The 45303-nt window shown below is 63.0% G+C and carries 42 protein-coding genes; 15 read left to right on the forward strand and 27 right to left on the reverse strand.

Features of this window, described 5'->3' with window-relative positions; translation table 11 throughout:
* Window positions 1–662: 662 nt before the first annotated feature.
* Entirely contained in the window at window positions 663–3008 is a 2346-nt protein-coding gene (locus G3O01_RS41600; RefSeq protein ID WP_205813305.1) for a TonB-dependent receptor, read from the reverse strand.
* 231 nt (window positions 3009–3239) lie between these two features.
* Here G3O01_RS41600 and G3O01_RS41605 point away from each other — a divergent pair, with 231 nt between their 5' ends.
* Window positions 3240–4343 carry an ATP-binding protein gene (locus tag G3O01_RS41605; RefSeq protein ID WP_241024710.1) on the forward strand — a complete coding sequence of 368 codons (1104 nt, stop codon included), beginning with the start codon at window positions 3240–3242 and terminating at the stop codon, window positions 4341–4343.
* Here the strand turns inward: G3O01_RS41605 and G3O01_RS41610 are convergent.
* The 11 genes from G3O01_RS41610 to G3O01_RS41660 form a co-directional block, all read right to left on the reverse strand.
* Window positions 4283–4999, reverse strand: a complete 717-nt coding sequence (locus G3O01_RS41610) for a response regulator transcription factor (protein ID WP_205813306.1) — start codon at window positions 4997–4999, stop codon at window positions 4283–4285. The genes G3O01_RS41605 and G3O01_RS41610 overlap by 61 nt on opposite strands.
* Window positions 4996–6231, reverse strand: coding sequence for a pyrroloquinoline quinone biosynthesis protein PqqE (gene pqqE, locus G3O01_RS41615; RefSeq protein ID WP_205813307.1), 1236 nt, complete (start codon window positions 6229–6231; stop codon window positions 4996–4998). The genes G3O01_RS41610 and pqqE overlap by 4 nt, the downstream gene beginning before the upstream one ends.
* Before the next feature lie 4 nt (window positions 6232–6235).
* Window positions 6236–6520, reverse strand: a complete 285-nt coding sequence (gene pqqD / locus G3O01_RS41620) for a pyrroloquinoline quinone biosynthesis peptide chaperone PqqD (protein WP_205813308.1) — start codon at window positions 6518–6520, stop codon at window positions 6236–6238.
* Window positions 6517–7224, reverse strand: coding sequence for a pyrroloquinoline-quinone synthase PqqC (gene pqqC, locus G3O01_RS41625; RefSeq protein WP_205813309.1), 708 nt, complete (start codon window positions 7222–7224; stop codon window positions 6517–6519). The genes pqqD and pqqC overlap by 4 nt, the downstream gene beginning before the upstream one ends.
* A 41-nt stretch (window positions 7225–7265) precedes the next feature.
* Window positions 7266–8186 (reverse strand): pyrroloquinoline quinone biosynthesis protein PqqB, encoded by a 921-nt coding sequence (gene pqqB, locus G3O01_RS41630; RefSeq protein WP_205813310.1) that lies wholly within the window; start codon window positions 8184–8186, stop codon window positions 7266–7268.
* Between the two features lie 84 nt (window positions 8187–8270).
* Window positions 8271–8837, reverse strand: coding sequence for a cytochrome b (locus tag G3O01_RS41635; RefSeq protein ID WP_205813311.1), 567 nt, complete (start codon window positions 8835–8837; stop codon window positions 8271–8273).
* A gap of 14 nt (window positions 8838–8851) precedes the next feature.
* On the reverse strand, window positions 8852–9715 hold the full coding sequence (locus G3O01_RS41640; RefSeq protein WP_205813312.1) for a formylmethanofuran dehydrogenase subunit C: 864 nt from the start codon (window positions 9713–9715) through the stop codon (window positions 8852–8854).
* Complete coding sequence (gene fhcD, locus G3O01_RS41645; RefSeq protein WP_205813313.1) at window positions 9712–10671, reverse strand: formylmethanofuran--tetrahydromethanopterin N-formyltransferase; 960 nt, start codon at window positions 10669–10671, stop codon at window positions 9712–9714. The genes G3O01_RS41640 and fhcD overlap by 4 nt, the downstream gene beginning before the upstream one ends.
* Window positions 10672–10684: 13 nt before the next feature.
* Window positions 10685–12385, reverse strand: a complete 1701-nt coding sequence (locus tag G3O01_RS41650) for a formylmethanofuran dehydrogenase subunit A (protein WP_205813314.1) — start codon at window positions 12383–12385, stop codon at window positions 10685–10687.
* Window positions 12382–13779, reverse strand: a complete 1398-nt coding sequence (locus G3O01_RS41655; RefSeq protein WP_205813315.1) for a formylmethanofuran dehydrogenase — start codon at window positions 13777–13779, stop codon at window positions 12382–12384. The genes G3O01_RS41650 and G3O01_RS41655 overlap by 4 nt, the downstream gene beginning before the upstream one ends.
* A gap of 292 nt (window positions 13780–14071) precedes the next feature.
* A complete protein-coding gene (locus G3O01_RS41660; protein WP_205813316.1) occupies window positions 14072–14824 on the reverse strand; it encodes a HisA/HisF-related TIM barrel protein in 753 nt (250 codons plus the stop codon).
* Between the two features lie 16 nt (window positions 14825–14840).
* Here G3O01_RS41660 and G3O01_RS41665 point away from each other — a divergent pair, with 16 nt between their 5' ends.
* The 3 genes from G3O01_RS41665 (at window position 14841) to G3O01_RS41675 (ending at window position 17676) form a co-directional block, all read left to right on the forward strand.
* Window positions 14841–15863 (forward strand): ATP-grasp domain-containing protein, encoded by a 1023-nt coding sequence (locus G3O01_RS41665; RefSeq protein ID WP_205813317.1) that lies wholly within the window; start codon window positions 14841–14843, stop codon window positions 15861–15863.
* Window positions 15860–16960, forward strand: coding sequence for a hydantoinase/oxoprolinase family protein (locus G3O01_RS41670; protein WP_205813318.1), 1101 nt, complete (start codon window positions 15860–15862; stop codon window positions 16958–16960). The genes G3O01_RS41665 and G3O01_RS41670 overlap by 4 nt, the downstream gene beginning before the upstream one ends.
* Before the next feature lie 125 nt (window positions 16961–17085).
* Window positions 17086–17676, forward strand: a complete 591-nt coding sequence (locus G3O01_RS41675) for an aspartate kinase (RefSeq protein ID WP_205813319.1) — start codon at window positions 17086–17088, stop codon at window positions 17674–17676.
* Window positions 17677–17689: 13 nt separating this feature from the next.
* Here the strand turns inward: G3O01_RS41675 and G3O01_RS41680 are convergent, their stop codons facing one another.
* The 3 genes from G3O01_RS41680 to pqqA all read right to left on the reverse strand — a co-directional run bounded on the left by G3O01_RS41680 (window position 17690) and on the right by pqqA (window position 19923).
* The gene (locus G3O01_RS41680; protein ID WP_205813320.1) at window positions 17690–18397 is read right to left on the reverse strand and encodes a (5-formylfuran-3-yl)methyl phosphate synthase; all 708 of its coding nucleotides are present in this window, start codon (window positions 18395–18397) and stop codon (window positions 17690–17692) included.
* A 10-nt stretch (window positions 18398–18407) separates the two neighbouring features.
* Window positions 18408–19019, reverse strand: coding sequence for a DUF447 domain-containing protein (locus G3O01_RS41685; protein ID WP_205813321.1), 612 nt, complete (start codon window positions 19017–19019; stop codon window positions 18408–18410).
* Between the two features lie 829 nt (window positions 19020–19848).
* Entirely contained in the window at window positions 19849–19923 is a 75-nt protein-coding gene (pqqA, locus tag G3O01_RS45670; RefSeq protein WP_007576927.1) for a pyrroloquinoline quinone precursor peptide PqqA, read from the reverse strand.
* Between the two features lie 399 nt (window positions 19924–20322).
* Here pqqA and G3O01_RS41695 point away from each other — a divergent pair, with 399 nt between their 5' ends.
* From G3O01_RS41695 to G3O01_RS41715, 5 genes are all read left to right on the forward strand, one after another.
* Window positions 20323–21813, forward strand: coding sequence for a form I ribulose bisphosphate carboxylase large subunit (locus G3O01_RS41695; RefSeq protein WP_205813322.1), 1491 nt, complete (start codon window positions 20323–20325; stop codon window positions 21811–21813).
* Window positions 21814–21851: 38 nt separating this feature from the next.
* Entirely contained in the window at window positions 21852–22253 is a 402-nt protein-coding gene (locus tag G3O01_RS41700; RefSeq protein ID WP_205813323.1) for a ribulose bisphosphate carboxylase small subunit, read from the forward strand.
* A 65-nt stretch (window positions 22254–22318) separates the two neighbouring features.
* Window positions 22319–23293 carry a CbbX protein gene (gene cbbX, locus G3O01_RS41705; RefSeq protein WP_205813343.1) on the forward strand — a complete coding sequence of 325 codons (975 nt, stop codon included), beginning with the start codon at window positions 22319–22321 and terminating at the stop codon, window positions 23291–23293.
* Window positions 23294–23302: 9 nt separating this feature from the next.
* The gene (locus G3O01_RS41710) at window positions 23303–24403 is read left to right on the forward strand and encodes a class 1 fructose-bisphosphatase (RefSeq protein WP_205813324.1); all 1101 of its coding nucleotides are present in this window, start codon (window positions 23303–23305) and stop codon (window positions 24401–24403) included.
* Window positions 24404–24436: 33 nt separating this feature from the next.
* Entirely contained in the window at window positions 24437–25309 is an 873-nt protein-coding gene (locus G3O01_RS41715; RefSeq protein ID WP_205813325.1) for a phosphoribulokinase, read from the forward strand.
* 853 nt (window positions 25310–26162) lie between these two features.
* Here the strand turns inward: G3O01_RS41715 and G3O01_RS41720 are convergent.
* From G3O01_RS41720 to G3O01_RS41730, 3 genes are read right to left on the reverse strand one after another with little or no spacing between them, the layout of a single operon-like run.
* Window positions 26163–27545: a DUF6513 domain-containing protein gene (locus G3O01_RS41720; protein ID WP_205813326.1), complete on the reverse strand. Its 1383-nt coding sequence runs from the start codon at window positions 27543–27545 to the stop codon at window positions 26163–26165.
* Complete coding sequence (locus tag G3O01_RS41725; RefSeq protein WP_205813327.1) at window positions 27524–28123, reverse strand: flavoprotein; 600 nt, start codon at window positions 28121–28123, stop codon at window positions 27524–27526. The genes G3O01_RS41720 and G3O01_RS41725 overlap by 22 nt, the downstream gene beginning before the upstream one ends.
* 7 nt (window positions 28124–28130) lie before the next feature.
* A complete protein-coding gene (locus G3O01_RS41730) occupies window positions 28131–30245 on the reverse strand; it encodes a sigma-54-dependent Fis family transcriptional regulator (protein ID WP_205813328.1) in 2115 nt (704 codons plus the stop codon).
* 294 nt (window positions 30246–30539) lie between these two features.
* Between G3O01_RS41730 and G3O01_RS41735 the strand changes: the two genes are divergently transcribed.
* Window positions 30540–31010, forward strand: a complete 471-nt coding sequence (locus tag G3O01_RS41735; protein WP_205813329.1) for a dihydroneopterin aldolase — start codon at window positions 30540–30542, stop codon at window positions 31008–31010.
* Window positions 31011–31066: 56 nt separating this feature from the next.
* Here the strand turns inward: G3O01_RS41735 and G3O01_RS41740 are convergent, their stop codons facing one another.
* The 9 genes from G3O01_RS41740 to G3O01_RS41780 form a co-directional block, all read right to left on the reverse strand.
* On the reverse strand, window positions 31067–31483 hold the full coding sequence (locus G3O01_RS41740) for a hypothetical protein (protein ID WP_205813330.1): 417 nt from the start codon (window positions 31481–31483) through the stop codon (window positions 31067–31069).
* A 121-nt stretch (window positions 31484–31604) separates the two neighbouring features.
* Window positions 31605–32114, reverse strand: a complete 510-nt coding sequence (gene fae, locus G3O01_RS41745; RefSeq protein ID WP_205813331.1) for a formaldehyde-activating enzyme — start codon at window positions 32112–32114, stop codon at window positions 31605–31607.
* Between the two features lie 135 nt (window positions 32115–32249).
* Complete coding sequence (locus G3O01_RS41750; RefSeq protein ID WP_205813332.1) at window positions 32250–33134, reverse strand: triphosphoribosyl-dephospho-CoA synthase; 885 nt, start codon at window positions 33132–33134, stop codon at window positions 32250–32252.
* Complete coding sequence (locus G3O01_RS41755; protein WP_205813333.1) at window positions 33121–34122, reverse strand: RimK family alpha-L-glutamate ligase; 1002 nt, start codon at window positions 34120–34122, stop codon at window positions 33121–33123. The genes G3O01_RS41750 and G3O01_RS41755 overlap by 14 nt, the downstream gene beginning before the upstream one ends.
* On the reverse strand, window positions 34119–35219 hold the full coding sequence (gene mch, locus G3O01_RS41760; protein WP_205813334.1) for a methenyltetrahydromethanopterin cyclohydrolase: 1101 nt from the start codon (window positions 35217–35219) through the stop codon (window positions 34119–34121). The genes G3O01_RS41755 and mch overlap by 4 nt, the downstream gene beginning before the upstream one ends.
* Window positions 35194–36408, reverse strand: coding sequence for an ATP-grasp domain-containing protein (locus G3O01_RS41765; protein WP_241024712.1), 1215 nt, complete (start codon window positions 36406–36408; stop codon window positions 35194–35196). The genes mch and G3O01_RS41765 overlap by 26 nt, the downstream gene beginning before the upstream one ends.
* 26 nt (window positions 36409–36434) lie before the next feature.
* Window positions 36435–37361, reverse strand: coding sequence for an NAD(P)-dependent methylenetetrahydromethanopterin dehydrogenase (locus tag G3O01_RS41770; RefSeq protein WP_205813335.1), 927 nt, complete (start codon window positions 37359–37361; stop codon window positions 36435–36437).
* A gap of 90 nt (window positions 37362–37451) precedes the next feature.
* Complete coding sequence (locus tag G3O01_RS41775) at window positions 37452–38492, reverse strand: beta-ribofuranosylaminobenzene 5'-phosphate synthase family protein (protein WP_205813336.1); 1041 nt, start codon at window positions 38490–38492, stop codon at window positions 37452–37454.
* 146 nt (window positions 38493–38638) lie between these two features.
* Complete coding sequence (locus G3O01_RS41780; protein WP_205813337.1) at window positions 38639–39025, reverse strand: 4a-hydroxytetrahydrobiopterin dehydratase; 387 nt, start codon at window positions 39023–39025, stop codon at window positions 38639–38641.
* Between the two features lie 367 nt (window positions 39026–39392).
* On the opposite strand from G3O01_RS41780, the gene G3O01_RS41785 reads away from it, so the two are divergent.
* From G3O01_RS41785 to G3O01_RS41805, 5 genes are all read left to right on the forward strand, one after another.
* Complete coding sequence (locus tag G3O01_RS41785) at window positions 39393–41210, forward strand: methanol/ethanol family PQQ-dependent dehydrogenase (RefSeq protein ID WP_205813338.1); 1818 nt, start codon at window positions 39393–39395, stop codon at window positions 41208–41210.
* 181 nt (window positions 41211–41391) lie between these two features.
* Entirely contained in the window at window positions 41392–41829 is a 438-nt protein-coding gene (locus tag G3O01_RS41790; protein ID WP_205813339.1) for a c-type cytochrome, read from the forward strand.
* An 82-nt stretch (window positions 41830–41911) separates the two neighbouring features.
* Entirely contained in the window at window positions 41912–42832 is a 921-nt protein-coding gene (locus tag G3O01_RS41795) for a substrate-binding domain-containing protein (protein ID WP_205813340.1), read from the forward strand.
* Entirely contained in the window at window positions 42829–43638 is an 810-nt protein-coding gene (locus tag G3O01_RS41800; protein WP_205813341.1) for a hypothetical protein, read from the forward strand. The genes G3O01_RS41795 and G3O01_RS41800 overlap by 4 nt, the downstream gene beginning before the upstream one ends.
* A gap of 57 nt (window positions 43639–43695) precedes the next feature.
* The gene (locus G3O01_RS41805; protein ID WP_205813345.1) at window positions 43696–44676 is read left to right on the forward strand and encodes a LysR family transcriptional regulator; all 981 of its coding nucleotides are present in this window, start codon (window positions 43696–43698) and stop codon (window positions 44674–44676) included.
* The last annotated feature ends 627 nt before the right edge of the window (window positions 44677–45303 follow it).

Consider the following 45303-nt stretch of genomic DNA (forward strand, 5'->3'; position numbering starts at 1 on the left):
CGTCGCCCCTGTGCGGGGCGGCACCTACTTTTCTTTGCCGCGGCAAAGAAAAGTAGGCAAAAGAAAGCCGCTGAACACCGCTAATTCTTGTTCCCGCCTGAGGGCCCCCAACGGGTCCTCCGCTTCACACGACAACCTCTCAGTCACCGCCCGTTGCCAGCGCTTTGAATCGGCGCCTCACCCGCTTCACGCTCCCGCGTCGCCACACGCGCGATCAAATCACCCACGTTCTATAGCGGCAAACTGTGTGTCGGCTTTCGCGGCGTATGCGCTTCACTCCGGACTGAAAAACACGATCGGTGTCGTAAGAGCGCTGACGTTTGCAGCACTACGACCTACACACAGTTTGCCACCTGGGCGGCCGTAACCATTCGCTGCCGTTTGCTGCGCTACGGGTGCTTGAAGTGGGTGAGGCGCCTGTTCGCAGCGCTGGCAACGGGCATTGAAAGGCAGAACGCCGATTGAGGCGGAGGAACTGTTGGGGCCCTCAGGCGGAGGTCAAGAACGGGCGGTGTTAGCCCGCTTTCTTTGCTTACTTTCTTTGCGGCGGCAAAGAAAGTAAGTGCCGCCCCGCACAGGGGCAACGCCTGAAGCACGAAGGCAAATCGCGGATGCCAGCGCAAACACAAGCAAACCACCCAGCGTCTGCAAGACAAAAAAACCTACTTCCATGCATACCTCAACCCCACCCAAACCCCTCTCGGCGCACCAATCCCAAGAAACTGCTCATTAGTAACCCCACCCGGATCAAAAGTATGATTGGGCCCATTAAAAAAATTCTCGCCAAGAATCGCAAAACTCGAATACCGCTTGTTAAGCAGATTCTTGACAGTAGCAAACACCTGAAGCTGCTTCGTAACGTTGTAAGTCGTATCGAGGTCGATCAAAAAATACCCGGCAACAGTGCCATTTACATCCTGATTATCCTCGTCACCCCGCGCAAAAATACTGCCCCGATAGGTAAGATTCGTGCCGATATTCCATGCCGGAATCGGCGTGTAATCGACGCGCACCTTCACCGTATTCTGCGGAATACCCGGAATGCGATCACCAGGCTTCACGGTAATGTTGCCATTCGCATCCGCGCTCGAATTGCTCGCGCTGCTTTCGGTCCACGTCGACTGATACGTCGCGTCGATATAGCTATAACTCGCACTCACGCCAATCTTGCCGTACTTCGTGCGGCCCGCGAGTTCGAAACCCTGACGGCGCGTCTTGCCGACGTTCTGAAAATATCCCAACGTACTCGCCGCGCCATTGGCACTGATGAACTGGATATCATCGTCGAGCGTCGTTCGATACAGCGCCGCGCTCCAAGATGTATTGGCGCCAATTTTTCCGCGCGCGCCGACCTCGAACGTCTTCGAAATCACCGGCTTCAGCGACGGGTCCGCAATAAAGTCATTCGGCAGCGAGCACGGCGCATCCGGGTCCGCGCACGCGAGTTCAATCGATGTCGGCGAACGCATGCCTTCGTTGTACGTGAAGTACGCAGTGAGCGTATCGGTCGGATTGTAGGTAATGCCAACAGCAGGATTGAAGCGCGAAAACACATGCCGTCCATCGAGCAGCGGCTGCACGCCGCTCTCATCGCCGATCGTCGTGCGTGACCAGTTGTAGCGGCCCGCGAACGTCAAGGCCCATTGATCGGTGAACGAGAAAGTATCGGTGAAATAGATGCCGTAGGTTTCGTTGCGCGTCTTCGCGTCCGTGGTCGGTTCGAACGGACCGGTGCCGATGGTCGCGCGCGTGTCGGTGAAAGTCGCGTCCTGCGTCGATTGCGTGAAATGGGTATTCGCGAGATCGGCGGCTACGCCGAGCGTCAGTTCATTGCGCTTGCCGAACAGATTCTGCAACAACGCCAGTTGCAGACTGCCGCCATAGCTCTGCGTGAACACGGTCGACTGCAAGTTCGTGGCGGGCGGCACATCATCGTCATCGTCGCCGGGGTCGAAATCGTCGTTGACGTTGCTGCTCGTGTTCGTGTTGCGGTAATGGCGATAGTAGAGCGTGCCGCTCAACTGCACGTTGGGCGTGAAATAGTGCTCGCCCGCAATCGTCAGATAGCCGACCGTATTGTGGTTCTGATCGGGAAACGTGTACGCCTGATTGCGGTTGTCGAGAAACGAGCGCGGAATCGTCTGCGAGCCGTCGAGTGTGTTGTCCGCACCGCCGCCGGATATTGACAATGTGGTGTCGCCATCGTGGTAGCGCAGTTTGCCGAATGCCTGACGCAAGCGGCTGCCGTTGTGATCGGCCCAGCCGTCGTCGTTGGTCGCGTTGGCAGTGAAGTAGTAGTCGAGATTGCTGCCTATTACGCCGCCTTGCTGGATCTGTGCGCTCTTGCGTCCGAACGACCCGCCGCTGATCTCCGCTTCGCCGCCGGGTGAATTGCTGCCGTTCTTCGTCGTGATCGCAATCGCACCGCCCAGTGTATTGAGGCCGAAGGTCGGATTGGAGCCGGGAATCAGCTGGATCGTATCGATCGCGGCCTGCGGTATCAGATCCCAGTTGACGACGTCGCCGAACGGCTCGTTAATCCGCACGCCATCCATGAAGACCGACAAACCCTGCGGCGTGCCGAGCAGCGGCGACGCGGTAAAGCCGCGATAGTTGATGTCCATCTGCGAAGGGTTGCCCTGCGCGTCGTTGATATCGACGCTTTGCAGATTGCTCGAGAAGTAGTCCGTCAACGTGTTCGGATGCTGCTGGTCGATCTCGCGTCCGCGTATGGTCTGCACGTTGGCGGGCACCAGTTCGATCGCGGTGCCGATGCCGATCAGCGGCGTCGTGCCGATCACGAGAATCGACGGCATCTCGGCTTCCTGCGTCGTGTTCTGCGCGGTCTGCTGCACGTCGGCGGACGGCGTCGCTTCAGGGGGCGTCGTGGCGTCCTGTGCCCATGCTGCTGCGCACAGGCTCGCCAATGCACTGCTGAATACCAGCTTGAAAGCGCCCTTGCGAGGATGCAAACGGGCGCGTCGCGATTTGCGTCGCGAAGGTTTCATCGTTGTCGTCTCCGGCAGGTTGTTTTAGCCTTATGTCGGCGGCGTTGTCGCGGGCTGCGCATGCTTGCCCCGTGTCGCTTGACCGTTGTCTGAAGCGTCGCACAGGAAGGACGGGAATTGCCCGGGAAGCTTTCCCGATTCTTTCGGGAGGCGTTCCCAAACATACAAAAAGCAACGTATAAAGCGCTCATCCGATGAGTAGAATGATTTACTGCCTCCATCGATACGCTCATGCCCGAAGCTCTCTCTTCAGTCAGACCAGTGGACGCCAAACCGGACCAGCGGCACGCAACGGCAAATCGCGCAGATGGCGCGCAACGGCCCGCAGCCGCTACGAACGCGGCCGCGCGTGGCGCGGAGTCGCGCTCCGTCGCGTGGCGGGACTTTCTGTGCGTCGTGGTGTTGACGGTGATCGTCGGCGTGCTGTGCTCGGCTTTCGACGTCAGCGAACTCGCGTACCGCTGGAGCCGCCGTGCCGAGCGCTATCAGCTCGACGAACTGCCCGTCACGCTGTTCGTGCTCGCAGCGGGCCTCGCGTGGTTCTCCTGGCGGCGCTATCGGGATTCGCAGAAGGAATTGCAGCGGCGGCGCGTGGCCGAAGAAGAAGCCGCGCGGCTTCTGGCTGAGAACCGCCGGCTCGCGAGCCAGGTGATCGAAGCGCAGGAAGCGGAGCGCCGTCATCTCGCGCGTGAATTGCACGACGAACTGGGGCAGTACCTGAATGCAATTGCACTCGACGCGGCGCGCATACGCGACCTGTCCACACAAGGGGACGAGGTTCACCGCGCATCGCTGGCTGTGATGCAGAGCGCGGGCTTCGTCTACCGTCAGATCGGCGGGATGATCCGCAAGCTGCGACCCATTGGCCTCGACGAACTTGGCCTGCCGAGCGCGCTCGAACATTGTGTGGAAGGCTGGCGCGAGCGGCTGCCCGACGCATCGTTCAAGCTGACTATCGACGGCGATTTCGACGGCTTCACCGATGCCCTCAACATCACGCTCTACCGGCTGGTGCAGGAAGCGCTGACGAACGTGTCGAAGTTCGCGCGCGAATCGAATGTCGAAATCTATCTGGTGAGGGCGCCCGCTGACAGTAAGCGCGGTGGCGAGATCGTCGTCACAGTCGCCGACGACGGTCCAGGTCTCGATCTGTCGAAGCCGCGCAGCGGGCTAGGGCTGATCGGCATGCGCGAACGCGTCGAGGCGCTCGCCGGCGAGTTCCATGTCGCAAGTGAACCGGGGCGCGGCTTTCTGCTCTGCGCGCGCGTGCCGACTCAGCTTGGGCTGCCCGAACCGAGCGCTTCCATCGCGCCCGGCGAGCCGAAAAGCTCGTGAGGCGATGCAAGCTCGGAGAACTGCAGGCCGAGCCGCTGCGCGATCTGCACGAGTTGCACGCCATTGTTCGCGCCGAACTTCTGCCGGATCGCCGACTGATGGTTTGCAATCGTCTTCTGGCTGAGTCCAAGCCGCTCCGCAATCACGGGCAACGTATAGCCCTGCACGAGCAGGCGCAGCACTTCGAATTCGCGCGCGGACAACTGCCGTCCCGGTGGCCCTTCGCTGTACATCGTCCGTAGCGCGAGCGCGTGCGAGACATCCGCGCTCAGATAGCGCACACGCCGCGCGACCGCGCGCACCGCTTCGACGAGCACATCGGGCGCACTTGCCTTGGTCACATAGCCGCACGCGCCGGCATCGAATGCGCGGCGTACGAATAGCGTCTCTTCATGCACGCTGAAAATCAGCACGCAAGCGTCGGGCTCGCGCGCGAGCATGCGCCGCATCGCTTCGATGCCGCTCGCGCCCGGCAGCGCGAGATCCATCACGACGACATCGGGCTGCAACGCGCAGAAGCGCTGATACGCCTGCGTCGCATCGCCGGCTTCGCCTGCGACGCGCACATCGGGGCTCAGTTCGAGCAGCCTGCGGTAGCCTTCGCGCACGACGGCATGATCGTCGACGAGAAGCACGGAAATAGCGGGCGTCGTCATGATCGCGTTCCCTCAGGATGGGGCGTCGCTGTGACCTCGCGCGGTGCGTGCTGTGCGGTTGCGTCGGCGCTGAGGCGTTTCGAGTTGGCGTCGTTGCGGAACGTGACAGGCTGCTCGTTGGGCGCAAGCGTCGCCGGACGCTGAGCGGCCTCACGCACGACTTGCACGACCTGCTCGTGATGCGCAGACTTGTCGCAGACGGGATCGGCATTGGCGGCGTCCTGCGTCAGCAGATACGCCTGACAACGGCAGCCGCCAAGGTCTTTGGTCTTTTCTTCGCAGCTTCGGCACGGCTCCTTCATCCACTCGAAGCCGCGAAAGCGGTTGAAGGCATCGCTGTCGTACCAGATGTGTTCGAGCGGCGTGTCCTTCACGTTAGGAAACGTGAGGCCCGGCAACGAGCGCGCGGAGTGGCAGGGCAGCGCGGCACCATCGGGTGCGATGCCGAGAAACACCGAGCCCCAGCCGTTCATGCAGCGTTTGGGCCGCGTCTCGAAGTAGTCGGGTACGACAAAGAAGATCTTGCAGCGGTTGCCGATCTCCTTTCTATACCGTTCGACCACGGCTTCCGCTTCGCGCAACTGTTCGGCTGTCGGCATCAGTTGTGCGCGGTTCGCGTGCGCCCAGCCGTAGTATTGCGTGTTCGCCAGCTCCAGATATTCGGCGCCCATTGCCAGCGCCATGTCGATGATCTTGTCGACATGCGGCAGGTTGTAGCGATGCAGCACGCAGTTCAGTACCATCGGAAAGCCATGTGCCTTGATCGAACGCGCGACGCGGTTTTTCAGGTCGAAGGTGCGGGTGCTGCTCAGGAAGTCATTGAGTTCCTGTGTCGAGTCCTGGAACGACAACTGGATATGATCGAGTCCGTTTGCCTTCAGCGTATCGAGCCGCTTTTCCGTCAGCCCGACACCCGACGTGATGAGATTTGTATAAAAGCCTAGCCTGCGCGCTTCGGCGACGAGTTCTTCGAGATCGTCGCGCATCAGCGGTTCGCCGCCGGAAAAACCGAGTTGCGCAGCACCGAGCTTGCGCGCCTGTTGCAGCACGTCGATCCATTGCGCGGTGCTCAACTCGTTGTTATGACTCGTGTAATCGACCGGGTTGTAGCAGAACGCACAATGCAGCGGGCAACGGTACGTCAGTTCAGCGAGCAGCCACAACGGTGGCCCCACGCTGCTGCGCGCGGCGTGTTGCGCTTGCTCCTGTGTGGGTGTCGAAAGGTCGGTCATCCTGTCACTCCAGCCAGCCACGCGAGCGCGCGTGCTCGATGAAAATTTCGACTTCGGGCGCGAGGCCCTGCGCGTTGAACGCCGCTTCGAGTTCTGCCACCAGCGTCGGCACATCGCGCGTGCCGTCGCAGCGCAACAGGATCTGCGCAGCGCTCTGGTTCAGCTTCACCATGCCTTCGGGATACAGCAGCACGTGCGCGTCCTGCGCCGGCTCCCATTGCAGGCGAAACAGGCTGCTCAGTTTCGGGCCGCGTTTATCCGTGGCTTGCGCATTGTCTTGAGTATTCATGCCGGGAACGCCTTTTCGATCGCGTCGAGCATCGTCCAGAGAATGTCGAGCTTGAATTGCAGAATGTCGAGCGCGCGTTCCTGCTGCTCGCGCGTGCGGAAATGATCGAGCGTGACAGCGAGGCCATGTTCGACATCGCGCTGCGCGAGCGAAATACGCGAGCGGAAATACGCAAGGCCTTCAGGCTTGATCCACGGATAATGCTCGGGCCACGTCGACAGCCGGTCCTTGTGAATCTGCGGCGCGAAGATCTCCGTGAGCGACGAGCACACGGCTTCCTGCCACGGCGCGCGGCGCGCGAAATTCACGTAGGCATCTACGGCGAAGCGCACGCCCGGCACCACATGTTCTAGCGACCACAATTCATCGCGCGACAATCCGACCGCATCGCCCAGACGCGCCCACGTTTCGATGCCGCCTTCGTCTTCGCCATAACCGTCGTGATCGAGAATGCGCAGCACCCAGCGGCGGCGCGTTTCGCGGTCGGGGCAATTCGACAGCACGGCCGCATCCTTCAGCGGAATGTTGATCTGATAGTAGAAGCGGTTCGCGACCCAGCCGCGAATCTGCTCGCGCGAGCATCCGCCGCTGTTCATCTTCACGTTGAACGGGTGATGGATGTGATACGCCTGTCCCTTCGCACGCAACTGTGCTTCGAATTCGTCGCGGGTCCATGCCGGGCCGATGTTGCCTTTGAAACTCATCGATCGCGTCTCCGTGTCAGTGGCTCAGGTTCACAAAGGGTTCACAACTCGAACAGCATTCCGTCGTGTGCGACTTCGATACCGTGCTCCGCAAGCGTGCGACGCTCGGGGCCGTCGTCGATCAGGATCGGGTTGGTGTTGTTGATATGTATTAGCACCTTTCGCGCGTTGGGCCTATCGAGCGAATCCAGCACGTCGATCATGCCGCCCGGACCCGTTTGCGCGAGATGGCCCATATCGGCAGCGGTTTTCTTCGACAGGCCGAGTTCGATCATTTCGTTGCTGGTCCACGTTGTACCGTCTACGAGCAGCAGATCGGCGCTGCGCATCGCGTCGCGGATATGCGGTTCGAGCACGCCAAGGCCGGGTGCGTAGAACACGCGCTTGCCGGAGCCGGGTGCTGTAATCAGCAAGCCAATGTTGTCGCCACGCTGCGGCGCCGCGCGATGCGGCGAGTAGGGCGGCGCCTTGCTCGACAGCGGCAGCGCTTCGATACGCACGCCGGGCAGCGCGGCAATCCCGAAGGGACCGGCATCGAGTGCGATGGTGTGGCGCTCGACGCCGCAGTAGTGCGACAGGATCGACACGACGGGAAAGCCCGATGACAGGTCTTGCCATACGGCATCGGTTGCATGAAGCGGCAGCGGCGCACTGTTTTCGCGCAGCATCAGCAGGCCTGTCACGTGATCGATTTGCGCATCCATCAGCAGCACGGCCGCGATGCCCGTGTCGCGTGCATGACGCGCGGGCTGCATTTCAGGGTTCGCGGCGAGCTGGGCGAGGATATCGGGCGAAGCATTCACGAGCAGCCACGCCACGCCATCGACGCTCACCGCAATCGACGACTGCGTGCGCCGCTGCGCGTTGATCGTGCCTTTGCGCACGCCATCGCAATTGCGGCAATTGCAGTTCCATTGCGGAAACCCGCCACCCGCCGATGAACCGAGCACCTTGACCTTCATCGTCCCCTTGCTCCCGAAAGTTTCTGCGAAAGTGCCTTGAAAACAGACGTCGATTGATGAGTGTGATGCATCACAACTACAGCATCACGGCAGCATCCTGCGCAGCAGCCCGTCGCGATCGATCAACTGATGCTTCAGCGCGCCCGTAACGTGCAACGCAATCAGCACGATGAAAACCCATGCAGCGATCTCATGAATGCCGAACCAGAAATGCCGTAGTTCCTTGTCGTCCCAGCCCCACTTGGGCAGCAGCAAGCCCCAGAAGCGCGTGCCGTACGTATTGAACGACGAACCCAGATAGCCCGTCACCGGCATTACGATCATTGCAGCGTATAAAAGAACCTGCGTAGCGCTCGCGGCGGCGCGTTGCCACGCTCGCATCGGCGGCAACGGCGGCCTGCCGGATACCATGAGAACTCCGATGCGCATCAGCACCAGCAGGAAAACCGTCAAGCCCAGCGACTTGTGAAAGTTGATCAGCACGGCCTTGAACGGCAGGCCGCGCGGCAGTCCGACCATATAGAGGCCAACACCCAGCATCGCGATGATGCACACCGCGATCAGCCAGTGCAGCACGATCAGCGCCATGGGAAAGCGCTCGGGCGTTTCCCTGGCACTGCGCGCAATATCGGTCGAGCGTGTCGCGTTCATGTCGGTTCCCTCGATCATTCGACGACCAGCAGTTCGCCGCGTCCATCGACTGCCAGATCGCCCGCGAAGCGTTGCGGAATCCGGCGCGCGTCGAGTGCGGCGAAGGGCGCGAGGCGCGGTGCGATGGCAGCGCCCAGCGCGGATGCCTCGCTGCATTCGACAGCCAGCGCCCGCGCAAACAGCGACCAGAACACATCGAAACCGCGGCCGCCCGTCGTGAACGTGGGCGGGATGCGTTCAGGCCGTTGCAACATCAACAGCGTGCCGCGCCGCATGCCGTAACCATAGTGTGCGCCAAGGCGGCCCGCAATGCCGATCGTCCCGGCCACGAGGCGCGACGCCGCGTAATCGCCCGCATCGCCGCCGATCAGCACCGTGCCGCGCCGCATCCGGTCGGCCAGCCGCGCGCCCGCGTTGCCAGCGACGATCAGCGTGCCGCCCGTCATGCCTTCCATATTGCCGGGCAGCGCGCCCGCGGCGAAATCGCCGCAATCGCTGCTGACGACGAGCTTGCCGCCGCGCATTTCGCAGCCCGCGAATTGACCCGCGTTTCCTGCAATGTCCAGCGTGCCGCCCGACATGCGCAAGCCCGCGTAATCCCCTGCCGAGCCGCTGATGCGCAGACTGCCAGCATCGAGTTGTGCGCCGACGCGATCCAGCCAAGGCGCATCGCCTTCGATCAGGAGACGGGCATCATCTGCGGTCGTGTCGACGGCAACATCGAACAGGTCGCCAACCGCACACGCCTCGTTGCCCGCAGCCAACGAAAGATGCGCAATCTCCGCGCCCGATAGTCTCGACAACGCGGACGGCAACAGCGTCGAACCATCGACGCGAAAGCTGGGCGCATGCTTCACGCGCAACGTAACCGTGCTCATGGCGAGCCGCCCGTTGACGTGCCCCTGTCGCGCTGCACAATGCCGGCCGCCAGTTCTCGCAGCTTGAAATGATAGGGCCCGAGCTTGCCGCCGTAGTTCCCGGCCGAGATGCGCACTACGCCATTCCCCGCTGTTGAAGCGGCCTCGATGCCCGCCTTCATCGCCGCGCCGACGTCGGCATCCGTCAGACCGTCGATCACGATTTCCAGCACGCAGCCTGTCTGTGCGTCGAGTTCGCTGCGTTGCGACAGACCGGCGAGCGTCGGGCAGAACGCGTCGTTGGTCGACGCGACGGCGCCTTTGTACTTCGAGCCGATTTTCGAACCCGAACGTACGACGCCGCCTGGGAACGGCGTAATCACATTCGCGAGCCGGTGCATTGCCGCGACGGCCGCTTCGGCACCCGCGAGCGCGCTGTCGAGGTCGCGCGCGAGCAGCAGCAGATTGCCGCCGCCCACCGCCTTTACTGTCTGCACCGATTCTTCGCAGACGAATTCGCCGTCCATCACGGGCACGCGCCAGTAACGCACGCCGCCCAGCACTTTCGAAATCTGCCAGCCGTCGCCGAAGAATCGCAGCGATCCGCCAAGCGGCGCGACATCCGACAGCGGTGCGCGCGTGGTCGCGGCGTCGATGCCGTTGTAGACGGCCGTGGTCGGGCAGGTCAGCACACACTGGCCGACGCGACGCGCGATCTGCTTCACCAGTTCCTTCGACGACACCGCGAAAATCAGCACGGAAATACCTGGGCGGCCATCGGGCGTTGCATCGGCGGGGATGTCGTGCTCGATGCCCGCCTCGCAGCCGCAATCGATCACCGAGGTCGCGAAACCCGTCAGCGACTCCGCCGCCGCGCGCGCCCAACGCGGCGTGTGCGCGGTGATGACGAGACGCGTCGCCTTCATCGGAAACGCTTCCGCGAAGGTGTCGTCGATCAAGGTGTCGTTGATCTGCATCGCGCGTCCGCCCTCAAGCTCTAGCGAGGCACGCGACGGGCAGCAGCCGTCCGCCGCGACAGCACGCGCAGATTTCGTCGTCGCTGATCACAGCGTGCGCGAAGTTCGTCGCCAGATTCGTGTCGCTGTACTGACGCAGCGTTTTTTCAATGCTCCTGTCGTAGTCGGGCGAGACGAAATGAATGCCGCCTGTCGGCGTCGAGACGAGATTGCCGTCGCGTGCGACCAGTGTGCCGTCCTTGAACACATACGCGGGCGACGTGAACATCCGTTCGCGGTCGGCGTCGTCGCGATACACGGCGATATCGGCGGCTGCGCCCGGCGCGAGATGGCCGCGATCTTTCAGGCCAAGCAGGCGCGCAGGCCCCGCGCGCGTGATGATCGCGATGTCGTACAGCGAGAATTCACGCTTCAGTTCAGGCAGCGCGCTCGCGACTTTCGCTTCCGGATGCAGCCGGTCAAGCTGCGCGTCGCGGAACGACTTGTCCATCAACAGGCGGATCAGATGCGGATAGCTCGTGAACGGCCCACCGTTCGGATGATCGGTCGTCATCGCGACGCGCCACGGGTCGTTCACCAGCAGAAAGATTTCGAGCCCGATGATCCATTGCAGTGCGTTCACATAGCTCTGCTCGCGATAACGGAACGGCACCACGCCGCAGCCCGCATCGCACTCGATATCGCCAACGATCCATTTATGCGGCCGCGCGAGCGGCGCGTTCCTGAACTGCATCATCGTGTCGCCGGATGCTGTCACTGTCTGCCCGAAGATGATCTGGCCAACATCGATCGATACATTTGGTCGAGCATTCACCGCCTCGGCAATCGCGCGCGCACCCGATGAAAACTTGCGCGGCCCTTCTGTGCCGTAGCTATGGAACTGGATGTGCGTGATGTGAATTGGCAGGCCGTCGGCGGCGTCCATCGTCGCGATGGTCGAACCGATGTTGCCCGGCACGCCAAGGTTGCTCGCGTGCACATGCAGCGGATGCGGCACGCGCAGTTCCGTCAACGCGCGCGTCAGCGTGCGCAGCACGTCGCGCGGCGTGATGCCGTAATGCACATGCGCTTCGTCGACATCGAGCGAACGCTGGTTGAACTTGAACGCCGAAATGCCGCCCGGATTGACCACCTTCACGCCAAGCGCGCGGCTCGCGTGCATCGTCCAGCCCACGTAATCGCGCATGCGCTCGAAGTCGTCCTTCGCGGCGAGCATCTGCAGCAGCAGTTCGTCGTTGCCGAGCATCACGTAGGCGCCGTGATCGATGATCGGCGTGTCGCCCATTTCGAGGTGCGCATGGCGTGCGTTCGACGCGATCATCGCCGGCTCGAATGCCGCCGTGTAGCCCATTTCCGCGTAACGGTAGCCGGCGGCGAATGTGCCCGGCGCGCATACGCCGCACGACGGCATGCGCAAGTACCGGCCGCTTTCGTCGCGCACGGCTTCGTACGTTGCATCGCGCGGCGCGTCGTCGCGATGATCTTCGGGCAACAGCAGCCGCGACAGATTCGTTTTGCCGCCGCCGATGTGCGAATGCAGATCGATGCCGCCCGCCATCACGATCATGCCGTGCGCGTCGTACTCCTGGTCGATGGATTCGTTCGCTGGCGGTTCGACGATACGGCCATCGCGAATGTAGATGTCGCGCTGCTCGCCGTCAGCGCCGTTCGCCGGATCGTAGACGCGGCCGCCTCTGAGCCGCGCGAGGCTCATGCCGGCCTCCGCGCCTGCGCGACGAGCTTGTCTGCCAGACGCGTTGCGATCGAGGCGACGCTCGGCAGTGCGACGTGGCGCGCCGCCTGCAGCGGCACGACGACGGATGTATCGACACGAAAGAGGTGGCCGTCGCTGTCGATGCCGGGCGTCGCAACCGGGATGAATACCGTTTTCGCGCTACGCGTTTGCTGCGCGGCGATCGCAGAACCCAGCGCGGGCGTACCGAGCACGATCACTGGCGTCGTCGCCGCGAGTTCAACGGGCAGCGGATGCGGGTCGAAGCTGGCGGTCCACAGCAGTGCGTCCGCTTCGCCCGCAGCAAGCAGGCGTTCCGTCCGATAGCGGTACGGATCGTAATCGAGCGGTGGCGTGCCGGGCAGCCGGTCGGGCTTCGACACACGTGTGCGCAACGGAAAGCCCGACAGCCAGGTGACCGTCTGATTCATGCTCAACGCGCCGTCCGCGCCACCGAGCGTCAGCACGCCCGCGCGGTTCGTGCGATTGATCGACTTGACGATACGGTGCAGCGCTTCGATCAGCAGCGCTGCATGCGGTTGAGGCAGCGCTGCCGGTTCGATCACGAATACCGTATAGCGCGCTTCGGCGATACGCGCCGTCAGCGCGGTAAGCGCCGTCGCGATGCCCGCGCCGTCTTCGAGCGATTCGGCGTTGCGGCCGCCTTCGGTGATCGCCGACCAGAGCGCGAGCACGTCATGCGGCGAGGTATCGATGAGCAGCGACGCGGTGTGCGTATTGACGGCTTCCGTCGCAGCGGGATCCGTGTCGCAGCAGACGAAGCGGATTTCCCGCGCCATCGAGTTGCCGCTCGGAATGCGCTCGTAAAAGCGCGGATGAAGCGCGGATGGCTCGCAGGCAAACACGACGAGCAGGTCGGCGCGCGAGCGCACTTCGGAGAGCGTCGTGAAGAATGCGCCGCGATCCTGCAACGCGAGCGTGGCGGCGCTGATCGCATCGCCGTGCACCGAATCGAGGATCGCGCCGCAGCCGGCCGCAAGCGTATAGAGCGCGCGCGCGCCGGCGATATCCGTCGCGCAGCCGCCGAACAGCGAGCGGCGCGCCTGCACGAGCACGTCGACGGCTTCGTCGAGCGCAGTATCGAGCGGTACAGGCGAGCCGTCGACGGAAGGCGAACACACGTTGTCGCTGGCGTCGTAGCGTGTCAGCGCATCGGCTAGACGCGTGCAGCGCGTGGCGGGCGCGGCGAGCGTCTGATTAGCGGCAAGATGCGCGTCGATGTCGTCGCACAGCAGCGGGCAGAAAGGGCAGGTCCAGTCGCGAGTGATCGAAGCGGACGACAACGCGGATGACAACGGACCATCGGCGGCTGAAGTCGCGTTGGCATGCGTTGTAGGGGACGTGGACTCGTGCATGGGAAACCGTCCAGCAAGGTCCGTGCCGATTTCGCCCAGGCTTTGCCGCGCGGCCGTGCAGCCGCGGTTTCATGCGTTTCGAACGAATGCTCACGCAAATGACGCGTTGTACCGGACGTGAACATCTCGCGAGCGCTCCGATGCGTGCCGTCGCGCACCACGCCACGCGCAGCACAGTATGTGCGTCGCGCTGGAACAGTGTGTCACTTGAGGACAGTGCGCTGCCCAATGCGCATGCAAGCCGCGCCGCTGCTGCAACGCGGACCGCGTGGCATGGATATTGTTTCGCGGATCACGCCGCGGACTTTGCGGCCGCGGTTTTCGTGGTCGCTGTGCCGAGCCTGCCGTCGTGAAGCGCCGATGCAACGAGCCATGCATGTGCGCCACTGCGGGCCGCCGCATCGAGATCGTCGCGATGACGGATGCCGCCCGCGCCGATCGTCATGCGCTGGCCCGCCTGTGCGTGGATCTGGCTGAAGGTGTCGAGATCGGGGCCGGCATCGGCGCCGACCTGATCGAGCGTCATCACGATCACGCGCGACGGCCACGATTCGGGCGAGCGCAGTGCGTGGGCGATTTCAGGCGCCGCGATCAGCTGACGGCCGCGATGATCGAGCGACAGGATGGGTGCGTAGCCAGCTGCTTCGGCCTCGCGCAGCGCGTCGAGCGAGCGCAGCGACTCGGAGCCGAACACGGGAACGATGCGCGTGGCTGTATCGCCGATGTGGCCGATACGCGAGAGGTGGGCCAGCATCGACGGGAAATCGGCGAAGCCCGCGTCGAGCCAGATTTCGAAGGGCGCACGGTTGAGGCCCGTGCCCAGCGCGGTAAGTGTCAGGAAGGCGGCGTCGCGCGCCATGATCGCGCCGAGGTCCGCGACGTAGAGCGCGGGTGCGGCTGTCGCAGCTGTCAATGCGCGGGCGACGGCAACTGGCTCGCTCGTTGCGCAAAGCGTCGACTGGATGGGGCGGTAGTTCGCGCGGTCGCCGCGTATCGCGCGCACCGCGTGGCCGTCGAGCAGATCGAGAACCGGGATCACCTGCATGCGGAGACGTTCCTTGATGAAGCTCTGGGTTTATGAGTATCTCACTGGCGGCGGCATCGACGCGCAACTCGCGGGCAGCAGCAGTCTCGCGGATCTGAGCGCGCTGGTCGTCGAAGGGCGCGTGATGCGCGATGCGATTGTCGGCGATCTGCGGCAACTGGAAGGCGTGCAGGTCAGCTTTGCCAGCTCGCGCTTCGAGCAGGTGCCCGAAGGCGTAGGGCATTGCCGCGCGAAGCCGGGCGAATCGATGCTGGAATTCGTCTCGCGGGCGGCGCGTGAGCACGATTACGCGTGGATCGTCGCGCCCGAGTGCGATGGCCTGATGCTCGATCTCGCCGATGCCGTCGGTCCGGGGCGCTGGATCGGCTGCACGAAAGAGGCGATCGCGCTCGCGTCGAGCAAGCGCGCGACGGCGGCGCGGCTTGCGTCACGCGGCATCGCGGTGACGCCTGCGCTCGAAGCATCGGATATCGACGTGAGCACGCAGCAGCGCTGGGTCGTCAAGCCGGACGACGGCGCGGGCAGTCTCGATACGCTCGTTTTCGACGATGCGCACGCGGCATGCGCCGAATATGCATCGCGTCGAGCGGCCGACCGCGAAGCGGTGTTGCAGGCGTGGGTGGAGGGCGATGCGCTGAGCCTGTCGCTGATGTGCGATGAAGCGGGCGTGACGCTCATCAGCATCAACCGGCAGAGGATCAGCGTGGACGAACCGGCGGCGGGCCATGCCGGGCAGGTGCTCGGCTTCGACGGCGTGGATGTCGACCAGATCGGCCTGGACAGCCCGCAAGGGCGCGCGCTCGATGCGCTCGCCCGGCAGGTCGCTGCGTCGCTGCCCGGTTTGCGCGGGTTTGCGGGTATCGATGTCGTGTGGCACGCGGCGCGCGGTCCCGTGGTGATCGAGGTCAATCCGCGCGCCACCGTGGCCTATGCGGGCTTGTCCGCGCGGCTCGGGCGCAATCTCGCTGCCGACGTGCTCGCGGCGCATGGTCTGTACGTCGCGCAGCGTGCGTTGTCCGCTTGCGGCACGTCATCATGAGCGCGGCTGCGGCTGTCTTGCTCGAACCGGCTGTGTTCGGCTGGGACGTGGGCGGCGCGCACGTGAAGGTGTCGCGCGTCGACGCGGCGGGCGTCGTCACGGATATCGCGCAATGGGCGTGTCCGCTATGGCAGGGACTGGAGCATCTGCATCGCACGATCGATGCAGCGGCTGCGCGCTGGCCGGAGCTTGGCCACGCGCGCTCGCGCCACGCCGTCACGATGACGGGCGAGATGGTCGATCTGTTCGCGGACCGGGAACACGGCGTACACGCACTGGTCGATGCACTTTCCGCGCGGCTCGGTGCAGAGACTGCGTTTTTCGCGGGCGCCTTCGGCTGGCTCGACGCCGCGCAGAGCGTCACGCAGTGGCGGGCGGTCGCATCGGCGAACTGGCTCGCGACCGCGCAATTCGTCGCGACGCGGATGCGCGACTGCGTGCTGATCGACATCGGCAGCACGACGACGGACATCGTGCCGATCGTCGATGCGCGTGTCGCGGCGCGCGGCCATAACGACGCGACGCGGCTTGTGACGGGCGAACTCGCGTATCACGGCGTGGTGCGCACGCCCTTGTGCGGCATTGCGCACCGGATCGCGTTTCGCGGCGAGACGGCGGGTGTGATGAACGAATGGTTCGCGACCAGCGCCGACGTCTACCGGCTGACGGGCGAACTCTGGCCGCCGCACGACCAGCATCCGAGCGCCGACAACGGTCTGAAGACCGTCGCGGCAAGCTGCGCGCGGCTCGCGCGCACCATCGGCCGCGATGCCGCAGACGCGAGCGAGGACGAATGGCGTGCGTTTGCCTACGCATGGCGCGACGCGCAATTGCGTGCAATCAGCGAGAGCTTCGACTCGGTGTGCGCGGCGCATCCGTCGCTGGCGGGCGCGCCTATCATCGGCGCGGGCTGTGGACGTTTCCTGGCGGCCGCTTTGGCGAAGGCACACGCACGTGAATACATGGATTTCGGTGGCTTCGCGCAGATAGCGGACGAAGCGTCAGACGATGCCGCCGAATGGATTGCGACGTGCGCGCCGAGCGTGGCCGTCGCGTGGCTGACGACGGCGAGGGAACGGGCACAGCGCGCCGCGTAACGCGCGGCGGACTGCGCCCATCGATGCGGCCCCGCCGCAGGCAGCGCAGACTCGCGATGCCGTCGGGGCGCAGCAGGCATGCACAGCGGTGCCGTCGTGAGGTCGAACGAAAGTGAGGTAACGACATGTGGGTGGTGAAGATCGGGGGCAGCCTGAGTCACGACCCGTCGCTGCGGGACTGGCTCACGCAGTTGTGGGAGGTCGGCGGCGGACGCGTGGTGATCGTGCCTGGCGGAGGAGATTTTGCGGACAGCGTGCGCGCGTATCAGCGGGAATGGCAATTCGACGATCTCGCTGCCCACAACATGTGCCTGCTCGCGATGACGCAGTACGCGCTGATGATGCAAGCCGTGCTGCCCGACCTCGTGCTGGCGACCAACGAGGATCTGATCCGGCGTGCATTGCGCAACGGCAAGGTGGCCGTGTGGATGCCCGTAGGCCTGATGCGCGTCACGCCCAATTCGATGACCAACTGGGACACCACGTCCGACAGCCTGGCCGCGTGGCTGTCGTCGTCGCTGAACGCCGAGCGCCTGATGGTCGTCAAGTCGTGCCCGGTCGGCGAAAACGTGCCGCTCATGACGCTCGCGTCCAATGGTGTGGTCGACGCGAGCTTTATCCAGTATGTGAAAGAAGCGAACTACGAAGTCGAGCTTTTCAGCAAGACGGATGTCGCGCTGGTGCGCGAGCGCCTGTTGAATGCATCGGCGGCGTGAGCTTTAGCCTGCCTCAGGCAGCAGCCGCCGACGCGACGGGCGCGGCATGATGCAGCGCGTCGGCCCATTGCGCGACGCGGCGTGGATCGAGGCGCGACGTGCGGCCGTCTTCGCAGAGCGCGGTGCGAAAACCGGCGACGTCGGGCGCGAGTGCGCGGATCGCGTCGAGCTGCGCCCAGCCGAGCGAGCCCGCGATGCAGGCCATTGCGCCCGATGCGCGAATCGTCGCGAGATAGCGCGCGATTGTCGCGCTATCGATGCAATCGAGCAGCGTGCGGCCTGTTTTGCCTGCCGTATCGAACACGATGCCTTCGAAGCCGAGCGACACCGCGTGCTCGACGAGTTGCGCTTCGACGCCGTCATCGCACAGCAGAACGGGGAGCACATTGGCCTGCAAACCGGCGATGCGTGTGAGGCATGCATGCGCGTGCGGTCCCGGCACGATGCCCACTTTCACGAAATCGACGCCTGTTTCGGCGACATCGTTGACGCGTGTCGCGATGGCATCGAGCGCCTCGGGCGGCAGATCGCCGATGGTGGCGCTGATCGGTTTGACGGGATAACGTGAACGCAGGGTACGCGCGATACGCCAGATGTTATCCAGCGACACACCGCCGAGCGCGCCTTCGAGCGGTTCTTTCAGATCGATCAGATCGGCGCCGGCGCCGGCTGCATCGAATGCCTCTTCCGCCGAGCGGACGCTTGCGAGCAATGCGGTCATCCGGATTTCCTCAGGACGTGTGCGTTGAGGGTTCTGCTTTTTTGTCGGCGGCGTCGCCGGTGTTGCGAAAGCGTTGGACAGCTGCTGTGATCCAGTTCCACGCAGTGAGTTCATCGGGGCCGGCGGTTTTATCGATGGCGATCTGCAGATAGGCCATTTCGCGGTCGATCTTGTCGGCGGGCAGCATGAAGAGGCGGCTGACGAGGATCGCGCCTTCGACGACGGCGGCTTGCGCGCGATTGAAGCCTGCGAATGGCGCGTGGGTTTCGGCGTGCACGCAGCGCATGTGCAGCACGGGGCGTTGCGGGTCGTCGGTGATGTGGTCGAGGGTCAGTTCCGTGTGGGCGAGGGATTCTTTCAGCCTGACGCTGGCGACCTGGGTGGCCGGACAGGTCGGCCAGTCGCGTTGGGTGCCGGTTACGCAGCCGGCGAATATGCGGGTGTCGGTTGTGTAGTTGATTACCGCTGCGCGGGTGGCTAGTACGTTGTCCAGTGTTCTGGATGGTTTGAATGGGGACAGGATTGCCAGGCCTTTCTCTTTCTCGTCGAAACGTACGCCCATTGGGGCGGTGTGTGGCACGCCGTCAATGGTGCAGGTAGTGATGATGGTTTCGTGGATCATGGTTTGGGTTTGGTTTGCTTTTGTCTTGCGACGCTGGGGTGGTTTGCTTTTGTTTTTGCTGGCATCCGCGATATGCCTTCGTGCTTCACGCGTCGCCCCTGTGCGGGGCGGCACTTACTTTCTTTGCCGCGGCAAAGAAAGTAAGCAAAGAAAGCCGCTCACACCGCCAGCCCTTCTTCCTGCCTGAGGGCCCCCAACGGTTCTTATTCTTCACACGGCAACCTCTCAGTCCCCGCCCGTTGCCAACGCCTCGATTGAACGCCTCACCCGCCTCAACCACCCGTAGCAGCATCGAGCGGCAGCGACTGGTGTGCGCCGCCCAGGTGGCAAACTGTGTGTCGGTTTTCGCGGGGGGCGCGCATCACTTCGGACTGAAAGCACGGCGCATGCCTTCCTGTAAGCGCGCCGACGTTCGCGGCACTACGACCTACACACAGTTTGCCACCTTGGCGGCCGTAGTGATGCGCTACCGTTGGCTTGCTACGGGTGAATGGAGCGGGTGAGGCGTTTGGTCGAAGCGTTGGCAGCGGGGAACGAGAAGAGCGCGGGTGCGAGCAGGACGGGGCCGTTGGGGGCCCGTGGGTAAAGGTCAAGAATTGGCGGTGTGAGCGGCTTTCTTTGCTTACTTTCTTTGCCGCGGCAAAGAAAGTAAGTGCCGCCCCGCACAGGGGCAACGCTTGAAGCACGAAGGCAATTCGCGGATGCCAGCGAAGGGACAACCCCCGAATGCCAGACAAAACGAAAAAACCAGATTGCGGCAACGCACAACCAAAACACAACGGGGCCAGCCCAGAAAACCCAGACCGGCCCCGCGACAGCGGCAAAAAAATCACCGCGTAGCGATATACATCGTGATTTCAAACCCGAAACGCATATCGGTATACCCAGGGGTAGTCCACTGCATAGTCTCGTCCTCCTTTCACGATTAAAAAAAACTAGCGGTCCCATTGCGACAGGAAGTGCACAGGATTGCGCACACCCATCACCTCGGCCCATGTTGCTGACGCAACTGTCGTACCAGTCACCAGCCCTCGGGGAAAGTCCGCTTGCTTACGGGCCTTACTGTAGCGGAACTGCAGCAAAGTGTTGCACGAGCCGATCACCCATTGTGGACGCATTTTGCATTCCGTGCACGCGTGTTAACGGATCGTTTAAGCCTGCTGAAAAAAATCGTGAATTCACTTCAGCCAGGGCGCCGCCTACATTGACCTGCAAGGCCGGCCACTTTCGATGCACGCCAGCCTCCACCACCACAGCGTGCGCGCCCGTCCAGGTGCGCCCCGTTCCAAGTCGAGGCAGCGTGATGAACGATTTCACCAAGGAAGCCGTCAAGCCCGCAGCAACCGAAAGCGCCAGGCGCTCGCGCTATTCGGCAGGCGTCCTCAAGTACCGCGAAATGGGCTACTGGCAGCCCGACTACACACCCAAAGACACCGATGTCATCGCGCTCTTCCGTATCACGCCCCAACCGGGCGTCGAACCGGAAGAAGCGGCCGCAGCCGTTGCGGGCGAATCGTCGACGGCAACGTGGACAGTCGTGTGGACCGATCGCCTCACCGCGTGCGACATGTACCGCGCAAAAGCATTTCGCGTCGACCCCGTTCCCAACGCCAGCGAAAGCGAGCCGCAGTACTTCGCGTTCATCGCGTATGACCTCGATCTGTTCGAGGAAGGTTCGGTTGCGAATCTGACTGCGTCGATCATCGGCAATGTGTTCGGTTTCAAGCCTTTGAAAGCGTTGCGTCTCGAAGACATGCGCATTCCCGTTGCCTATCTGAAGACCTTTCAGGGGCCGCCGACAGGCATCGTCGTCGAACGCGAACGGCTCGACAAATACGGCAGGCCGTTGCTCGGCGCCACCGTCAAGCCGAAGCTCGGGCTGTCGGGCAAGAACTATGGGCGTGTCGTGTATGAAGGCCTCAAAGGCGGTCTCGACTTTCTGAAGGACGACGAAAACATCAACTCGCAGCCGTTCATGCACTGGCGCGACCGGTATCTGTTCGCAATGGAAGCCGTTGCCCGCGCGCAAGCCGAGACAGGCGAAGTGAAAGGCCATTACCTGAACGTGACGGCGGGCACGATGGAAGATATGTACGAGCGCGCCGAATTCGCGAAGGAACTCGGCTCGTGCATTGTGATGATCGATCTGGTGATCGGATGGACGGCGATCACGTCGATGGGTCGCTGGGCGCGCAAGAACGACATGATCCTGCACCTGCATCGCGCAGGACATGGCACGTACACGCGGCAGCGCAATCACGGCATTTCGTTTCGCGTGATAGCGAAGTGGCTGCGTATGGCGGGCGTCGATCATGCGCATGCGGGCACGGCTGTCGGCAAGCTCGATGGCGATCCGCTCTCCGTGCAGGGCTATTACAACGTGCTGCGCGAATCGCACAACCCGGTCGATCTCACGCGCGGTCTCTATTTCGACCAGCCGTGGGCGGGCTTGCGCAAGGTCATGCCTGTCGCGTCGGGCGGCATTCACGCGGGGCAGATGCATCAACTGCTCGACCTGTTCGGCGACGACGCGATCCTGCAGTTCGGTGGCGGCACGATCGGCCATCCGTCGGGAATTCAGGCGGGCGCAACGGCGAACCGCGTCGCGCTTGAAACGATGGTCAAGGCGCGCAACGAAGGCCGCGACATCGCCAATGAAGGCCCCGACATACTGGAAGCGGCGGCGCGCCACTGCACGCCGCTCAAACAGGCACTCGACGTATGGGGCGACGTGACCTTTAACTACACGCCAACCGATACACCCGATTTCGCCGTCACGCCGAGCGTGGCCTGATCGATCGACCGCCGTCCACGCCGAACAAGGAGCCAGCGATGCGCATCACCCAAGGGACATTCTCTTTCCTGCCCGACCTGACCGACGACGAAATCCGCCTGCAGATCCAGTACGCGCTGAACCAGGGCTGGTCATGCTCGGTCGAGTTCACCGACGACCCGCATCCGCGCAACACGTACTGGGAAATGTGGGGCTTGCCGATGTTCGATCTGCGTGACGCAGCGGGCGTGTTGATGGAAGTCACGCGTTGCCGCGACGCGTATCCGCAGCACTACATCAAGGTGAACGCATTCGATTCGGTGCGCGGCTTCGAGACGATGCGGCTGTCGTTTATCGTCAACCGGCCCGATGTCGAGCCGACGCTCGTGCTCGGGCGCCAGGACGATCGCTCGCGCGTGCAGCGCTATTCGCTGACCACCGTGCGTGCTGTGCCTCGCTGAACGCGGTTTGGCGTTGAAGCGAACCAGAACAGGAACAGGGAGACATCGTCATGAACGCCGATGTAATGGAATCGACGCAGCATGAAGAGGCGCAAAAGGTGCAAGAAGCGCAAGCGCCGCGCGTCGATCTGCTCGCGCTCTTTCGCGAGTCCGGCATTGCCGGCGTGCTCGACGAACTCGACCGCGACCTGGTCGGCCTCGCGCCGGTGAAGACGCGTATCCGCGAGATTGCCGCGCAACTGCTGGTGGGCCGCGCACGTGAAGCGCTCGGCATCGAAAGCGGCGCGCCGACGCTGCACATGTGCTTCAGCGGCAATCCCGGCACCGGCAAGACGACCGTCGCGCTGCGCATGGCTGACGTGCTGTTCCGGCTCGGCTATATCCGCCGCAACAATCTGGTTTCAGTGACACGCGATGATCTCGTCGGCCAGTACATCGGCCACACGGCGCCGAAAACGCGCGAAGTACTCAAGCGCGCGATGGGCGGCGTGCTGTTCATCGACGAAGCGTATTACCTGTATCGCCCGGAAAACGAGCGCGATTATGGGCAGGAGTCGATTGAAATCCTGCTCCAGACCATGGAGAACCAGCGCGACGATCTCGTCGTGATTCTCGCGGGTTACGCCGCGCGCATGGACACCTTCTTTCGCAGCAATCCCGGTTTTCGCTCGCGGATTGCGCATCATCTGTCGTTCCCCGATTACGCGCCTGACGAACTGCTGCTGATCGCCGAACGCATGCTCGACACGATGCATTACCGGTTCGACGCCGATTCCCACCGCGCTTTCGAGGATTACCTCGCGCGGCGCGTGCGTCAACCGAACTTCGCGAACGCGCGCTCGGTGCGCAACGCGCTCGACCGCGCGCGGCTGCGCCAGGCGAACCGCCTGTTCGCCGATGCTTTGCGCGGCGGCGCGAGCGCTGACCCTGCCGCGCTGACGCTGCTGAACGCCGCCGATATCCGCGCGAGCAGCGTGTTCTCCGAATCAGGCAGCGCCGCAAAGGAAGCCGGCGTTGCGCAAGAATTCCCCACTTCGTAGGAGAGCATCATGCGCCACGCAAACATTACGCTGACGAGGTTCCTGAGCGGCGACGCGGACCATCTGATGTCGACGCGTCCTTCGACCGCGTTGCAGGCGGTGTTGCACGAAGTCGCGGCGTCGGTGAAGACGATCGGCGCGGCGCTCGCGCGCGGCACGCTGGGCGAAAGCGCGCAGGCCGATTCCGTCGCAGGCGGCGCGGTGCTCGCGTATTCGACGCGACGCCGCAAGCTCGCCGAAACCGCCGCTCGCAACCGGCATGCCGATGACATCGACAAGCCCGAGTACCAGCTCGCATTCGATCCGCTGAACTGCCCGTGGAATGCCGACATCAACGGCACGGCGGGCTCGATCTTCTCGGTGATGCGCGTGCAGTCGCAAGGCAGCGACGCAAATGGCGCGGACGCGCGCGCCGACGCGTATGGCGAACTCGACTGCGAATCTTACGGCGAGGCTTACGGCGCGCCGTTTCTGCAACCGGGCCGCGAGCAGGCGGCAGCGGGCTACACGATCTACGGCCCGGCGACGATGCTCGTGTTGACGCTTGGCGAGGGCACGCATGGCTTCACGCTCGACGGCAACACGGACGAATTCATGCTCACGCATCCGTCTATTCGTATCCCGGACGAGACGGGCGAGATTGCCGTCGATGCATCGAACGAACGCTTCTGGGAGCCGCCTGTGCGCCGCTACGTGCACGAGTGCCGGGAAGGGCGCTCGGGCTGTCGCGAACGGGATTTCAGCCTGCGCTGGAGCGACGCGCTGGTGCCGGAAGTGCATCGCATCCTGATGCGCGGCGGTCTGTTCCTGATGCCACGCGACTACCGCACGCGCTCCGCGATGCGCGGACGTCTGTCGGCTGTCTACGATGCGAGCCCGCTGGGATTTCTGGTCGAGCAGGCGGGCGGCATGGCGACGACGGGGCGCGAGCGCGTGCTCGACGCCGCGCCGCGCACGTTCCATGAGCGCATGCCCTTGATACTTGGCTCGACGAATGAGGTGTCGCGTATTGGGCGCTATCACCGCGAGCACGATCTGGGTATCGACATGCCTTTTACGTCGCCGCTTTTTCGTGAGCGCTCGCTGTTCCTTCCGGAGACCTCGGTCTGACTTCTGACCTGTGACGAGACGAGGAGACAGTGCATGTCAGTCAGACATCCGATCATTGCCGTGACGGGGTCGAGCGGCGCGGGCACGACCACCGTCATGAGGAGCTTCACGCATATATTTCGCAGGGAGAAGATCAATGCGCAGATTGTCGAAGGCGATGCGTTCCATCGGTACGACCGGCTCGGGATGCGCGAAGCGCTGCGCCAGAGCGAGCGCGACGGCGTGCGCAATTTCAGTCACTTCGGACCGGACGCGAATCTGCTCGATGAACTGGAACAGCTGTTCGCGAGCTACGGTACGACGGGCGGCGGGAAGTTTCGCCGATACGTGCACGACGAAGCCGATGCCGCGCAGTACAAGCAGGATGCGGGGACGTTTACACCGTGGGAGGACATTGCGCCGGGCACGGACATGATGTTTTACGAAGGGCTTCATGGTGCGGCCGTGACCAGCAAGGTCGACATCGCACAGCATGCGGATCTGCTCGTCGGCGTGGTGCCGATCATAAATCTGGAGTGGATTCAAAAGCTGCATCGTGACCAGACGCTGCGCGGTTATTCGCACGAGGCTGTTGTCGATACGATTTTGCGGCGGATGCCGGATTATGTGAATTACATCTGTCCGCAGTTTTCACGTACTCATGTGAATTTTCAACGTGTTCCCACTGTTGATACTTCTAATCCCTTTACTGCTCGGGAGATTCCGCAGCCTGATGAGAGTTTTGTTGTTATCCGGTTTTCCAAGCCTAAGGGTATAGACTTTCCTTATCTGCTCACTATGTTGCATGACTCGTTTATGTCGCGGCCTAATGTGATTGTGGTTCCCGGAGGCAAGATGGGTCTTGCCATGCAGTTGATTTTTACGCCGATGATCCTGCAACTGCGTGACCGGCAGGCGCGGGTTTGAGGTTTTTGCTTACGCGGGGTTTGGTTGTGGTTTGTTGTGGTTTGTTGTGCGTCTCAGTTCGTGGTTGGCTGACGGCCGGTTTGGTTTTGGTTTTTTTCCCGCGTGGGGTCGTCAGCGTTTTTTGCTTTTTGTTTTTGTTTTTTTGCTTTTGAGCTGGCATCCGCGATATGCCTTCGTGCTTCAGGCGTCGCCCCTGTGCGGGGCGGCACCTACTTTTCTTTGCCGCGGCAAAGAAAAGTAGGCAAAAGAAAGCCGCTGAACACCGCTAGTTCTTGTTCCTGCCTGAGGGCCCCCAACAGTTCCTCCGCTTCGAACGGCACCTTGATATTCACTGCCCGTTGCCAACGCTCCGAATAGGCGCCTCACCCGCTTCATGCTCCCGCGTCACAACACGCGCGAACAAATCGCCCACGTTCTATAGCGGCAAACTGTGTGTAGGCTTTCGCTGCGTACATGCTTCACTCCGGACTGAAAAGTACGATCGGTGTCGTAGGAGCGCCGACGCGTGAGGCACTACGACCTACACACAGTTTGCCACCTGGGCGGCCGTAACCATTCGCTGCCACTGGCTGCGCGACGGGTGATCGAAGCGGGTGAGGCTCACGTTCAGGGCGCTAGCAATGGGCGGTGACTGAGAAGTTGCCGTGTGAAGGAGAGGACCCGTTGGGGGCCCTCAGGCGGAGGTCAAGAACGGGCGGTGTTTGCCCGCTTTCTTTGCTTACTTTCTTTGCGGCGGCAAAGAAAGTAAGTGCCGCCCCGCACAGGGGCAACGCGTGAAGCACCGATAACAAAATGCGGATGCCAGCAAAAACACAAGCAAACCAAACCCAAGCGTCGCAGACAAAAAACCTCACTAAGAACCCTTCTTCGTAGCCCCAGGCACACACCATACGAGAAGATCCTCGCGATCGCGATCAACCTGACACCCCCAATCGAGCGCCTGATCCTGATCAAACCTCTTCCCCAACTGCCATGCAATTTCAGCCCTGGCAGCCTGCACACCCAGATAAAAAGCATGCCCTCCATCATTCTCAACGTTCAAATGCGGATAAAGCGCAAACGGATCGCTTTCAACAACATGCACATCCCGGTTATAAACATGAATCCCATCCATAGAGACCTGAACGCGAAAATTCGGATCCCGCACCTGCGCCGCGAACGCGGAAATCTCACTCGCGTCATAAGGAAAAGGCCGCTTCGCATGCAATGCACTGAGTGAAGGATCAATCCCTTTGGGTAAAACCTGAGCCTCCTGCGCCGCATACATCACCCGCCGCGCGACGTCGGCCTCACGCACAGCCCGCCGCGCATGCAGGCTAACCGACGTAGTCAGAACAGCAGACACACGCAACTCAGCGGCAACACCAAGCAGCACGGCATTAATGCCACTGGTATCGGCTTCGGTAAGCTCAGTGAGATTCCCAATGCCAAGCATGATCGCCACATCAGGATACCGCTCACGCAAAGCAACATACCGCGCAATAGAAGCAGCAAACCCAAACGGAATCGGATCCAGAATCGGATCGGCAAGAAATGGCTTGCCACGCGCGTTGAGCGTATCAATCGCCTGATACAAGGACTCCACATCCCGCGGCTCGCGCGCAACAACGACAGGCGTCGAAGCAACCTCATCCGCGATCCACAATGTGTCCGCATTCAGACTCATCAGATAATCGGCACCCGCGCGCCCGCCCCGTAACAGCTCATCGGTGACCATCGAATCGACGCTCACGCGGTAACCGTTAGCCTTCAACATCCGCACGGCATCTTCGAGATGTGGAAAAGGCGTATCTGGCAGACACCCGACATCGATAACATCCGCACCTTGCGCCGCATAATGCCGCGCACGCTCCGCGATACCTTCGAGATCGAGCCTCGGCGCATCGACGATCTCCGCAAAAATGTCCGACGAATAACGTGAGAGATCGAACTTGCGCGCGGCCTGTCCGAAATGCAATGGCAGATCTTTCGCTTCCTCCGGGCCACGCTCGACAGGCACGCCGAAATGCTCGCTCAACGCCTTGAGATCGCCGCGACACCGCCCCGGCACGATCATCCGGTCCGCGCGCAATGGCAGCGCAACCCGCCGGCGGATCATGTCGGCTGTCATCAGCGCGGCAACCTGCAGGCCGATTTCGCGCACTTCCCACGTGAATGGCGCATTCGTCAGGCCTTCCAGCACCTGCACGACGCTCTTTTCGGCGAGCCTGCCCGTCAGGAAGACGATGTGTTCCATGCGAGCCCGAGGTCCGATAACCGTTCGCTCAATGCCGCGCGCAATTCATCGAGCGAGCGCGCGACCCTCGTGTACTCGATGCGCGCAAGCCGCTCGACGTTCTCCAGTTCGATCGCGCGAGGTCGCACTTCGACCCATTCGTGCGGGCTCTGCGTGATGACGCTCGGCTCGGTGTCGCATGCGAAAACGATGCCGGGCACGCATTGCTTGCCTGCCTGTGCATAGAGATTGGTCGGCAACGTGTCGGAGATGCCGAACGCGCATTTGGCCACTGTGTTGCTGGTGGCGGGCGCAATCACGACCGTGTGATAAATGCCTTCGTAAAGCATGCCGACAGGCACGCTGCTCGCACTGTTGTCGCGCACCACGCGAAAATGCTCGCGCAGTTTCGGCACGGTCCAGCCATAGAGGGGCAGCACTTCTTCGCCGGCAGCCGAAAGAAACAGATCGACGCCCGGCAACGCGAGCGCCATCTCGATCGATTCCTCCAGCATGTGGCCTGAGCCCGTGATGCACCACGCAAAGCGCGCGTCGGGGCGAAAAACGCCAGGGCGGCGGGCGGGCGACGGTGCGCTCATGCGTGCGTCATTTGCCGCACGCGTCGTCGACGGCGGCAGGCGATCCGTCGTGCGACAGCCGGATGTGCAGTCTGTGCATTTTCCGGTACAACGTGTTGCGGCTGATGCCAAGCGTCTTCGCGACGTTGCTCACGTTCCAGCGATGTTCGTCCAGCATCGCAAGCACCGTTTCGCGTTCCTTGACCTGGATGGCGTTGAGTGCGGACAGATCGGCGTCGTCGTCGAACGGCATCGCGGCGCCGGCGCGCGGCGGCTGCGCGAGCGGTCCGGTAGCACCAACACGTGCGTGCGTACTGTGTTGAGCGCTCGAATCGTCGACGATTTCAGCAGGCAGATGTGCACAGCGAATTTCCGGCCCGTCGCATAGCGCGATCGCCATCTGCAGCACGTGCCGCAACTGCCGGATATTGCCGGGCCACGCGTAATTCACCAGCGCTTGCCGTGCTTCGGCGCTCAGTTCGGGTGGATCGTCGGATTCGCTTTCGAGGATGTGCTGGACGAGCGGCAGCAGATCCGCACGCTCGCATAGCGGCGGCAGGTTGATCTCGATGCCATTGAGCCGGTAGTACAGATCTTCGCGGAACAGGCCGCGTTGCACGAGATCGAGCAGGTTGCGGTGGCTCGCGCTGATTAGCTGGAAGTCGACCTTGATGGTCGTCTCGGCGCCGAGCGGCGTGACTTCATGTTCTTCGAGCACGCGCAACAGCCGCGCCTGCAACGCCATCGGCATGTCGCCGATTTCGTCGAGGAACAGCGTGCCGCCGTTTGCCTGCACGATCTTGCCGCGTCGTCCTTCGCGTTGCGCGCCCGTAAACGCGCCCGCGCGATAGCCGAACAGTTCGCTTTCGATCAGCGTCTCAGGCAGCGACGCGCAATTCACCGCAACGAAGGCGCCGGCCGCATTCGGGCTGATGCTGTGCAGCGCATTGGCGAACACTTCCTTGCCGGTACCCGTCTGTCCTCGCAGGATGATTGGAATCTTCCGCTGGATCACGCGCGCAGCAAGCTGGCTTTGCGCGGCCATGCGAGGATCGCCGAATTCCAGATGCGAGAGTTTGTCCAGTCCCGCGGCTGCGGGTTTAGCCTCGCGCGTTTCGCGTGGCGTTTTCGTGCGTGGTGAGCGATTAATCGACACATCGCTCCACGGTCCACGCGCGCCCGATGCCACCTGATTCGTGCCGCTAAACGAAGTCGCATCGCGCGGCGTCTGCGCGATCACGAAGAAGCGGTTGCTGGCGTGCGCGCTGTAGACGGTGATCGGATGGAACGAGCCGCGTATGCTGCGCGCGATCATGTCTTCGAGCGTCGTGCTGAACGCTTCTTCGATGCGCTTGCCGCACAGTTGATCCGGCGAGCGCAAATCGAGCTGAAACAGTGCGCTGCGATTGGCGGCGAGGACGATGCCGTCGTCATCGACGGCGAGCTTACCGGCGTGCAGCGTGCCGACGAATTCAGGGCGGCTATGAAAATGCACGGTATTCGCGCGCCGGTAGCGCGAATCGATCAGCCGGTTTTCGATCATCTGCCGCGACATGCCGACGAGCACGAGCGAATGTTGCTGCAACATCCGCGAGCGGCTCGTCACGTCGAGCACGCCGACTATTGCGCCGCGTTCGTCGAAAATCGGCGCGGCCGAGCAGGTGAGGGACGTATAGCGCGGATAGAAATGCTCATGCTGATAGATCGCGAGGCATTCGCGCTCGGTCAGACACGTCCCCATGCCATTCGTGCCCGCTTCGCGTTCGCTCCATACGGCACCGGGACGCAGTCCATCGGCGGCGACCGCTTCGCCGAACGGTACCGACGACACCTGATGCACGATTACACCGTTCGCATCGACGAGAATCACCGCGAGTTCCGGATCGGCCAACTGCTGGTAAAGCGTGGTCATTTCCAGCTTCGAGCAGGCGATCAGATCGCCGGCCGCTTCGCGGCGCATATCGAGTTCGTGCTGGGTGAGAACGGGCGGCATCACGAAACGTCCGGGATCCAGACCGAAATCGACCAGACAACGCGTCCACGACTGCGCGACGGAATGGCTCATCGAACACGAGGCGGGCTGGTTGTTGACGATGTTCAGTACATCCCGGACATGCGAATTGATGTCAACGAGCGATGACATTAGGGGTGTCTCCGATGCGTTCGGCTCGGTGCTCGCGGCGCCCGCCGACGCTGTATGTAAGTGTTTTCCCCGTGTGCTGCGATGTGCCGCGCGTCTCTCGCGCGCGTGGAAATACCGCTTATATGTGGTTTGAATCCGTTCCAGTGCACTCAGCAAACACTGTACAACTCGTGTCGCAATACATCAATAAATAGTCGTACGAGTGTTGCGCACTGCGCCTGCTTTTTGCTTTGCATCATCGGTTGCGCAGGAAACCGATGCGCCGCACGGCGCGCCCCATTCTGGAGCACTTACATGGACCGTTTCAATCCCGGAAGCAGTCCCATCCACTTCACTGTCGTATTGCCGTCGAGCGCCCGGCCATTGCGCGATACGGATGCGCCGCCACAACGCGGCGCCGCGCTCGATATCGTGTATATCGAAGGCTTCGTCGCGCAGACGATCATCGGCATCGATAAGAACGAACTGCACGAGCGTCAGCCCGTGCAAATGGATCTCGCGATCGGCGTGCCGTCGCTGCGCGCGTGCGCGACGGATTGCATCGACGACACGGTCAATTACGCAGCCGTGCGCGCCGAACTGCACACGCTGCTCGCGGCGCACAAGGTGCAATTGCTCGAAGCGCTCGCGGAGCAGATTGCGCAATTGTTGATCGACAGATTCGGCGCGCATTGGGTGCGCGTCAAGTTGTGCAAACCCGCAAAATTCGACGACGTCGCGGCCGTCGGCGTGGTGATAGAGCGCCAGTGCGCGCGTTTTGCCTAGCGCATAAGCCGCCGCGCGTGCCATTCAATGGCGAATGGCACGCCGCTTTTAACGGCTCACTTCGATGCGGACGGTGAAGCCTTCCTGAGTCCGCACGCCTGATACGCCTCTTCCTGTAACGCGCGATATTTCTTCGTTTGCGCGCGTGCACGGTCGACGCGGAATTCATTACCGCCTTCACCGCCAAGCGTTGCGTACTTCGCGAATGTCATCTGCTCGACGTATTCGTCATACGGTAACGCGGCCGCGATCTTGTCGATCGCGCAAGAGCATTTGTAGACGTTGGCGAAATCGTGGCCGTTGTCGTCCATGCAACCGAGCACGTATTCGACACGGCCTTGCGTCGGGTAGTCATTGACACCGGCGGTGGGTGCATTGCCTTCCGTGGCGTCCGCCGCGAGCGTGGAAAGGGGAAAGACTGCAACACACGCGAACGCCGCGACAGCAAGGCGCGCGCGACAACGTGAGGTCATGTCGATGCCTTTAATGAAAGTTGTGCATCAATCGGAACAGCACACGCGACACGACGCGCGGCGGATTTTCAAGGTCCGCCGCGCGCTGTGCGCGACACAGCTTGCCATGCATACGGCGCGCCTAGTTCGGTGCGAACGGGTGCGCTGCCGTCGCCTTCTTCGATACCACTTCAGCCGCGCTCGGCTCGCCCGCTACGGCGCGCTGGAGCGCTTCGCGAGTGGCCTTGTAGTTGAATTCCTGAATCTTCTTGTCGTCGTCGGCTTCCCAGTGGATGAACACGCCGACGCAGACAAACAGATCATCGGCTTCGTCCTTCGGGATCGTGCCGTCTTCGACGCAATCGGCAACGGCTAGCGCCACGGCGTGCTGCGCCGGGCCGAACATCTGCACTGCCTGTTTCGCGCCCTTGATCGTCACCTTGTTGAACATCACCGTGTTCGGCTTTGTCAGCAGGTTCGGCGCGACGACGGCGAGCAGCGACGTGAAGCCGTCCTTGTTGTTGGTTAGCGCGTGGCAGAAAGCCGATTCGGCAGCAGAGCCTCGCGGCCCGATGATCAGATCGATGTGGGCGACTTCGTTGCCTTCGCCGATAAGCGACTCGCCTACCATGACACGGTTGATTTTGGCCATGCTGTTCCTCCAGTGATTTGGGTCTGTCGACGTGGGACGAACTCGCGACGCGTGGCGACCCGCCGCGCGTTTTTTGAGGGGGACGCACCGAGTTCCCGTGTAACAGGAACCATGCCAATCTCGCGGCGCACGCATTCAGATGGGATCGTTTGCGAAGCGCGATGGATCGAGCAGCGCGGCGACGAAGAGCGTCGCGACGCTCAGATCGGCGCTCGTGCCAGGATTTACGCCTCGCGCCTTCAGTTCGGCATCCCATGCATCGAGTTGCGGTGCGTACGCTGCAGCGCTTGCGGAGCGCCATCGCGCGTGATGCTCCCGCGCCTCGCGCGTGACACTTTGCGCCACGGCCGCGCCATGCTTGCGCAGTATGTGCGAGTCGGGGAGCGTGCCGAGGAACGTCAGGAAGACGTCGAGCATGACGTCGGCAGGCGTGTTGCAGTGCGATTGCGCGATGGCTGTCAGGCCCGCGTCGAAGATGTCGGCGAAACCGTTCGCGTATTGGCGCGCGATGCTGTCGCGCTCGGCAGCGAGCGCCATCGCTTCGCGCAGATCGACGGTGGGCGGCGCGTGCACGGATTGCTCGGGCGCGTCGCCTAATCCACCGGGATTGGCGAGTGCGATCGCGCGATAGGCGGCGCGTGCGTCGTCCAGGTCGAGGTTGGCGAGCACATGTTCCAGCGACGCTCGCCAGCGCCTTGAATCGAGTTGTGGCTCATTACCGGCGAGTTCGAGTGCCGCAGAAAGCGGCGCAACCAGCAACACGATGCCGAGATTCGTGTTGCATCCCGCGGCGTCTCGCGTGCGTGTCACCGCATCGAGGATGCGTTTGCCGACGCGCGCGCCGTTCGCGAACAATGCGGGCGCAGCAGCCTCGGCGCTGTCGATGAACTGCGCGGCCTGCATCCCATGTCCCGCGCTCGCGAAGCTGACATTGCCGGGCTTTGGCGTTTCGACGTCGAGCCGGCACGCGCGCAGGAACGCGGCGGGCGCGCGCGCCAGCGGATCGTCATCGGCCCGCATGAATCGGCACGACGGGCGTGGGCGGCGAGCGGCTCGCGGCAAGCTTGCGGTCGAGCAGATCGTCGACCAGCGCCGCCGCGATATCGACGGATGTCACCGATTGCAGTCCGCGCCACGCGGCAACACCGTTTACTTCGAGCACGAGAGGCACACCGGTCTGATCGGGCATCGACAGGTCGGGAATCAGATCGACGCCTGCGTAGTCGAGTCCTAACGCGGCCGTTGCACGTTCGGCGATCGTTGCTAGCGTCGGCTCCAGTTCAGCGGGTTCACAGCGCGCGCCGCGTGCAACGTTGTGAATCCAGCCGCGTCCGCCGGTTCGCCGCATCGCAGCAAGCGCGCGTCCGCCGATCACGAGTACGCGCCAGTCGAAGTCGTCGCGTCGCGCGCGGGTACTGCCTACGTAGCGCTGCAGATACGCGACTTCGCTGAAGCTGCGCAGCGACGGCAGCGGCGTCAACGTGCCGTTCGACGCGTTCGCCCCGAGCCTGCGTAAGCCTTTACCCTGTGAGCCGAACAGCGGCTTGAGCACGACCTTGCGCGCCGCGGCCGCCTCACGCATCAGCACGCGCTGCGCGAATGCCGACGATTCAGTCGCCCATGCGGGCGGCGTCGGCACATTCGCGCGATGCAGCAAAAAGCTTGTCATCGACTTGTCGACGCTGCGCTCGATGGCGCGTGCGTCGTTATAGACGGGCACGCCGCATTCGCGCAGCGCGTGCAGGATGCCCAGCCGCAGCGTGACCTGCTCGAATGTGCCGCCCGCGATGCCGCGCACGAACACGGCGTCGGGCAGTTCGCGCGCGAAGCCCGGGATCGCGAGGCCAGACGGCGACCATGTCGTATCGATACGGCAAGTGGCGAGATCGACGCAGCGCGCCTCGACGCCACGCGCGCGGAACGCTTTTTTGAGCCGCCCTGTGTGCCAGCCGGTTTCGTCCGTCATGATCGCGACGCGCAGGCCGCTCGCCGCCGATACATCGCTCATGGCGCCCCCGGACTGGTGACGCCGGGCGTGCCGGGTTCAGCAGCGGGTTCGCTGCTAGCGACGAAGCTGTCGCCTTGCCAGAGCGCATGCAGCAGCGCCCCGTCGAGCCTGCCGCCGCGATAGGTCGCACCGCTTTCGAGGCTGCTCGCCCACACCTCGGCAGGCGCGAACAGCGACGGATCGATCTGATAGAAGTCGTGGTTGAACGACGCGAAAATCTCGGCGAACGGCCGTCCATAATCGCGCGAATTCGACGACGGCAGTTCGGCGGCGAGCTTTCGCGCGACGGCGTCGCTCGTCACCGTCAGATGTACGCGCCCGCCGTACAGGATCGCGTCGTTCGTGCGGCCCATTGCGGCGAGGCCATCGGGCGCGGGCGGCGGCAACGGCGCCGTGCCGCTTGCCTCGACGATCTCGCCGAGCGGCACGCCGAGCACATGCGTCTTGTGCAGCGCGACCTCGACCACGCGCGCGACGATCTGCACCGTCCCGGCGACGGATTGTGTCGGCGTGACGATTACGGTCAGTTGATCGGGCGCGAGGCCGCAATCGCCCGCGATTTTCTGGAGCACCGCTTGCGGCGGCGGCTGGCCGACTTCCATCACCAGCACGCCTGTCTTGTGTGTATCGCGATAGCCGAGTTCGTCGAACAGCGTCTCCTTGCCGGCCAGCGCGCGCGCCGGTCCCGAGCCGAGGGAGAAGAACTTCTTGCCGTTGTTCTGTTCCTTGCTCGCGGACAGGCTCCAGCCTGCGTACTGGCTGCCCAGGCACGCGAGTACGGGCGACGCCGTGTGCACCTCGATCGTCGCGGGCCAGAGCGGCTCGTGCCCGGCGCTGATGCGCGTTTCGATACGCCCGAGCCCGCCCATGCAGATCCGCGCGATCAGCACGCCGGCTTCGACGCAGCCGGGCGTGGCGATACCCGCATCGACGATGGTCGGGCCGAACGGGTGGCGCGATGACGCGATTCGCAGCCGCGCCGCATCCGCGAGCAGTTGCGTGACAAGCGGCGCGGCGAGCGCGTTGACGCTGGGCGCGTCGTGGGCGATAGGCGGCGCGTGGCCGTCGTGGTCAGCCGTGGGAGTCGACGAGTTCATGGCGAGATTCGAGGCTGGTTTCGATGCGTTTCAAAAGGCGTTGTGTGTGGCGTTGCAGTTCGCTTTGTAACGCGGTGCGTGTGTCGGCGGTCACGAGAACCGTGCAGACGGGGTGGCCTGCTTCGATGTGCGTTCCCGCGTTCGGCACGTCGTGGCAGACGGGATCGACGAAAAGGGCATCGCTGAAGCGTCGCGTGACGGTGAACGCAACGGGCGCGAACACGACCTGTTGTGCGACGCGGCATTGTGGCGGAACTGCGTGTGCAGTCGGCAGGCGTTCGTGCAGGCATGCGTCGATATGCGCGGCGAGCAGTCCGCGCGGCCACGCGTCGCGCCATGCGCGCTCATACAGCGCCATCGTCGATGAAGGGCGCGCGTTGACTTCGACCACGCGGATCGTGTCGCCGTCTAGCAGGAAATCGAGGCTGTTGAGGCCGCTCAGGTTTGCGCGTGCAGCAATCGAGCGCACCGCGAAATCTATTTGCCGCGTAATGCCGGAAGGCAGATCAATTGGGCCGAGTGAACCTGTATGCAGATAGGGCAGCGCGCCGCTCGCCGCGATGAATTGCTCGGCGCAACCGATTACGAGCGCTTCGCCCCGCGCGGCGAGAAAGAGCGCCGACATCGGCAGTCCGGCATGGAAGCGCTGAAAGTAACCGGCGTGGGCGTCTGCGCTTTCCGCTGGCTGGATATGCGTGCCGCCGCAGCCGTCGGCGGCTTTGTGCAGCCAACCTTCGGGGCGTTCGGGGCGCGCGAACGTAACCTCGGGATGCGCGATGCCCAGTTCATCGAGCAACGCGAAAAAACGCTTCGGCTCGCGCACGGCGGCTGTTGCGTCGGCGTCGTTGCCGATCAGGCGCGGCAATTTCGCCGTCTGCTGCAACCAGCCGATATGTGGCTCGATTCCGCTGCCCACCACATAGCCGATCAGCCGCGGCAGCCGCACGACGCGTTCGAGCGCTGCCTGCAACCTGTCGCGATCGATCGACAAGCCGTCGCCGCCCGTATCGAGCCACAGCTTCGCGTAGCGGCGCGTGTCGCGGTCGCCGAACAGATCGAGTGCGGCGACCTGATAGCCCGCGTCCGCAGCCGATTGCGCAAGCATGCGCGCCGACAGCCCCGCCACCGCGACGAACGGCGCAGACGCGGAACGCCTGGCATCGAAGGGCAGCGCGGACATGGCCGGCATGACATCGCCTCGTTTCGACATGCGCGCTAGCTGCGTTCGGCGACAACCGCGCGGGCTTCGTCGAACGCTTCGGTGAAGCCAAAATAGGCGGGCTTGCCCGCCGTGCGCATCCGCGTGAACAGCCGATGCTCGACCTGATACTTCACGTTGCCGATTGCCAGCGCGCCGATGCCGATTGCATCGGGTCGAACGGCACCCGCGAGCGGCTTGCCGTCGTCCATCACGTTGACGCCCGCGATGCCTTCGGGCGGTACGGCGTTGACGTCGGCGGCGATCAACAGGCGCGGAGCCTGCGCGAGATCCGCGGCGCTCATCACCTGGACACCGGCGGCCGCCGTGGCGAACACGATGTCCGCACGCGTCAGCGCGGCGTGGAGCGTCTGCGCCGTGCCCGTGCCGACGCCTGACGTCCTGATCCCGAACCGTTCGTCGACGTCCTGGCTCGCGCGCTCGGCGCGCGCGGCATCGGAATGGCTCGCGATCGTCACATGCGCGCCGAGCGTCGCCGCGATCGCGGCCGTGATCCGCCCGACTGCGCCCGTGCCGCCGAGTATCAGCACATGTTTATCCTTCAGTTCTTCGCCGTGCTGCGCCTTCAGATGACATTCGACCAGCGCGACGAGCGCGCCCGATGTCGTATAGGCGCCGCTCGGATCGGCGAACACGGAGACTTCGAACGGCGGCACCATCGCTTCGCGCGCGCGGTCGAGCATGTCGGCGGCGAGCATCACGTCGCGTCCGCCGATGAAAATACCCGTGCGCGACACGCCTTTCGGGCCGCGCGAAAAAATCGCGTCCTGTGTGAGTTGCACGACGTTGCGCACGTCGACGGCGCAATACGGCACGACGATCTGATAGCCGGCGTCGGCGGCCATGTTGACGTCGAACGGGCTCATCTGCGGCGTCGGCGTGAACATGTGCAGGATGTAGGGCCTTTCAGTGGTTTGGGACATGGCGTCGGCTCTTTCGTAGTCAAAAGCGGGGCGTGCGCGAGCGGCTGGCGCGCACGCATTCGATCTTTGGGCAAAACGCGGGCATCCGGCTCATTGCGCGTCGATGCCGAAGCGCGGCTGCTGCACGGCATAAAAACGCGCGCCGCAATTGCGGCCGCGCGTCACCGAGCACACGATGCCGGGAAACGCGCGGGTGGCGGCGCGCGCTGCCGCGAGCGCATCGTCGGCGTGGCGCGAGCTCTGCACGAACGCGAAGCCCGTCGGGCCCCATGAGCTTTGTCCGACGCCTGCCGTCTGGTTGGCCGCGATGGCCTGCATCGCCGCCGCGACAGCAGGGCTGGAATAGACACCGCCCTGCACGGGCGCAAAGTATTCGCCGATCGATTGCTGGATCTCGCTGACGCCGGTGGCGAATGCGTCGAACTCGCCCTGTGCCATGCCGGGCAGTACGCGCATCAGCAACTGATGGCACACATGCGCGGCAAGTGACTGCGGAAACGGCGGCAAAGCAGCGAGGCCACGCCGCTCTTCGTCGCCGTGCAGACCTTCGCGCGTGGTGTCGTCGATCAGCACGATGCGCCAGTCGTCGGGAAAGGGCTGCCGTGCGAGCAGCGGCGGCAAGGCGGCAGCGCCTGCGTGTGCGGGGCCCTGACCACCGTCGACGATCAATCCGCCATGATCGAAACCCAGTACGCCGATGCCGGAGCGCGCTCCGCGCCCGAGCAGGCGCCCGAGTTCCGCCGTCGTCGCGTCGATACCGGCGAGGCGCGCATAGGCAGTGCCGATCGCCAGCGCGAGCTGTGTGCCCGAGCCGATGCCGCAATGCGCGCGCGCTGCCTGTTCGACCTCGACGGAAACGGGCGGCGCACCGTAGGCATCGTGCAGCAGCCGAAGATAGCGTTCGATGCGCTCGCGCTGCGCGTCGGTCGTGGCGCCTTCAACTGCGGCGTCGTCGGCGGGGCGCGCAGTGACGCGCGTGCCGCATCCTTCGATGACGATGCCGACGCTGCCGAACGCGCGTCCGAGTGATCCGCCGGGATCGAGAAAGCCCATGTGCAGCCGGCCGGGCGCTTCGACGGTGATCGCCGAGATGGCAGGCAGTGTCGACGTGCGTTCGGATGACATCCGCATGCGAAAGCTTCCTTGTCGAGTCGTACAGGCGTGGGCGAGGCGCGGCAAGCGAACGCTGAACCGGCGCTGCGGCGCGGTTCAGGTGTCAGGCAAGAGCCATACCACGCGCGGCACGGCGCGCGGCGCGTGGTTCCGACTGAATCGCGTCAGCTCTTCGGCGCGTCGTACTTGATATAGCGGAAGCGCTGATCGTCGGCGGGCGTGCCTTCGAGCGGACCGCCTTCCTTGCCCGGCTGCCACTGGATCACTTCCTCGATCTTGCGGGCGAGCGCGAAGTCCTTGTCAGTGATGCCTTTGGCCGAATGGGTTTTCAGCTTCACCACCACGAACGCATACGACACCGTCAGATCCGGGTGATGCCACGCGGCTTCCGCGAGATGGCCGACGGTGTTGACCACCATCAGCGTGCCTTTCCAGCTTTCCGTGCGGTACTTGCGCCGCAGCCAGCCGTCTTCGAGATACCAGTGCTGCAACGGGCCTTCGAGCTTCTTCTGGATTTCCTCGTCGGAATACACCTGTTCGCTTTGCGTCATGACTGACCTCCGCTGGTGTCGGAATGGGGTGCGCATACAAAGAGCTTAGCGCCCGTATGCGCTTTGCAAAGAACGATTGCAGCGCGCCGTCCGCTGGTTTGCGTATCTGACACAGAATGTCCCGCCGCCGGCCGCGAAGCGGAACATGTTGACGCCGCAAGCCCGCGCAAGCGCATGTGACGGCGTGCAATCCGTGTGCAATCGCGACCGGCATGGAATATGCGATCCGCCGTCATACGCATGGGCCGGGCAATGGATCTGGCGCAGCAAAGGCGTTACCTGCATCCAGAGGCGCGGCTGGAGCAACCCGGTAGCGTGTCATCGGTAACTGGACGGTTTCAACCAGTATCACCCATCTGGAGGAGACATGAACGTACGCACCCTGGTTCTAGGACTGGCGGTGTTCTTTGCGGCGGCGCTGAACTCGTTCCTGGCTTATGCCGATCCGCAACTGGACTCGCTGATCAAGAACCCATCGAATTGGGCGGCGCAGGCAGGTGACTATTCGAATCACCGGTACAGCACGCTCAAGCAGATTAACGAAAGCAATGTTGGCAAGCTGCAGGTCGCCTGGACGATATCGACGGGCGTGCTGCGCGGTCACGAAGGCTCGCCTCTCGTGATCGGCGACACGATGTATATCCACTCGCCATTTCCTAACAAGGTCATCGCGGTCAACCTGAAAGACCAGACCTTCATCTGGCAGTACGAGCCGAAGCAGGACACGTCGGTTGTTTCCGTGATGTGCTGCGATACCGTCAACCGCGGTCTCGCATACGGCGACGGCAAGATCTTCCTGCAACAGGCCGACACCAAGCTCGTCGCGCTCAACGCGAAGACGGGCGAAGTGGTGTGGACCGCGCAGAACGGCAACCCGAAGGCCGGCGAAACCAACACCAACGCGCCGCACGTATTCGGCGACAAGGTGCTGACGGGCATCTCGGGCGGCGAGTTCGGCGTGCGCGGCCGTCTGATCGCGTACGACATCAAGACCGGCAAGGAAGTGTGGAAGGCCTACAGCACCGGGCCGGACAGCGAAATGCTGCTCGATCCGCAGCAGACGATGACCTGGGCCGACGGCAAGATGCAGCCGGTTGGCGCGGATTCGTCGATCAAGAGCTGGAAGGGCGATCAGTGGAAGCTCGGCGGCGGCACCACGTGGGGCTGGTATGCGTGGGATCCCAAGCTGAACCTTGTCTACTATGGCACCGGCAATCCGGGCACGTGGAACCCGACGCAACGCCCCGGCGACAACAAGTGGTCGATGTCGATCTTCGCGCGCGACCTGAATACGGGCAAGGCGAAGTGGGTGTATCAGATGACGCCGCACGACGAGTGGGACTATGACGGCGTCAATGAAATGATCCTCTCGGACATTTCGATCAACGGCAAGAAGACGCCTGCGATCGTGCACTTCGACCGTAACGGCTTCGGCTATACGCTCAATCGCGAGACAGGCGAACTGCTGGTTGCACAGAAATACGACCCGGCTGTGAACTGGGCGGATAGCGTCGATCTGAAGAGCGGTCTGCCAATTCGCAATGCTTCGTACTCGACACAGAAAGCCGGTCCCGATCACAACGTGAAGGGCATCTGCCCGGCTGCGTTGGGTTCGAAAGACCAGCAGCCTGCCGCGTTCGATCCGTCGTCGAATCTGTTCCTCGTGCCGACCAATCACGTTTGCATGGACTACGAGCCGTTCGATGTCGACTACGTGTCCGGCCAGCCGTATGTCGGTGCCACGCTGTCGATGTACCCTGGTCCGAACGAGAAGGGCGCGATGGGTAACTTCATCGCGTGGGATGCGGCCAAGGGCAAGATCGTCTGGTCCAAGCCGGAACGTTTCTCGGTGTGGTCGGGCGCGCTGGCGACGGCGGGCGGCGTCGTCTTCTACGGCACGCTGGAAGGCTACATCAAGGCCGTGCGGATCAAGGACGGCAAGGAACTGTGGAAGTTCAAGACGCCGTCGGGGATCATCGGCAACGTCTTTACGTATGAGTATCAGGGCAAGCAGTTCATCGGCGTGTATTCGGGCATCGGCGGCTGGGCGGGCATCGGCATGGCAGCGGGCCTGCAGAAGTCGGAAGAAGGCCTCGGTGCCGTGGGCGGCTATCGCGAACTCGCGAAGTACACAGCGCTCGGCGGCACGCTGTTCATCTTCGCCATTCCCGGTGGGAACGGCTGAGTCCGGCGCCTGACGCTGATGCAGTTTCGCAGCAGCAGTGACGTAGCCGAAGACGCCTGGATGCGGTCTTCGGCTTCGATGAAAAGTGGCAACCGCGGCGCCTCGCATTCTGCAATGCGCCGCGCGTCTGCCGCGTGAGTGTGACAAGCAGCATCAATCGAAATGATAGGGAGACGAACGCATGAAAGGCCGCGTTGTGCTGTCGCTTGCAGGTGCGTTACTCGCGTTGAGCGCTTTACCTGTTGTCATGACCAATAGCTGGGGGCAGTCGTCGGACGCACCTCAGGTCCAGAAGGTCGCCTATAAGGTTGTCGACGGAAACAAGGTCGACAGCGACACGCTGCAGGGATGGAAGACCTGGCGCGCACTTGCCTGCGAACGCTGCCACGGCGCGAAGCAGGAAGGCCTCGTGGGTCCGTCGCTGATCGATGCGTTCAAGACGCTCGACAAGAACGAGTTTCATCGCACGGTGTTTGGCGGCCGTGTCGACAAGGGCATGCCCGATTTTAGTTCGAGCCAGATGATGCAGAAGAACTGGGAGAACCTGTTCGCTTACCTGAAGGGCCGTTCTGATGGCTCGATCAAGCCGGGCGATCTGCAGGCGATCGATGCAAAATGAACGGGCACGATCGCATGTACGATCGTGAATCAGCGCGCTATACGTAGCACTCAGTAGCATGACGCTAATCCGGGAGACCTCGATGTCCGATCGAAGCAATTCCGCCGTCCGTGTTCTTTGCGCGATGCTGGCGCTGTGCTGGGTCTGCATCGGTGCGCCATCCGCGCATGCGCAGGGCGCGCCCGCCGCTGCACCGAACCTTCCGAACAACGACGGCGCCGACAAGGTGCTGCGCGTGTGCGCGGATCCGAACAACATGCCGTTGTCGAACGACAAAGGCGAAGGCTTCGAAAACAAGATCGCGGCGGCGATGGCCAAAGACTTCGGCTACAAGCTCGAATACACATACTTTCCGCAGCGCATGGGGTTCGTGCGCCATACGTTGCGCGACAAGGTGGATAACAGCGATCAGTTCAAGTGCGACCTGATTATCGGCGTGCCGCATGGTTACGACATGACGTCGACCACGCGGCCGTGGCTGCATTCGACGTATGCGATGGTGTTCCCGAAGCGCCCCGAGTTCGCGAACATCAACGCACCCGCCGATCTGCTGAAGCTGCCGCCCGATCAGCTGAAAAAGCTCAGACTCGGCATCTTCTCGCAGACGCCTGCTGTCGACTGGCTGCTGTCGAACAACCTGATCGACCAGGCTGTGTCGTACCAGGCGCAAAGCGGTGACCCGAACGCGTTTCCGGGCGAGATGATCCAGCACGATCTGGCGCAGGGCAATGTGGACGTCGTGTTTGTGTGGGGGCCGATTGCCGGTTACTTCGCGAAGCAGGCGAGCGATCGCGTGAAGCTCGTGCCGTTCCCGCCGCAGCCGGGCATCCGCTTCGATTATGAAATCTCGATGGGCGTGCGATACGGCGAGAAGGCGTGGCACGACAAGATCGATCAGTGGGTCGCCACGCATCAGGATACGATCGACAAGATTCTGGCCAGCTATGAAGTGCCGCTACTGCCGTTAGCGAGCGCGCCCGTTGCATCGGATGCGCCGAAATGACGGGCGTGTGTGCGGCAAGCGCATGCGTCGGCACGCGTGCGCTTGCGATGCGCGGCGCGGCCGCGCTGGCGGTGCTCGTGCTCGCTGTGACCATGCCGAACGCGGCGCAAGCGGCCGATCCAGCCAGCGGGGCGAGTGGTGCAACGGCACCCATCGCGCCTGCTGAAAAGCTGCTGTTTCTCACGCCGCATCTGCAAGGCGTGGCGTCGCAGACGGAGCTCGACTATTCGCTCGTGATATCCGCGCCGCCCGACAAGCAGACGGACCGCATCCGCGTGCTCGTCGCGAGCGCGGGCAACGTGAACGGCGACGCCACTGTCAGCGATGCGAGCGGCACGGTGCAGTTGCCCGCGAACCTGCCGTGCAATCCCGTGGTCCTGTACTTCCTCGAACGCGATATCGGGGAGATGGAGCAGGCAACGGGCGGCCAGCGGCGCTATTTCCAGCAGCGCGTGCGGTTGGCGCTCGCGGCAGGACCCGCTATCACCGATACGACGGTTCAGCTCGACGGCAAGTCCGTGAAGGCGCGCAAAGTCGTGATCCAGCCGTATCTGCACGATCCGAACGCGCAGCGCTTTCCGAAGTTCACGAGCAAGCGCTACACATTCATATTCGCCGATGGTGTGCCGGGCGGCGTGTCGCTGCTGCGCACGGACGTGCCCGGCGACAACGACGACTTCGCGCATCCACTGAAGACGGAGACGCTGAGCTACGAAGGCTCGTTGCACAAGCTGACACCGCCGCCGGCGCACGGCACGCCGTCTTCACCCGCGGCGCCGCCCAATGGACCGCGCGCGAGCCGCTGAATCCATCGATATTTCCGCGTCACGGATGGCGGCGGCGCGCGCATGGGAATCGCCCCGATGAACCTGATCCGCTCGCTGACGCTCAGGCAATTGCAGATCTTCGTGATCGCAAGCCGTTTGCCGAGCTTCGCGCGCGCGGCGGAAGAGTTGCATCTGACGCAGCCGGCCGTGTCGATGCAGATCCGCCAGCTGGAGGAGGCGATCGGCATGCCGCTGTTCGAGCGGATTGCGCGGCGTCTGACGCTGACGGAAGCGGGCGAGCGTCTGTCACATCACGCGAGCAGGATTCTCGGCGAGATCAAGGACGCCGAAGATACGATGACCTCGCTGGCACAGGCGGACAGTGGGTCGATTACGGTGAGTATCGTGAGTTCCGCGACTTACTTTGCGCCGAAGCTGCTGGCGCGGTATTCGAAGCAGTATCCGAAGGTGGATGTGCATTTTTCAGTCGGCAATCGAGAGACGCTGTTGCGGCTGTTGCAGGACAACGCGACCGATCTCGCGATCATGGGGCGGCCGCCGCCCGAGCTTGGCACGACGGCCGAGCCGCTTGCCTATCATCCGCATGTGATCATTGCGCCGGTTTCGCATCCTTTGCGCGATGCGCGGCGGTTCGATCTGCAGGAACTGGCTGGGGATACGTTTTTGCTGCGCGAGCCGGGGTCGGGGACGCGGGCTGTGGCCGAGCATACGTTTCGGCAGCATCTTTTTACACCTGCGCGGTGTGTGACGCTTGGCAGCAATGAGACGATCAAGCAGGCTGTGATGGCGGGTATGGGTGTTAGCCTGATTTCGCTGCATACGCTTGCGCTTGAGTTACGTACTGGCGAGATTGCGTTGCTTGATGTGAATGGGACGCCCGTTGAGCGCACGTGGCAGATCGTGCATCTCGCTTCGAAACAGCTGTCGCCGACTTGTGTGATGTTTCGGCGGTTTTTGCTGGAACATGCGGAGGGGTTTCTTGAGGAGGAATATGCGGAGTTGGTGAAGGTTTTGTCGTCTGCGACGGTGCGGCGGGCTCGGAGTGAAAAGGTTTAGGTTTTTTTTTGCGCGTAGCGCGATGCTGGTTTTTTCTGTGTTTTCGCTGGCATCCGCGTTAGCGCCTACGCGGCGCATGCGTTGCCCCTGTGCGGGGCGGCACTTACTTTCTTTGCCGCCGCAAAGAAAGTAAGCAAAGAAAGCGGGCTAACACCGCCAATTCTTGACCTCCGCCTGAGGGCCCCAACGGGTCCTCTCCTTCACACGGCAACCTCTCAGTCCACGCCCGTTGCCCGCGCTTCGAATCGACGCCTCACCCGCTTCAATCACCCGTAGCGCAGTCAGCGGCAGCGATTGGTTACGGCCGCCCAGGTGGCAAACTGTGTGTAGGTCGTAGTGCTTCACACCTCTGCGTTCTTACGACACCGATCCCGCTTTTCAGTCCGGAGTGGCGCGCATACGCCACGAAAACCTACACACAGTTTGCCGCTATAGAACGTGGACGATTTGATCGCGTGTGTGGCGACGCGGGCGTGTGAAGCGGGTGAGGCGCTCAATCAGAGCGTTGGCAACGGGCAGTGAAAGGCAGGTTGCCGTGTGAAGTGGAGGACCCGTTGAGGGCCCTCAGGCAGAAACAAGGATTGGCGGTGTTCAGCGGCTTTCTTTTGCCTACTTTTCTTTGCCGCG

The sequence above is a fragment of the Burkholderia sp. Ac-20365 genome (genome assembly GCF_017104715.1).
GTDB lineage: Bacteria > Pseudomonadota > Gammaproteobacteria > Burkholderiales > Burkholderiaceae > Paraburkholderia.

Coding starts and splice junctions, on each gene's coding strand:
- G3O01_RS41805 (WP_205813345.1), top strand. CDS start 43,696: ATGAACCTGATCCGCTCGCTGACGCTCAGGCAATTGCAGATCTTCGTG.
- G3O01_RS41735 (WP_205813329.1), top strand. CDS start 30,540: ATGGACCGTTTCAATCCCGGAAGCAGTCCCATCCACTTCACTGTCGTA.
- pqqD (WP_205813308.1), bottom strand. CDS start 6,520: ATGAATACTCAAGACAATGCGCAAGCCACGGATAAACGCGGCCCGAAA.
- fae (WP_205813331.1), bottom strand. CDS start 32,114: ATGGCCAAAATCAACCGTGTCATGGTAGGCGAGTCGCTTATCGGCGAA.
- G3O01_RS41765 (WP_241024712.1), bottom strand. CDS start 36,408: ATGCCGGCCATGTCCGCGCTGCCCTTCGATGCCAGGCGTTCCGCGTCT.
- G3O01_RS41780 (WP_205813337.1), bottom strand. CDS start 39,025: ATGACGCAAAGCGAACAGGTGTATTCCGACGAGGAAATCCAGAAGAAG.
- mch (WP_205813334.1), bottom strand. CDS start 35,219: ATGAACTCGTCGACTCCCACGGCTGACCACGACGGCCACGCGCCGCCT.
- pqqB (WP_205813310.1), bottom strand. CDS start 8,186: ATGAAGGTCAAGGTGCTCGGTTCATCGGCGGGTGGCGGGTTTCCGCAA.
- G3O01_RS41740 (WP_205813330.1), bottom strand. CDS start 31,483: ATGACCTCACGTTGTCGCGCGCGCCTTGCTGTCGCGGCGTTCGCGTGT.
- G3O01_RS41635 (WP_205813311.1), bottom strand. CDS start 8,837: ATGAACGCGACACGCTCGACCGATATTGCGCGCAGTGCCAGGGAAACG.
- G3O01_RS41700 (WP_205813323.1), top strand. CDS start 21,852: ATGCGCATCACCCAAGGGACATTCTCTTTCCTGCCCGACCTGACCGAC.
- G3O01_RS41800 (WP_205813341.1), top strand. CDS start 42,829: ATGACGGGCGTGTGTGCGGCAAGCGCATGCGTCGGCACGCGTGCGCTT.
- G3O01_RS41785 (WP_205813338.1), top strand. CDS start 39,393: ATGAACGTACGCACCCTGGTTCTAGGACTGGCGGTGTTCTTTGCGGCG.
- cbbX (WP_205813343.1), top strand. CDS start 22,319: ATGGAATCGACGCAGCATGAAGAGGCGCAAAAGGTGCAAGAAGCGCAA.
- G3O01_RS41680 (WP_205813320.1), bottom strand. CDS start 18,397: ATGACCGCATTGCTCGCAAGCGTCCGCTCGGCGGAAGAGGCATTCGAT.
- G3O01_RS41695 (WP_205813322.1), top strand. CDS start 20,323: ATGAACGATTTCACCAAGGAAGCCGTCAAGCCCGCAGCAACCGAAAGC.
- G3O01_RS41610 (WP_205813306.1), bottom strand. CDS start 4,999: ATGACGACGCCCGCTATTTCCGTGCTTCTCGTCGACGATCATGCCGTC.
- G3O01_RS41795 (WP_205813340.1), top strand. CDS start 41,912: ATGTCCGATCGAAGCAATTCCGCCGTCCGTGTTCTTTGCGCGATGCTG.
- G3O01_RS41770 (WP_205813335.1), bottom strand. CDS start 37,361: ATGTCCCAAACCACTGAAAGGCCCTACATCCTGCACATGTTCACGCCG.
- G3O01_RS41775 (WP_205813336.1), bottom strand. CDS start 38,492: ATGCGGATGTCATCCGAACGCACGTCGACACTGCCTGCCATCTCGGCG.
- G3O01_RS41655 (WP_205813315.1), bottom strand. CDS start 13,779: ATGCACGAGTCCACGTCCCCTACAACGCATGCCAACGCGACTTCAGCC.
- fhcD (WP_205813313.1), bottom strand. CDS start 10,671: ATGCAGATCAACGACACCTTGATCGACGACACCTTCGCGGAAGCGTTT.
- G3O01_RS41725 (WP_205813327.1), bottom strand. CDS start 28,123: ATGAGCGCACCGTCGCCCGCCCGCCGCCCTGGCGTTTTTCGCCCCGAC.
- G3O01_RS41600 (WP_205813305.1), bottom strand. CDS start 3,008: ATGAAACCTTCGCGACGCAAATCGCGACGCGCCCGTTTGCATCCTCGC.
- G3O01_RS41720 (WP_205813326.1), bottom strand. CDS start 27,545: ATGGAACACATCGTCTTCCTGACGGGCAGGCTCGCCGAAAAGAGCGTC.
- G3O01_RS41650 (WP_205813314.1), bottom strand. CDS start 12,385: ATGAGCCTCGCGCGGCTCAGAGGCGGCCGCGTCTACGATCCGGCGAAC.
- G3O01_RS41675 (WP_205813319.1), top strand. CDS start 17,086: ATGTGGGTGGTGAAGATCGGGGGCAGCCTGAGTCACGACCCGTCGCTG.
- G3O01_RS41710 (WP_205813324.1), top strand. CDS start 23,303: ATGCGCCACGCAAACATTACGCTGACGAGGTTCCTGAGCGGCGACGCG.
- G3O01_RS41660 (WP_205813316.1), bottom strand. CDS start 14,824: ATGCAGGTGATCCCGGTTCTCGATCTGCTCGACGGCCACGCGGTGCGC.
- pqqC (WP_205813309.1), bottom strand. CDS start 7,224: ATGAGTTTCAAAGGCAACATCGGCCCGGCATGGACCCGCGACGAATTC.
- G3O01_RS41640 (WP_205813312.1), bottom strand. CDS start 9,715: ATGAGCACGGTTACGTTGCGCGTGAAGCATGCGCCCAGCTTTCGCGTC.
- G3O01_RS41790 (WP_205813339.1), top strand. CDS start 41,392: ATGAAAGGCCGCGTTGTGCTGTCGCTTGCAGGTGCGTTACTCGCGTTG.
- G3O01_RS41665 (WP_205813317.1), top strand. CDS start 14,841: ATGAAGCTCTGGGTTTATGAGTATCTCACTGGCGGCGGCATCGACGCG.
- G3O01_RS41755 (WP_205813333.1), bottom strand. CDS start 34,122: ATGAGCGATGTATCGGCGGCGAGCGGCCTGCGCGTCGCGATCATGACG.
- G3O01_RS41670 (WP_205813318.1), top strand. CDS start 15,860: ATGAGCGCGGCTGCGGCTGTCTTGCTCGAACCGGCTGTGTTCGGCTGG.
- G3O01_RS41750 (WP_205813332.1), bottom strand. CDS start 33,134: ATGCGGGCCGATGACGATCCGCTGGCGCGCGCGCCCGCCGCGTTCCTG.
- G3O01_RS41685 (WP_205813321.1), bottom strand. CDS start 19,019: ATGATCCACGAAACCATCATCACTACCTGCACCATTGACGGCGTGCCA.
- G3O01_RS41715 (WP_205813325.1), top strand. CDS start 24,437: ATGTCAGTCAGACATCCGATCATTGCCGTGACGGGGTCGAGCGGCGCG.
- G3O01_RS41730 (WP_205813328.1), bottom strand. CDS start 30,245: ATGTCATCGCTCGTTGACATCAATTCGCATGTCCGGGATGTACTGAAC.
- G3O01_RS41605 (WP_241024710.1), top strand. CDS start 3,240: ATGCCCGAAGCTCTCTCTTCAGTCAGACCAGTGGACGCCAAACCGGAC.
- pqqE (WP_205813307.1), bottom strand. CDS start 6,231: ATGACCGACCTTTCGACACCCACACAGGAGCAAGCGCAACACGCCGCG.